This is a genomic window from uncultured Sphingosinicella sp., from assembly GCF_963974575.1.
Taxonomy (GTDB): domain Bacteria; phylum Pseudomonadota; class Alphaproteobacteria; order Sphingomonadales; family Sphingomonadaceae; genus Sphingosinicella.
In genome coordinates this window covers 114,366-169,842 of the sequence record NZ_CAXBBQ010000005.1, presented here as the reverse complement: position 1 = coordinate 169,842, position 55,477 = coordinate 114,366, and the positions used below count along the sequence as shown (strand labels likewise).

60 protein-coding genes and 4 pseudogenes (2 of these 64 only partly in view) are annotated in these 55,477 nt (G+C 61.1%); 33 read left to right on the top strand and 31 right to left on the bottom strand.

Annotation, left to right across the window (positions count from 1 at the left end; all coding sequences use genetic code 11):
- A protein-coding gene (locus AAC014_RS11075; protein WP_339708384.1) for a hypothetical protein crosses the window boundary here: on the top strand, positions 1–290 show its 3' portion. 40 nt of this gene lie to the left of the window's left edge; the window shows 290 of its 330 coding nt (coding positions 41–330); its start codon lies beyond the left edge, outside the window; the stop codon is at positions 288–290.
- A complete protein-coding gene (locus AAC014_RS11070) occupies positions 290–664 on the top strand; it encodes a DUF488 domain-containing protein (RefSeq protein ID WP_339708381.1) in 375 nt (124 codons plus the stop codon). The genes AAC014_RS11075 and AAC014_RS11070 overlap by 1 nt, the downstream gene beginning before the upstream one ends.
- Positions 665–980: 316 nt before the next feature.
- Here AAC014_RS11070 and AAC014_RS11065 read toward each other — a convergent pair whose 3' ends face one another.
- Positions 981–1,394: a MarR family transcriptional regulator gene (locus AAC014_RS11065; RefSeq protein ID WP_339708378.1), complete on the bottom strand. Its 414-nt coding sequence runs from the start codon at positions 1,392–1,394 to the stop codon at positions 981–983.
- Positions 1,395–1,471: 77 nt separating this feature from the next.
- Here AAC014_RS11065 and AAC014_RS11060 point away from each other — a divergent pair.
- Positions 1,472–2,909 (top strand): annotated as a pseudogene (locus AAC014_RS11060) (chloride channel protein).
- A gap of 95 nt (positions 2,910–3,004) precedes the next feature.
- Here AAC014_RS11060 and AAC014_RS11055 read toward each other — a convergent pair.
- From AAC014_RS11055 to AAC014_RS11040, 4 genes are all read right to left on the bottom strand, one after another.
- On the bottom strand, positions 3,005–3,853 hold the full coding sequence (locus AAC014_RS11055) for a LysR family transcriptional regulator (protein ID WP_339708375.1): 849 nt from the start codon (positions 3,851–3,853) through the stop codon (positions 3,005–3,007).
- 198 nt (positions 3,854–4,051) lie between these two features.
- Positions 4,052–4,546 carry a DUF6306 domain-containing protein gene (locus tag AAC014_RS11050; protein WP_339708701.1) on the bottom strand — a complete coding sequence of 165 codons (495 nt, stop codon included), beginning with the start codon at positions 4,544–4,546 and terminating at the stop codon, positions 4,052–4,054.
- 13 nt (positions 4,547–4,559) lie between these two features.
- Positions 4,560–5,408, bottom strand: coding sequence for a LysR family transcriptional regulator (locus AAC014_RS11045; protein ID WP_339708372.1), 849 nt, complete (start codon positions 5,406–5,408; stop codon positions 4,560–4,562).
- A 238-nt stretch (positions 5,409–5,646) separates the two neighbouring features.
- Positions 5,647–5,796 (bottom strand): hypothetical protein, encoded by a 150-nt coding sequence (locus AAC014_RS11040; protein ID WP_339708369.1) that lies wholly within the window; start codon positions 5,794–5,796, stop codon positions 5,647–5,649.
- A gap of 116 nt (positions 5,797–5,912) precedes the next feature.
- Between AAC014_RS11040 and AAC014_RS11035 the strand changes: the two genes are divergently transcribed.
- From AAC014_RS11035 to AAC014_RS11005, 7 genes are all read left to right on the top strand, one after another.
- Positions 5,913–6,149 (top strand): hypothetical protein, encoded by a 237-nt coding sequence (locus AAC014_RS11035; protein WP_339708366.1) that lies wholly within the window; start codon positions 5,913–5,915, stop codon positions 6,147–6,149.
- Positions 6,150–6,247: 98 nt separating this feature from the next.
- Complete coding sequence (locus tag AAC014_RS11030) at positions 6,248–6,889, top strand: peroxiredoxin (protein WP_339708363.1); 642 nt, start codon at positions 6,248–6,250, stop codon at positions 6,887–6,889.
- Complete coding sequence (locus tag AAC014_RS11025) at positions 6,889–7,578, top strand: carbonic anhydrase (protein ID WP_339708360.1); 690 nt, start codon at positions 6,889–6,891, stop codon at positions 7,576–7,578. The genes AAC014_RS11030 and AAC014_RS11025 overlap by 1 nt, the downstream gene beginning before the upstream one ends.
- Positions 7,575–7,973 (top strand): hypothetical protein, encoded by a 399-nt coding sequence (locus AAC014_RS11020; protein ID WP_339708357.1) that lies wholly within the window; start codon positions 7,575–7,577, stop codon positions 7,971–7,973. The genes AAC014_RS11025 and AAC014_RS11020 overlap by 4 nt, the downstream gene beginning before the upstream one ends.
- Positions 7,963–8,745 (top strand): superoxide dismutase, encoded by a 783-nt coding sequence (locus AAC014_RS11015; RefSeq protein WP_339708354.1) that lies wholly within the window; start codon positions 7,963–7,965, stop codon positions 8,743–8,745. Before AAC014_RS11020 ends, AAC014_RS11015 begins: the two co-directional genes overlap by 11 nt.
- Before the next feature lie 12 nt (positions 8,746–8,757).
- Positions 8,758–8,937, top strand: coding sequence for a hypothetical protein (locus AAC014_RS11010; RefSeq protein ID WP_339708351.1), 180 nt, complete (start codon positions 8,758–8,760; stop codon positions 8,935–8,937).
- Between the two features lie 157 nt (positions 8,938–9,094).
- Entirely contained in the window at positions 9,095–9,460 is a 366-nt protein-coding gene (locus tag AAC014_RS11005; protein WP_339708348.1) for a response regulator, read from the top strand.
- A 294-nt stretch (positions 9,461–9,754) separates the two neighbouring features.
- Here AAC014_RS11005 and AAC014_RS11000 read toward each other — a convergent pair whose 3' ends face one another.
- The gene (locus AAC014_RS11000; protein ID WP_339708345.1) at positions 9,755–10,582 is read right to left on the bottom strand and encodes an ATP-binding protein; all 828 of its coding nucleotides are present in this window, start codon (positions 10,580–10,582) and stop codon (positions 9,755–9,757) included.
- 516 nt (positions 10,583–11,098) lie between these two features.
- Here AAC014_RS11000 and AAC014_RS10995 point away from each other — a divergent pair.
- The 5 genes from AAC014_RS10995 (at position 11,099) to AAC014_RS10975 (ending at position 13,899) form a co-directional block, all read left to right on the top strand.
- Positions 11,099–11,674: a ferritin-like domain-containing protein gene (locus tag AAC014_RS10995; protein ID WP_339708342.1), complete on the top strand. Its 576-nt coding sequence runs from the start codon at positions 11,099–11,101 to the stop codon at positions 11,672–11,674.
- 5 nt (positions 11,675–11,679) lie between these two features.
- Positions 11,680–12,084 carry a c-type cytochrome gene (locus tag AAC014_RS10990; protein ID WP_339708339.1) on the top strand — a complete coding sequence of 135 codons (405 nt, stop codon included), beginning with the start codon at positions 11,680–11,682 and terminating at the stop codon, positions 12,082–12,084.
- 66 nt (positions 12,085–12,150) lie between these two features.
- Positions 12,151–12,726, top strand: a complete 576-nt coding sequence (locus tag AAC014_RS10985; RefSeq protein WP_339708336.1) for a hypothetical protein — start codon at positions 12,151–12,153, stop codon at positions 12,724–12,726.
- A complete protein-coding gene (locus AAC014_RS10980) occupies positions 12,723–13,346 on the top strand; it encodes a uracil-DNA glycosylase family protein (RefSeq protein ID WP_339708333.1) in 624 nt (207 codons plus the stop codon). The genes AAC014_RS10985 and AAC014_RS10980 overlap by 4 nt, the downstream gene beginning before the upstream one ends.
- The gene (locus AAC014_RS10975; protein ID WP_339708330.1) at positions 13,339–13,899 is read left to right on the top strand and encodes a DUF488 domain-containing protein; all 561 of its coding nucleotides are present in this window, start codon (positions 13,339–13,341) and stop codon (positions 13,897–13,899) included. Before AAC014_RS10980 ends, AAC014_RS10975 begins: the two co-directional genes overlap by 8 nt.
- A gap of 9 nt (positions 13,900–13,908) precedes the next feature.
- Here the strand turns inward: AAC014_RS10975 and AAC014_RS10970 are convergent, their stop codons facing one another.
- The gene (locus AAC014_RS10970; protein ID WP_339708327.1) at positions 13,909–15,588 is read right to left on the bottom strand and encodes an alpha-D-glucose phosphate-specific phosphoglucomutase; all 1,680 of its coding nucleotides are present in this window, start codon (positions 15,586–15,588) and stop codon (positions 13,909–13,911) included.
- A gap of 439 nt (positions 15,589–16,027) precedes the next feature.
- Between AAC014_RS10970 and AAC014_RS10965 the strand changes: the two genes are divergently transcribed.
- Positions 16,028–16,759, top strand: coding sequence for a sigma-70 family RNA polymerase sigma factor (locus AAC014_RS10965; protein ID WP_339708324.1), 732 nt, complete (start codon positions 16,028–16,030; stop codon positions 16,757–16,759).
- Positions 16,756–17,280, top strand: coding sequence for a hypothetical protein (locus tag AAC014_RS10960; protein WP_339708321.1), 525 nt, complete (start codon positions 16,756–16,758; stop codon positions 17,278–17,280). The genes AAC014_RS10965 and AAC014_RS10960 overlap by 4 nt, the downstream gene beginning before the upstream one ends.
- A gap of 409 nt (positions 17,281–17,689) precedes the next feature.
- Here AAC014_RS10960 and AAC014_RS10955 read toward each other — a convergent pair whose 3' ends face one another.
- Positions 17,690–18,334: a hypothetical protein gene (locus tag AAC014_RS10955; RefSeq protein WP_339708318.1), complete on the bottom strand. Its 645-nt coding sequence runs from the start codon at positions 18,332–18,334 to the stop codon at positions 17,690–17,692.
- A 74-nt stretch (positions 18,335–18,408) separates the two neighbouring features.
- Between AAC014_RS10955 and AAC014_RS10950 the strand changes: the two genes are divergently transcribed.
- Positions 18,409–18,708 carry a hypothetical protein gene (locus AAC014_RS10950; RefSeq protein WP_339708315.1) on the top strand — a complete coding sequence of 100 codons (300 nt, stop codon included), beginning with the start codon at positions 18,409–18,411 and terminating at the stop codon, positions 18,706–18,708.
- 123 nt (positions 18,709–18,831) lie between these two features.
- On the opposite strand, the gene AAC014_RS10945 is transcribed toward AAC014_RS10950, so the two are convergent.
- Both AAC014_RS10945 and AAC014_RS10940 read right to left on the bottom strand, forming a co-directional pair.
- Positions 18,832–19,005 (bottom strand): DUF465 domain-containing protein, encoded by a 174-nt coding sequence (locus tag AAC014_RS10945; RefSeq protein ID WP_327753035.1) that lies wholly within the window; start codon positions 19,003–19,005, stop codon positions 18,832–18,834.
- A 38-nt stretch (positions 19,006–19,043) separates the two neighbouring features.
- On the bottom strand, positions 19,044–19,175 hold the full coding sequence (locus AAC014_RS10940) for a hypothetical protein (RefSeq protein ID WP_339708305.1): 132 nt from the start codon (positions 19,173–19,175) through the stop codon (positions 19,044–19,046).
- 664 nt (positions 19,176–19,839) lie between these two features.
- Here AAC014_RS10940 and AAC014_RS10935 point away from each other — a divergent pair.
- From AAC014_RS10935 to AAC014_RS10925, 3 genes and pseudogenes are all read left to right on the top strand, one after another.
- Complete coding sequence (locus tag AAC014_RS10935; protein ID WP_339708302.1) at positions 19,840–20,304, top strand: NUDIX hydrolase; 465 nt, start codon at positions 19,840–19,842, stop codon at positions 20,302–20,304.
- A 309-nt stretch (positions 20,305–20,613) separates the two neighbouring features.
- Entirely contained in the window at positions 20,614–21,003 is a 390-nt protein-coding gene (locus tag AAC014_RS10930) for an FAD-dependent oxidoreductase (RefSeq protein ID WP_339708699.1), read from the top strand.
- Between the two features lie 15 nt (positions 21,004–21,018).
- Positions 21,019–21,366, top strand: a pseudogene (locus tag AAC014_RS10925) (RidA family protein).
- Positions 21,367–21,395: 29 nt separating this feature from the next.
- On the opposite strand, the gene rnk reads toward AAC014_RS10925, so the two are convergent.
- Positions 21,396–21,830 carry a nucleoside diphosphate kinase regulator gene (rnk, locus tag AAC014_RS10920; RefSeq protein ID WP_339708299.1) on the bottom strand — a complete coding sequence of 145 codons (435 nt, stop codon included), beginning with the start codon at positions 21,828–21,830 and terminating at the stop codon, positions 21,396–21,398.
- 1,096 nt (positions 21,831–22,926) lie between these two features.
- Here rnk and AAC014_RS10915 point away from each other — a divergent pair.
- The 3 genes from AAC014_RS10915 to AAC014_RS10905 all read left to right on the top strand — a co-directional run bounded on the left by AAC014_RS10915 (position 22,927) and on the right by AAC014_RS10905 (position 25,715).
- Positions 22,927–23,403: an Lrp/AsnC family transcriptional regulator gene (locus AAC014_RS10915; RefSeq protein WP_339708297.1), complete on the top strand. Its 477-nt coding sequence runs from the start codon at positions 22,927–22,929 to the stop codon at positions 23,401–23,403.
- Positions 23,404–23,637: 234 nt separating this feature from the next.
- Complete coding sequence (locus tag AAC014_RS10910) at positions 23,638–25,236, top strand: FMN-binding glutamate synthase family protein (RefSeq protein ID WP_339708295.1); 1,599 nt, start codon at positions 23,638–23,640, stop codon at positions 25,234–25,236.
- 164 nt (positions 25,237–25,400) lie between these two features.
- Entirely contained in the window at positions 25,401–25,715 is a 315-nt protein-coding gene (locus AAC014_RS10905) for a universal stress protein (protein WP_339708293.1), read from the top strand.
- Here the strand turns inward: AAC014_RS10905 and AAC014_RS10900 are convergent.
- From AAC014_RS10900 to AAC014_RS10885, 4 genes and pseudogenes are all read right to left on the bottom strand, one after another.
- Positions 25,671–25,949: pseudogene (locus AAC014_RS10900) on the bottom strand (HPP family protein); the annotation flags it as partial. The gene AAC014_RS10905 and the pseudogene AAC014_RS10900 sit on opposite strands and share 45 nt — an antisense overlap.
- Positions 25,950–26,073: 124 nt before the next feature.
- The gene (hmpA, locus tag AAC014_RS10895) at positions 26,074–27,285 is read right to left on the bottom strand and encodes an NO-inducible flavohemoprotein (RefSeq protein ID WP_339708290.1); all 1,212 of its coding nucleotides are present in this window, start codon (positions 27,283–27,285) and stop codon (positions 26,074–26,076) included.
- A gap of 45 nt (positions 27,286–27,330) precedes the next feature.
- Complete coding sequence (locus AAC014_RS10890) at positions 27,331–27,609, bottom strand: DUF1971 domain-containing protein (RefSeq protein WP_339708287.1); 279 nt, start codon at positions 27,607–27,609, stop codon at positions 27,331–27,333.
- A 7-nt stretch (positions 27,610–27,616) separates the two neighbouring features.
- Positions 27,617–28,031: pseudogene (locus AAC014_RS10885) on the bottom strand (group III truncated hemoglobin).
- Between the two features lie 87 nt (positions 28,032–28,118).
- On the opposite strand from AAC014_RS10885, the gene AAC014_RS10880 reads away from it, so the two are divergent.
- On the top strand, positions 28,119–28,622 hold the full coding sequence (locus AAC014_RS10880) for an Rrf2 family transcriptional regulator (protein WP_339708284.1): 504 nt from the start codon (positions 28,119–28,121) through the stop codon (positions 28,620–28,622).
- A 99-nt stretch (positions 28,623–28,721) separates the two neighbouring features.
- On the opposite strand, the gene AAC014_RS10875 is transcribed toward AAC014_RS10880, so the two are convergent.
- From AAC014_RS10875 to AAC014_RS10850, 6 genes are all read right to left on the bottom strand, one after another.
- Complete coding sequence (locus tag AAC014_RS10875; RefSeq protein ID WP_339708281.1) at positions 28,722–29,036, bottom strand: type II toxin-antitoxin system RelE/ParE family toxin; 315 nt, start codon at positions 29,034–29,036, stop codon at positions 28,722–28,724.
- Between the two features lie 4 nt (positions 29,037–29,040).
- Positions 29,041–29,460: a hypothetical protein gene (locus AAC014_RS10870; RefSeq protein ID WP_339708278.1), complete on the bottom strand. Its 420-nt coding sequence runs from the start codon at positions 29,458–29,460 to the stop codon at positions 29,041–29,043.
- Positions 29,461–30,285: 825 nt separating this feature from the next.
- A complete protein-coding gene (locus tag AAC014_RS10865) occupies positions 30,286–31,002 on the bottom strand; it encodes an ABC transporter ATP-binding protein (RefSeq protein WP_339708275.1) in 717 nt (238 codons plus the stop codon).
- Complete coding sequence (locus AAC014_RS10860) at positions 30,995–32,197, bottom strand: ABC transporter permease (protein ID WP_339708272.1); 1,203 nt, start codon at positions 32,195–32,197, stop codon at positions 30,995–30,997. Before AAC014_RS10860 ends, AAC014_RS10865 begins: the two co-directional genes overlap by 8 nt.
- A gap of 10 nt (positions 32,198–32,207) precedes the next feature.
- Positions 32,208–33,389 carry an efflux RND transporter periplasmic adaptor subunit gene (locus AAC014_RS10855; RefSeq protein ID WP_339708269.1) on the bottom strand — a complete coding sequence of 394 codons (1,182 nt, stop codon included), beginning with the start codon at positions 33,387–33,389 and terminating at the stop codon, positions 32,208–32,210.
- Entirely contained in the window at positions 33,386–33,982 is a 597-nt protein-coding gene (locus tag AAC014_RS10850; RefSeq protein WP_339708266.1) for a TetR/AcrR family transcriptional regulator, read from the bottom strand. Before AAC014_RS10850 ends, AAC014_RS10855 begins: the two co-directional genes overlap by 4 nt.
- A gap of 148 nt (positions 33,983–34,130) precedes the next feature.
- On the opposite strand from AAC014_RS10850, the gene AAC014_RS10845 reads away from it, so the two are divergent.
- The 5 genes from AAC014_RS10845 (at position 34,131) to AAC014_RS10825 (ending at position 38,521) form a co-directional block, all read left to right on the top strand.
- On the top strand, positions 34,131–34,469 hold the full coding sequence (locus AAC014_RS10845) for a hypothetical protein (RefSeq protein ID WP_339708263.1): 339 nt from the start codon (positions 34,131–34,133) through the stop codon (positions 34,467–34,469).
- Between the two features lie 105 nt (positions 34,470–34,574).
- Entirely contained in the window at positions 34,575–36,596 is a 2,022-nt protein-coding gene (locus AAC014_RS10840; RefSeq protein WP_339708260.1) for a ribonucleoside triphosphate reductase, read from the top strand.
- A 43-nt stretch (positions 36,597–36,639) separates the two neighbouring features.
- A complete protein-coding gene (locus tag AAC014_RS10835) occupies positions 36,640–37,332 on the top strand; it encodes an anaerobic ribonucleoside-triphosphate reductase activating protein (protein WP_339708257.1) in 693 nt (230 codons plus the stop codon).
- 31 nt (positions 37,333–37,363) lie between these two features.
- Positions 37,364–38,290 (top strand): FAD-dependent monooxygenase, encoded by a 927-nt coding sequence (locus AAC014_RS10830; protein WP_339708254.1) that lies wholly within the window; start codon positions 37,364–37,366, stop codon positions 38,288–38,290.
- A 45-nt stretch (positions 38,291–38,335) separates the two neighbouring features.
- Complete coding sequence (locus AAC014_RS10825) at positions 38,336–38,521, top strand: hypothetical protein (protein WP_339708251.1); 186 nt, start codon at positions 38,336–38,338, stop codon at positions 38,519–38,521.
- Positions 38,522–38,550: 29 nt separating this feature from the next.
- Here AAC014_RS10825 and AAC014_RS10820 read toward each other — a convergent pair whose 3' ends face one another.
- The 9 genes from AAC014_RS10820 to AAC014_RS10780 all read right to left on the bottom strand — a co-directional run bounded on the left by AAC014_RS10820 (position 38,551) and on the right by AAC014_RS10780 (position 51,622).
- Entirely contained in the window at positions 38,551–39,735 is a 1,185-nt protein-coding gene (locus tag AAC014_RS10820) for a molybdopterin molybdotransferase MoeA (protein WP_339708249.1), read from the bottom strand.
- Positions 39,736–39,761: 26 nt separating this feature from the next.
- On the bottom strand, positions 39,762–40,298 hold the full coding sequence (gene moaB, locus AAC014_RS10815) for a molybdenum cofactor biosynthesis protein B (protein WP_121052434.1): 537 nt from the start codon (positions 40,296–40,298) through the stop codon (positions 39,762–39,764).
- A gap of 71 nt (positions 40,299–40,369) precedes the next feature.
- A complete protein-coding gene (gene moaA / locus AAC014_RS10810) occupies positions 40,370–41,398 on the bottom strand; it encodes a GTP 3',8-cyclase MoaA (protein WP_339708246.1) in 1,029 nt (342 codons plus the stop codon).
- Positions 41,395–42,207, bottom strand: a complete 813-nt coding sequence (locus tag AAC014_RS10805; RefSeq protein ID WP_339708243.1) for a peptidylprolyl isomerase — start codon at positions 42,205–42,207, stop codon at positions 41,395–41,397. The genes moaA and AAC014_RS10805 overlap by 4 nt, the downstream gene beginning before the upstream one ends.
- Positions 42,200–42,901, bottom strand: coding sequence for a respiratory nitrate reductase subunit gamma (gene narI / locus AAC014_RS10800; RefSeq protein ID WP_121052430.1), 702 nt, complete (start codon positions 42,899–42,901; stop codon positions 42,200–42,202). The genes AAC014_RS10805 and narI overlap by 8 nt, the downstream gene beginning before the upstream one ends.
- A 3-nt stretch (positions 42,902–42,904) precedes the next feature.
- Positions 42,905–43,609, bottom strand: coding sequence for a nitrate reductase molybdenum cofactor assembly chaperone (gene narJ / locus AAC014_RS10795; RefSeq protein ID WP_339708240.1), 705 nt, complete (start codon positions 43,607–43,609; stop codon positions 42,905–42,907).
- Positions 43,609–45,135, bottom strand: coding sequence for a nitrate reductase subunit beta (gene narH / locus AAC014_RS10790; RefSeq protein WP_339708237.1), 1,527 nt, complete (start codon positions 45,133–45,135; stop codon positions 43,609–43,611). The genes narJ and narH overlap by 1 nt, the downstream gene beginning before the upstream one ends.
- A complete protein-coding gene (locus AAC014_RS10785) occupies positions 45,132–48,869 on the bottom strand; it encodes a nitrate reductase subunit alpha (RefSeq protein WP_339708235.1) in 3,738 nt (1,245 codons plus the stop codon). The genes narH and AAC014_RS10785 overlap by 4 nt, the downstream gene beginning before the upstream one ends.
- Positions 48,866–51,622: an MFS transporter gene (locus tag AAC014_RS10780; protein WP_339708233.1), complete on the bottom strand. Its 2,757-nt coding sequence runs from the start codon at positions 51,620–51,622 to the stop codon at positions 48,866–48,868. The genes AAC014_RS10785 and AAC014_RS10780 overlap by 4 nt, the downstream gene beginning before the upstream one ends.
- Positions 51,623–51,833: 211 nt before the next feature.
- Between AAC014_RS10780 and AAC014_RS10775 the strand changes: the two genes are divergently transcribed.
- Positions 51,834–52,526: a helix-turn-helix domain-containing protein gene (locus AAC014_RS10775; protein ID WP_339708231.1), complete on the top strand. Its 693-nt coding sequence runs from the start codon at positions 51,834–51,836 to the stop codon at positions 52,524–52,526.
- Here the strand turns inward: AAC014_RS10775 and AAC014_RS10770 are convergent.
- Positions 52,523–53,734 carry an alginate export family protein gene (locus tag AAC014_RS10770; RefSeq protein ID WP_339708228.1) on the bottom strand — a complete coding sequence of 404 codons (1,212 nt, stop codon included), beginning with the start codon at positions 53,732–53,734 and terminating at the stop codon, positions 52,523–52,525. The genes AAC014_RS10775 and AAC014_RS10770 overlap by 4 nt on opposite strands.
- Positions 53,735–53,835: 101 nt before the next feature.
- Here AAC014_RS10770 and AAC014_RS10765 point away from each other — a divergent pair, with 101 nt between their 5' ends.
- Together AAC014_RS10765 and AAC014_RS10760 are read left to right on the top strand one after the other, a co-directional pair.
- A complete protein-coding gene (locus tag AAC014_RS10765) occupies positions 53,836–54,354 on the top strand; it encodes a hypothetical protein (protein WP_339708225.1) in 519 nt (172 codons plus the stop codon).
- Positions 54,351–55,477, top strand: partial view of an NnrS family protein gene (locus AAC014_RS10760; RefSeq protein ID WP_339708222.1) — the 5' portion only. The gene runs 88 nt beyond the window's last position; the window shows 1,127 of its 1,215 coding nt (coding positions 1–1,127); the start codon lies at positions 54,351–54,353; its stop codon lies beyond the right edge, outside the window. Before AAC014_RS10765 ends, AAC014_RS10760 begins: the two co-directional genes overlap by 4 nt.

Below are 55,477 nucleotides of genomic sequence, written 5' to 3'. Positions count from 1 at the left end.
TGGCCGACACCGTCCGCTACATCGCGCAGCGCCACCGCGCGGAAGATCGCCCGCTCAAAGTGCTGGCAGAAGAAGTCGTCGATGAGCGCTTCCGCACTCGCCTGTCACCAAACCAAGCCGCTCGCAAAGGCAGCGTCAATTCGGATTGCGTCATCGAGATCTGCCGCCAGGTCCGCCTCTTACTCGCGAACGGGACTGTCATCGACGCCATCGACGAAGCATCGATCGAGTCCTTTCCCGCCAGCGACCCGCCCGCGTGGATCGGGCACAGACCGCCGGGAGAAAAGTGATGAGCACGCTGCGCGTCAAGCGCATCTATGAGCCCGCGCTGCCAAGTGACGGCTTCCGTGTTCTGGTCGACCGGCTTTGGCCCAGAGGTGTGTCCAAGGCAACGGCCGCCCTCGATCTCTGGCTCAAGGAGATTGCACCGTCAGCGGAGCTGCGGGAATGGTTCGGCCATGATCCAGCCCGGTTCGGCGAGTTTGTGAGGCGGTACCGTTCCGAGCTGAAGACCAACGTCGAGGCGGTCGACCACCTTCGCGGCATCGCCAAAGCCGGTGACACCACCCTGCTCTATGGAGCGCAAGATACGCATGCGAACCAGGCGGTTGTCCTCGCCGAGTTTCTTGCCGGGCAAGGATTGCATTTCGAGCGCGATGCCTGAACAGGCTTTCGACCGCATCGCCTTTTCGTGGCCACGCGCCAGAGCGCGGCGCGTAGCGCAAGGGTCGATGTGCGAACTGCTGCTGCCTAGCCTCCCGGCGGCGTCTATATTGCCGAGCATGAGTTTCGTTTTCCAGGCGTACTACCGTTCCAGCCTGCAACTAGAACGGACGTCGTATGACAGCTGTGCTGCCCAGCAATGCCAGGCCAACGCTCAGCCCCCGTTCGGTGCGCCTGGCCGATACTGGGTCGCCGCTGGATTTCTGGAGACCGGCGCTGGACACTCCCCGCTTGATCACCTCGCGCAGTCCAACGATTCAATCGAATTTATCGAAAATCTCGAGCAGCAACGGTCGCAGCCGCCGGATTTCCTCGCGGTGCACCGCGGAAAGCGACGCGAGAATGTCATAGGCCCTTGGGGTCAACCGCAGGAGCGTACGACGACGATCGTCCGGCGACACCTCGCGGATGATCAGACCCAATGCATCCAGGCGATCGACCAAGCCTGTCGCGCTATGCGCCTTCAGAATCAGCCGCTCGGCGATATAGCCGACAGTCGCCTGATCGGCATCGGCGGCACGAATAGCCAGCAACGCCTGATGCTGTTGCGGAGTCAGCCCGACCTTGCTCGCATGCGCCTCGCTAAACGCCTGAAAGCGCCGGATCTCGTGCCGAAAATCCGCCAGAGCGTGATAATCTCCCTCGGCCAGTAAAGCGCCCTTTGCACGCACAACCAATCTCCGCGTCGAACCATATCGCATTGCGATATAATGCGCCTCATCCAACAGCAAGAGGTTATGCCCGCCCTATGTCCCTAACCCCCACGCGAGTCGTTGAGACTCATCAACTAGCAGACCATTCCGTCGATCTGCGGATGCCGCTGCTGGCGCTCATGGCTGTGGTCGTGGGAACCGGCGGCGCCATAGGGTCGCTCTTCGCCCAATGCTTCTATCTGAGCGCTGCGGGACGAAAGACTTTGCTCGTTGCGGGCGCGGCCGCAGGTACGACTGCGATCTTCGGCACCCCGCTCGCCGCCATTCTTCTGGCGGTCGAGGTGCTCCTATTCGAATGGAAACCGCGCAGCTTCGTACCCGTCGTGGTCGCCGCGATCGTTTCTTTGGCGTGGCGGCCCCTTTTCCTTCGTTCGTGACCGATGTTTCCGATGATCGCAACAGCGCCCGATTCAAGCTGGGGCTTGCTCGCCGCCGCCGGCATCGGCCTTCTGGTCGGCTTTGAGGCAATGTTGCTGTCGACGTCGCTCTAAAGGATCGAAGACGTATTCCACAAATTGCCGGTCCATTGGATGTGGTGGCCGGCGATCGGCGCGATCGTCGTTGGCCTCGGCGGCTTGATCGACGCGCATGTCCTGGGCGCCGGCCATGCTAGCATCGAAGCCCTGTTGACGGGTTCGCTGGCGCTCAAGGTCGTCGTCGCGCTCCTCGGTGAAGGCCGTGGTCTGGCTCGTTGCGCTGGGCTCGGGAACGTCAGGCGGCGTCCTTGCGCCCCTTCTCATCCTCGGCGGCGCGGCCGGCTCCCTTATCGGCCAGTTCCTCCCCGGCGACGCGAGCTTGTGGGCGATGATCGGCATGGCCGGCATCATGAGCGGCGCGATGCGCGCACCGATGACCGGCGCGCTGTTCGCCGTCGAACTCACCGGGCATTTCGAAGCGGTCCCCTACACCGTCGCCGCCGCCGGAGCCGCCTATGCGATCAGCGTCTTGCTGATGCGCCGGTCGATCCTCACCGAAAAGATTGCGCGGCGCGGACGCCACATCCTTCAGGAATATACCGTCGATCCGCTCGATCTCCTGCAGGCGGCCCAGCTCATGACTCGTCATCCGCAAACGCTTTTTGGGGGGCTCACGATCGACCAAACGCTCGCCTTCTTCACGACCCAGGCCGAACATCGCAGCTATCCGGTCGTCGATGCCGAGGGCCGCCTGATCGGCCTCGTGTCCCGAACCGATGCGCTGCGCTGGCAAATCGGCCAGAGCCTCGCGAAAACCCTGCTCTCCGATGCCATCTCCGATTCAGCGCAACCCGTCGCCTATCCCGACACGCCCAGCGGAGTCGTGGCCGATCTGATCATCGAAACCGGAATCGGCCGAATCCCCATCATCGACCGCGCAACCCGCAGGGTGCTCGGGATCTTGTCGTGTCAGGATCTCCTTAAGGCCCGTAGTGCGAACCGGCTTGCTGAAACCGGACGGAATCGGTTTGTAGGCCGAACCAATCCCGCATCCTGAAGATAACAGTCGAAGAAGCTGGGTTGCGGGGCCAGGCTGTGCGTCGGAGCCTGCTCCGGCCCCGGCGCATCGCAGCGCGATCTCGGCGGCGGCGATCAGACGGCGATCTTTGCGGCGACGCGGAGCCCCTCGCGGATGCGATCCATCACGCCCGGATCGGCCTTGGTGGAGTGCACGACATATGCGGAATAGGAGAATTCCGGGCTGCCGGGAACAAGGACAAGCCGGTTCTCCTCAAGATAGGAGCGGATAATGCCTTTCCGAAAATAACCGCTACCGCCCGTCGCCAGAATATATTCCAGCGCCAACGGACCATAGCTAATTGAGACCACGGCGTTGGGATGATTGGGAAAGGCGGCCTGGAAACTCGCCGCAAACTCATCGCCCCAATCGATCTGGACATGGTCCTGCGGCGATAGGGGTGCTGTCGTGGGTGTGGTTCTCACCATCACCAGCTTCTCTTCGAACAAGAGCTCTGCGACAACGCCCGGCCGGTGCGGTGCGGCATAAAGGATCGCCACGTCGAGCGATCCATCCTGGACCTGCTCCATCAGATTATCCGCTGTGTCGATCTGCGTCCGAACCGCGATTTCGGGACATTCGCGCCGCATCCACAGGAGCCAGTGGCGCAGCAGCGGACTCCACAGGCTCAGTTCCGCGCCCACTGTGACCACCGTCTCACGACCCGGCGGCAAGGCCACCGCGCGGCGTGCCCGGGACCACACCTGCACCAGCGTCGTGGCGAACCTAAGGAACTGCTCGCCTGCGGGGGTCAATTTGGCACCGGCCTTGTTGCGGATGAACAGCGGGCAGTCGAGTTGCTCTTCCAAGCCCCGAATTCGTGCGCTGACAGCAGTCTGGGTGAGGTTGAGATTGGCGGCCGCCCCCACGAAGCTGCCGGTCTTCACAACCTCGAGAAAGGTTCGCGCTACCGCGATGTCCACTGTACAAATTCCTTGCGTATAACGCGCATTCATATTCGAATTTCGATTGCAATAGCGCGGGAAACGCGGTTACTCAAGAGCAGAGCGGGTTGGGTCGAGCTCCATCAATCCTGCGTCTGGCTAGATCGGGACAATAACCCGTTGTGGCACGACCTGACCGCCCTGACGCCCCACGACGTGCATGTGTCGGGCGCGGGTTCAACACGCCGCGTTTTCCGTATGAAGGAGGTCGGCGGCGCTCCGGATATTGCGCCTATGGCTTTCCAGCATGTCCTTGAGGACGCCGTGAAGCTGCTCGTCGCGCACACGCGGGAGCATCTCTTCCAGCTTTCGAACAACCCATGCTTGGCCCCGATTGAGGAAAGCCAGCCGGTCGAATGGATCCGCGATCGCCAACGCCTTTTCCCGAAACGCGCCCGTCTGGTGCGAAGGTGTCGCCTCCAGGCGCCCGATCTGCTCGGCGAGCATCGCGCACCAACGCGCTTCATCGGCCCAAATGGTGCGCATCAGCGCCGTATAGGCGCGCGTCGCTGGCATCCTGCTGCTGGCGAGCGCGACCTTGGCCCCCGCTCGCTCAGCCTCAAGCAACTCGTCGAGGCTCTTGAGAAGTTCGTCGCGGCCAGCAAAGCCCATATAGACGTCGTCTGCCTCGGCCATGTAGCAGACCGGAGATGAAGGCTCGTCCTCTGGTATCATGAGTCACCTCTCACACTGAAAGCGCCGCAGCCTCCCGGAGGCCCGCTCGGATGCGGTTCATCACCTCCTGGTCGGCTTTCGTCGAATGCACCACATGGGCGGAGTAAGAGAATTCCGGGCTATTCGGCACGAGCGCGAGTCGCCCTTCATCGAGATAGGACCGAATGAAACCCTGGCGGAAATAGCCGCAACCACCCGTCGCAAGGATATAGTCGAGGGCGAGCGGGCCATAACTGATCGACACCACCGCATTGGGTTCGTCGGGAAAGGCCGCCTGGTGGCTCGCGGCAAATTCCTCGCCCCAATCCACCAGTACGTGATCCTCGCGGGCAAGAGGCCGGTCGGTCGGTGTCGTGCGGACCAGGATAAGCTTCTCTTCAAACAGCAGTTCCGCGATGATCCCCGGCCGGCTCGGCGCCGCGTAGAGCACGGCAACGTCCAGCGATCCCTCCTGCACCTGCTCCATGAGACGCTCGGAAGCATCGATATGTGTGCCGACGGCGATGTCCGGACATTCACGCCGCATCCACAGAAGCCAGTGCCGCAAGAGCGGGCTCCAAAGGCTGAGTTCGACCCCCACGGTGACGACCGTTTCCCGGCCGGGCGGCAGCGCCACCGCACGCTGCGCCCGCGCCCAGACCTGAACCAATGTGGCTGCAAATCGCAGGAACTGCTCGCCGGCAGGCGTCAGTTTCGCGCCAGCCTTGTTGCGGACGAACAGCGGCCGATCGAGCTGGTCCTCCAACACCCGGATTCGAGCGCTGACCGCGGTTTGGGTTAAATGGAGATTGGCCGCCGCACTCACGAAGCTGCCGGTCTTGACGACTTCCAGAAAAGTGCGGGCGGCGCTGATGTCCATACAGCAAATTCCTTATGTACAAAGCGCAATAATATTCATTTGCATTATAGATGCTAGCGGATCGATGGTACCAGTGCAAGGTGACACCCTCACCCCTAACCATCATCGAAGAGACTGCAACGTTCGAGCATAATGCCCAGTGAGACATCCAGGATTCTTCCGGCCCGAACGCCCGCCCAGGAAATCTGAGCTGTACGCAACCATAGCTGCGCTCACCCTCCTGCTGGTCGGCGTGGGCCTAGGAATCCTCTATTTTCACGATCACGGCTTTTTCAGTACCGGCTTCTCGATCGCCGCGATTACGTTCTTCGCAGCGGTCTGCCTCGGTATTGTCGTCAGCCTTCACATCGAACGGTCGGCGCAGCGCCAGGTGCGTGAAAGTTCGCACGAGATTCCGCCGCCTTTCGACATTCATTCCGTTTGGCCGCCCGTCTCCGGCCCATCCAGACCAACGCACCGCGAGGATGTGAGCCAGCGACGGAGCGGACAGCGACGAAGCCGGCTATGGCGATGAAGAAAGACCCCCGCAAAGCCCGCATCCAGACCGGCAAGGATGAGAATGTCCGACCGCCGCATGCCTACTGGATGGTCGCGCTCGTGGGCGCCATCTTTTCGATCGGGGTCATGTTGTGGCTGCTCGAAGAGGCCCGTGTCGTGGACAAGAATGACGACGCCGTCGCGATGCTCCTCGCCTCAGTCGCGGCGCTGTTCTCCATCGGATGGCTCGCGCCCAAGCCCTAGGTTTATAATAATATTGTTGATGAGAAACATGAATATCATTCGCCGGTTTGATTTTTGCCAGCCCGTCACAATGGGCCCCGCAGCATGAAGGAGCGTCCATGACCATCCAGCTTGGGCAGATTGCCCCCGACTTCGAACAGAACAGCACGCACGGCCTCCTCCGGTTCCACGACTGGCTTGGGTCCAGCTGGGGCGTCCTGTTCAGCCATCCGAAGAACTTCACCCCGGTATGCACCACCGAACTCGGCGAAGTCGCCAAGCTCCGCCCTGAATGGGACAAGCGCAACGTCAAGCCAATCGGACTCTCGGTCGATCCGGTGGAAGCGCATCGCAGATGGGAGGTCGACATCGAGGAAACCCAAGGCGCGAAGCTCGATTTTCCGATGATCGCCGATCCCGATGCCCGCGTCTCGACGCTGTACGACATGATTCATCCGGAGAGTGATCCCACCGTCACCGTGCGATCGGTGTTCGTCATCGATCCTTTGCGCAAGGTCCGTCTGATTCTGACGTATCCGCCCTCGACGGGGCGTAATTTTGCGGAGATCCTGCGCGCAATCGACAGCCTCCAGCTTACCGACGCCCGCAGCATCGCAACGCCGGTCAACTGGAACCCAGGCGAGCCTGTGGTCATTTCGCCCAAATTGTCCGAGGAAGAGGCATCCCGCCTGTTCCCGCAGGGGTACACTACCCTCAAACCTTATCTCCGCGTCGTCGACCTCGAGAAGGCTACTCAGTGATGAGCGTGCGGGGGAATAGGGCGGCCGAAAAACCCGCCACCGTGACGCGCGGTGACGATAATGACCTCGCCGACCTGTTCGCCCGCAATCAGGCTTGGGCAAAGTCCAAGACTTTGGTCGATCCGAGCTTCTTCAGCCGCCTCGTCGGCCAGCAGAGGCCCAGCTACTTCTGGATAGGATGTTCAGATAGCCGCGTGCCTGCGACCGAGATCGTCAACCTCGATCCCGGCGAGATGTTCGTCCACCGCAACGTCGCCAATCTCGCAATGGAGAATGATCCCAACTTTGCAGCCGCGCTGCAATTCGCGATCGAGGCGCTGCACGTTCAACATATTATCGTCGTCGGCCATTATGGCTGTGGCGGCATCCAGGCCGCCATGGCGCCCGCAACAGCCGATGCGATCGGCGATTGGCTCGCACCGGTGCGGGCCGTTCACCACGCGCATCCCTGCAAGGCCGCACCCGATCAGGCCGACGCCAATGCGTTGTGCGAGCGGAACGTCGTCGCTCAGGTTGAAGCCCTCGCCGCCAACCGCCTCGTGCGTACTGCATGGGCGGCGAAAGCTGCCCTAACGCTGCACGGATGGGTTTATGCGATCAGCGATGGTCTGTTGCGCGCCGTCTGCGAGCCGGTCCACCAGGACGGTCGCGGCGTGCCTCCACCTGACGGCACGGGGCGCGCTCGATGAGCATGCTTTGCTCACCATCGGCCTTGGCGGGCGACAGTGGTGGAGCGCAGCTTGCGGTCGCCATTGCGGCCTGCCAACGGGCCATCACGCCAAGTCGCGCGCTTGATGGCGAGATCGCCCTGGCCGTGTTCCCCGCTTTGATCGAACTGCCCCGAGTCGAGGCCGGGATCTGGTCGCAAGCCGACGGTACACGCGTGCGGGCGCTGCGCTATTCCGAAGTCCGCTCGGCAGCTGCGACCCTCGTCCCGCCAGGCTGTTGGATCGAAGTGGACGGCACCCATGTGATCGTCGCGGGCGCGCAAGGCAGATGGCCGGGCGACCACGCGCATCGAGTGATTTCGCTCTGCATCGCCGCCCTCAACGCCCGCGCCGCAGGAGCTGGCCATGCCCACTGAGCCGCCGAACCCGCGTCCGTCCGTCACCGGTGCCTGCGAACTGCTCTCTTTTCCCCAAAATCAGGAGATTTCTATGGCTGATCTAGACTCAAGCACCTTACGGTCCTCTGTCGCGGGCGCCGTCGCATTCGCGCTCCCTCCCCTTCCCTATGGCATCGATACTCTGGTGCCCGTCCTCTCCGCGGAGACTTTGGCGATCCATCACGGCAAGCATCATGCGCGCTATGTCGAGACGCTCAATCGTCTGCTGGCCGAACGGAATGAAGCGGTATCGACACTCGAGGCCGTCATTCGCGCGGCCCATGCGAGCGGCACCCAAGGGTTGTTCAACAATGCAGCCCAAGCCTGGAACCATGGCTTCTTCTGGGAAAGCATGACGCCGGCGCCTGCTCAACCGGGCGACGTGCTCGCCACTACCATCAACGCCAGCTTTGGCGGGATGGAAGCGCTCGGAACGCGCTTCGTCGCAGAAGGCACAGGCCATTTCGCGTCCGGCTGGGTCTGGCTCGTGGCGCGAGGCAACAGGCTTGAGGTTATCTCAACCCATGATGCCGGATGTCCCGTTTTGGACGATGGTGTCACCCCGCTCCTGTGCTGCGACGTGTGGGAGCATGCCTATTACATCGATCATCGGCAGGATCGCGCCCAGTGGCTGACGCTATGGTGGACCAAGCTCGCCGACTGGTCCTTCGCCGAGAAACAATATGACGCTGCCCTCGGCCGAGCCGAGCCCTGGCAATATCCCGCGCCGTCCACTGTTCCCGTCAAATAAAGAGGAAACGAGATGCTAGTCGATGTCTTCGATGGTCGCGAGCATAAGAATGCCACACCCACCGGATGCTTTCATTTCGCGCGCTCCCCAACCCCGGGCGAGCAGGTCGAGATCAATGGCAAGATCCGGGTCGTCACCCGAGCCTGGCATCAGCCGGGCAGCTCTATGCCGGTGCGAAATTCGCCATTTTGATAAGCGAGCAGGTGGCGCCGGTCGACGAGCTGGAACCGTCAACCCCCGGCTATGACGTGGCTGGAGAAGTGGTTTAGCGCTCGGTCCGCGGCAATTTCACCGACGCGCTGCGGAAGAATCCCTCGAGCGGCGGGGGGGGGGGGCGGAGAGATGTATAATGGAGAACCCGAAAGGGTCCGCGCCGGATCACAATATCGCCTTCGTCGTTGAGGACGAACCGCTTGTGCGCATGTTCGCCGCGGAAGCTCTTGTGAACGAGGGATACCGCGTATTCGAGACCCACGATGCTCGTGACGCACTCGCGATTCTCGACCATCGTCGCGATATCGGCGTTGTCCTCACTGACGTCGAAACGCCGGGTGGCATGGACGGCCTTGAGCTCGCCGGCACGATCCGCGAACGCTGGCCCGAAACGGTCATTCTCATAAATTCAGGACGGATTCGTCCCGAGCCCAATACCTTGCCGATCGTCGCGGGCTTTATCGCTAGGCCCCATGGCATAAGCGATTGGTGGACAACTTGAGATATTGTTGGAGCAAAACGGCGTCCATCGGCGCTCCGACGACCACATTCTCGAAGCGTGGTGCGCGGCCGAACTTGGGCACGCGAGCGCCGACCCTTTCGATAAACCCACCCTTCTCGCGCGCGCCGTGGCAACCGAGCAGATTGCGATTGCCCACTTTGGGTACGGCGCTCGTTCCGCTGTCTATCATGCGCGCTTCCGACAGGCCGCCTCCGCGCCCAAAGGGGAATGACTCGGGTGGCGAGCCGGTCCTTGCCACTAAAAGTCGGTCGATCCAGCGAGCTTACGCGACTGCTAGTGGAGATCGGCGGAACCGTCGGCACAGGGGAAAAAGAGATCGACGGTGGTGCCGACACCGATCGCGGTGTCGATCCTCAAGAAGCCGCCGGCCTGCCGCACGAACGCATCAATCTGCGGGATCCCCAGTCCCGTCCCGGCACCGGCCTTGGTAGTAAAGAAAGGGTCGAAGATCCTGCGCCTGACCCCCGCGTCCATGCCCGTACCATTGTCTCTCACCCGAACCCGCACGTAATGATCCGGCCCTTGGTCGCGCGATACGGGTCGCGAAATCAGGGCAGTGCTGATCCGGATGGTCCCGCCGTCGGGCATGGCATCCCGCGCGTTGACGACGAGATTCATGATCGCGGCGTTGAACTGCGGAAATTCAAATTCAACATCCGGGACGTCGGGACCGAGCTTCACCACAATCCGGATCCCCGATCCGGCAGCATATCGCAGCAGGATTTCCAATCGTACCAGGGCATCATTGACGTTGTGAGCATGGATGTCGCAATCATGCCCGCTCGCGAAGTTGAGCAGTCGCGTGGTCATCCGCAACCCGCGCTCCACTCCCTCCTGCGCGCCCACGAGAAAGTCGGTGACCAACAAAGGATCGTCAGCATGTCGTTCGGCCAGACGCACCGCTGCGGAAATCACGCCAAGGACGTTCCTGAAATCATGCACGAAACCCCTGCTCATCTGACCTAGAGCGAGCATCCGCTCGATCGCGCGGGAGCTCAATGCTGGTGGCGCGTGATCCTTATTGGTTGGCGCTGCAATGTCGCGCGCACTGCCTGACATCCCGAAATCGACCGACGAGCTCAGTGGTGTATCGACCGGCATATGAGGGTGTCCCTTCCTGCCACATGACGCCGAGCGTCATCCCTACGCGATTCGTTTACCAACAATTGCGCGCGCCCTTAAAGGAAGTCGAATTAATATTATTGCCTGTTTACAACATTAAAATTGCATATAAATCCACTTTAGAGCGACACGGGTAGTGTGGACGCCCTCTTCCGCAGTGCGGACGCTCTGGTTGCGGCACCTCATCTGCACGAGTGCGAGCATATGCCCCTCGCCCTTCCCTAAAGGCTGGTTGTCGAGCCCCATCGCTCGTCCAGACGCCTTCTACTTTGGAAGCACGGATCAGCGTGTCCAGCAGTCTGGTCTGCCCGACGATCCCCTCCTTCCCATTTTTCGGGAACCTTTTGCGATGCGTCTCATCAAATGGACAAAAGGAAACGATCGACGATGGGCGACCAGAAGTTGCTCGGAGCCGACCGGACGACGGACTCTTCGCACGGCGGCGACGGGAGATGTCCGACCAACAAAAGTAATCCAAGAAGGAGGACCAACAAGATGATCGATATCCCCAACAGCAGCCGCCGCTCCGTTCTTACCCGTGGCGTGACCACGCTTTCCGCGGCCGGACTGATCGCTTTACTTGGCGGCGGCATTCCAGCTGCGGCGAGGCAAGCCGATCGGCCGGCGCAGGATGTGCAGCTTCTCAACGCTGCCTTGGCGCTGGAGCATGAAGGGATCGCCGCCTATCAGATCGCCGCACAAAGCGGACTTCTTTCACCGGATGTCCTCAAGGTGGGCATAACCTTCCAAAGCCATCACAAGACGCATCGCGATGATCTGGCGGCGGCAATCGGACGCCTTGGTGGCGTGGCTGCCACCAGCAAGTCGATCGCTGACTATGCCGCGTCGCTCGGCGCCGGCGCTCTGAAAACTCAGACCGATGTCCTCAAGCTCGCATTGCGCCTCGAGCGCGGTGCCGCAAACGCCTATCTGGGCATCATCCCGTCGCTCCAGGCGACAGAGTTTCATCTGCTCTCCGCGCGCCTGGCCGGCGATGAGGCATTTCATGCCGCTATCCTCGGGAATGTTCTGAACGAACCCATTCCGCAACAGGCGCCGATTTTCGGATAGGCTTTATGGCCGACGCCAACTTCCGAGCGGGAACCCGCGCGCTCGCGCTTGCGGCGGTGATGACGGTCAGCGGCGCGGCGATCGGGGGTGTCGGCGCGCCGCGCGGCGATGCGGTTCGCGGAGCCGACCTCTATCAGGCGAAATGTGGCGCATGCCATTCGCTTGATAGCAATCGCGCCGGGCCGGCACATCGCGGCGTCGTCGGACGACGCGCGGGCCATGTTGCCGGCTTCCGCTATTCAACGGCGCTCAGCGCGTCGCACATTGTCTGGACCCCCGCCAATCTCGACCGCTGGTTGACGGCGCCGACGGTGATGGTGCCCGGCACTACGATGGGCTTTCGTGTGAGTTCGCCGCAAGAGCGAGTCGATATCATCGCATATCTCGCGCAAAATCCATCGCGCCGGTGAGCGACGGACGATGACCAAGGGATTTCGGTCGATGTGCCGATGGCCCTAAGAAATTGGAAAAATCTCATGGCGATCGATAACCTCGCAGACTTGCCGCGCGAAGCGGTCGGCATTTTTCACAGTTCGGAACAGTTGCAGCACGCGATCGACACACTGCTCAGTTCAGGCTTTCATCGGTCGGAACTCAGTCTGCTGGCAAGCGAACAGGCGGTCCAGGAGAAACTGGGCCATCGCTATTCCAGAGTAGATATTCTCGCCGACAATCCGGACGTGCCACGCGCCGCCTTTGTGTCGACCGAAGCGATTGGCGACGCGGAGGGCGGTATCATCGGCGGGCTGGTGTATGTCGGCGCGCTCACCGCGATCGGGGCCATCGTCGCGACAGGTGGCACGCTGCTCGCCGTCATCACCGGCGCGGCGCTCGCGGGTGGCGCCGGTGGGCTCGTTGGCTCGGTACTCGCCAAATGGCTCGGAGAGCATCATGCGCATTATCTCGAGGAACAGCTCATACGCGGCGGACTGCTGCTGTGGGTAAGAACGCGCGACCCTGCCCATGAAGTGCGCGCCATCGATTTTCTGAGGAAATACTCAGCCGATCAGATCCACATCCACAGCCTGCCCCACGCCGCGCTGGACGCATGAACGATCTGGAACACTTGCTGGCGGAGGTCCGGGCTTGCACCGCATGCGGCAACCTTTTGCCCCTCGGTCCGAGACCAGTCCTGCAGATTTCCGCAACTGCTCGCATCCTGATTGCAAGCCAAGCGCCCGGCACCAAGGTCCACGCCAGCGGCGTTCCCTTTTCCGATCCCTCGGGCGATCGGTTGCGCGACTGGATGGCTCTATCCGAGGATCAATTCTACGACGCCGCCCATATCGCCGTCCTCCCCTTGGGCCTGTGCTATCCGGGACGCGCTGGACAAGGCGATGCACCGCCCCGCCCGGAATGCGCACGGTTGTGGCGGGAACGGCTGCTCGCAGCAATGCCAAGGCTTCGCCTGACGCTCCTGGTGGGAAGCCACGCCCAAAATCATGTGCTCGGTCCGGGTCACCTTACGGAGCGGGTCCGCGATTTCGCATACTATCTGCCGGCTTTATTCCCACTTCCGCACCCCTCATGGCGCGTGACGATCTGGGCGCGCAAACACCCCTGGTTCGAGGAGGAGGTTCTTCCACAGCTGCGCCGCGCGATCCGGCAGGCTTGGCCCGAGCTGGAAAAGATCGATCGGCATTCCGGTGCCGCGACCGACATCCGTGGCTGAGCGTTCGATGTCGGCCGCCCAACCCATCTATACGATCGGGCATTCGACACGGTCGATCGCGGATTTCGTCGCGTTGCTTCAAGTCGGCAGGGTGGAACTGGTGGTGGATATTCGCAGCATCGCCCGCTCGCGCGCCAATCCCCAATTCAACCGCGACACGCTGCCAGCGACCCTTGCGTCATGGCAGATAGGCTACGAGCAGATCCCGGCACTTGGCGGCCTGCGCAAGAAATCAAAGACGATCCCGCCGGAGCTCAATGGCTTCTGGACTAATCCGAGTTTCCATAATTATGCCGACTATGCCCTGTCCGACGCGTTTCGGACCGGCTTGGATCTTCTTCTCGCGCATGCGGCGGATCGACGCTGCGCGATCATGTGCGCCGAGGCCGTCTGGTGGCGATGCCATCGCCGGATCGTGGCCGACTATCTCCTGCTGAAGCAGCAAGACGTCTTCCACCTGATGCGGCTTTCCCGCACCCAACCTGCAGTCATGAACGCCGCTGCACGGGTCGGCGCGGGTGGTCTCATCTACCCGCCTATTGCTGCGGATTGACCCGGTTCTTCAGTGGGCATGATCGCCAGCGGCTTGTTCCCGGCCGAACACGCCTTCGACGATCGTCGGGGCATCGTGCTGAATCGCGCGCAGATGGTCGGCACTGCGGAAGCTCTCGGCGTACAGCTTGTAGATCGACTCGGTTCCGGATGGGCGCGCCGCAAACCAACCACCGGCGGTTATGATCTTGATGCCGCCGAGCGACGCGCCCCCGGCAGGCGCGGTGGTCAGCTTCGCCTCGATCGGTTCGCCAGCGAGTTCGGTGGCAGAGATCCGATCGGCCGTGGCGCGGCTCAGCACATCCACCTGCTCGGGCGCTACCGGTGCGTCGATCCGTTCGCACCAGAATTGCCCGAATTCTTGCGTCAGCGCGTCATAGGCCTGATTCGGATCGGACCCCGACCGCGCCGTGATCTCGGCCGCCAACAGGCCAAGCGCCAGGCCGTCCTTGTCGGTCGTCCAGACAGAACCATCGCGGCGAAGCAAGGAGGCGCCCGCACTTTCCTCGCCGGCAAAGCCAAGGGTTCCGGAGTAGAGACCGTCGACGAACCATTTGAACCCGACGGGAACTTCGACGAGCGGCCGGCCAGCGCGGTGCGCGATGCGATCAATCACACTGCTGCTCACCATCGTCTTGCCGATGCCGCAGCGCGACGTCCATTGGGGACGAGGATCGACCAGATACGCGATCGCCACCGCCAGAAAATGAATGGGCGGCATCAGGCCGCCTGTCGGCGTGACGATGCCGTGGCGGTCGGCGTCGGTATCATTGCCGAACGCAAGGTCGAAGCGGTCACGCATGCCGATCAGCCGGGTCATGGCATAAGGGGACGAGCAATCCATTCGGATCTTCCCGTCCCAGTCCGCGGTCATGAAGCCGAATGTAGGGTCGACCATGACCTCGACGACAGTTCCATTGAGGCCTTGGCGGTCGATGATCTTGGGCCAATAGTGCACGCTTGCGCCACCCAAAGGATCGATGCCGAGTGCCAGCCCTGACCCCGCAATAGCCTCGCTGTCGATCACGTCCGCGAGATCTCCGAGATAGTGATCCATATAGTCGTGGGGGTGCACGCACACCGATTGGCGCGCTCGTGCATGAGGAACACGTCGGACCTTTTGAATGCCGGCCTTCAGCAGTTCGTTCGCGGTGCTTCGATCCAGCTGGTAATTTCGGACCCGGCGGGGCCTCCCGTCGGGCGGATTATATTTGAAGCCGCCATCTTCCAGGGGATTGTGCGAGGGGGTGAGCACCACGCCATCGGCCAAGCCGGCCGTTCGGCCACTGTTATAGGTCAGGATGGCATGGGAAATGACGGGGGTCGGCGTGAAGCCCTCGTCGGTATCGATCATCGTCTCCACGTCGTTCGCGACGAACACCTCCAGCGCGATGACAAATGCCGGCCGCGAGTGAACGTGGGTGTCGATGCCAAGGAACAGCGGACCATCAATACTCTCGCTTTTGCGATAAAGGCAGACGGCCTCGGCCACAGCGATGATATGCGCCTCGTTGAACGCATTGTCGAACGGCGAGCCGCGATGGCCCGAGGTGCCGAAATGGATGCGCTGCGTCGCCACCGACAGGTCCGGAATGCCAGCATAATAGGCATCGATCAGTTTGACGGGATCGATGAGTTGCGCGGGCTTCAACAGCTTTCCCGCAGCCGGATCGATGCGAGCGCCGCTCATGGCGCGACCGCATGGACGCGTGGACGAAGTGAATATTTGGCGGCAATATTTTTCATATAACTGCCAAATAATATTCATTTGCTACATGAGATTAGCAGGCAGAAGATGCCTCCTGCAAGATGAGTTTGCGCGCTCGCCCAACAGCATCCGCGAACATCATCTCGAACATTGTGTGGTCGAGACGAATATTGAAAGCGCAATGGCCAGTTTTCTAACTGTTCGGCGCCTTGGAATTCATCCGGGCAGTAGCACGGCACGCTTCCAGGCACTGGGTCCCGCCCTCCGCTAAGCGACGGGGACCCCGGCGCGCTGTCCGTCGCGCCGACAGATCGCCGATCTGGCGTGAAATCAGGCCTTCGCAACCCTCGTAACGCGGAGTGAACCGCGACGCGGCCGAGCGCGGTGCTTGTCGCATCTCTCTTCCCCGGATGCGAGGTGAATGGAGGCAAATATGTCCGCTTGTTCTGGTGCCGAGTTTCATCCCGGCATTTCCGCTGCTCGGCGCGGAGACCCCCATTCCGAACTTGAGCTGACCTCGGAGCTCGCCCTCGTCATGCAGCGCAATGATCGGCAGCTGCAGCGCACCGCCTGGCGGATCCTGCGCAATCGCGAGGACGCCGAAGATGCCGTCCAAAGCGCCTATCTCAGCGCGCTGGCAGGTATCAGCGGCTTCGCAGGACGATCGACACTTTCGACCTGGTTGACGCGCATCGTCACCAATGCAGCGCTTGCACAAGCCCGCTTGGTACACCGGCGCCGAACATGGCTCGAAGAGCCTACGTCAATCGCGGAGACATATTGCGAGACGCTGATGCGCGGCTCGATCGCGAGTTCGCCCGAACGGGCCTATGCGCACCACCAGATCCTGCAACTGATCAATGATGCGATCGACCGATTGCCCCCTCAGTTCCGCACGGTCTTCGTGCTGCGACAGATCGAGGAACTCGATATTGGCGAGGTCGCCGAACTGCTCGGCATCAAAACCGCCACGGTCAAGACCCGGCACCTGCGCGCGCGACGGCGGCTACAGCGCGCCCTTGCTCCAGCGCTCGGGGCTGCGCCCGCGAGCATGTTCCCGTTTGCCGGCGACGCCCGCGACCGAGTGGTGGGTCGATCACCCGAGGCCGCACTGCTTGCAGACTGGTCGGACGCACAGGGAGAGATCGCATGAAACACGGTCGCAACGACATCACTGCCGCGAAAGCGCCCGCGAAGGCCCATGGTCCGCAGCATCTTCCTCACGCATTCTTCAAGGCCGCTTCGCCCAAACCGCCCTGGGACGACACGGTGGCCATCCGCGAGGCGCTGTTCAGCGTCGAGCGGCTGGAGCTTGCACGCGCGCAGACCGTCAAGCCCTACCGACAATTGGGTTACTCGCTGCTCGACCGGCTCGCCGACAATGAAACAAGCCTCGTGCAATCCTATCGGTCGATCTGTTCAGCCATCGTCGACAAGGCCGCCATCACCCCGGCGGCAGAATGGCTCATCGACAATTTCAATCTGGTCGAACGCCAGATCCGAGAAGTGCGGCTCGACTTTCCGAGGCTATCGGTCGGCGTCATTGCCACGCCTGTACTGGCGATATCGTTGGCGACCACGGCGGCGGATTCCGGGATATTTGCCGGGACCGAAGTATCTAAGGGGGACGCCGTGTCGTCATCAGCTTGCCGCCGAGCTGTTGCCGGGTTGTGAGCTTCGTGTCCGCGAGGCGGCAACGCCCGGCGGAGCCCGGCTCCGCTATCCGCAGATGTTTTCTTTGCAGCGATCTTCTTCGTTCGTCGCTTCTCGTACCAGATGATCAATAGAACAGGCGATAATAGGGCGAAATGCGCCTCAAGCGCGTCTGGAAGGCCGTCCAATGCAACTGCCGAGAATATTACGCTGACGAAAAAGAAGATGACATAGAGTCCGGTGATGCGGATGATTTTCCAGACAATCGACATGTATACTGCCTGTCTTTTTGCGGCTGAGTCGTCAAACCGATTCTTATCGGCCTGCTTGCCTGATTCCCATCAGCCGCACCTAAACCCCATCCTCAAAGCTGCACGCGGGTTGCCGCCAAATGCCGGAATGCCCGGTCCCGGCAGGTGAGCAAGATCACCTACATGCGCTGCGATGCTTCTTCAAGAATTTCCGTCATCAGATCTAGCCTGCCGTCGTCGGAATAGACGAGCGGATCGTCGAGAATGAGGGAAACCGGCAGGCCCTGTTCCAGCAGCATGTCGGCAAAGGCGAGGCGGGTGAGGACCGCCAGCTGCTCCTGCGTCCCCTTTGAGAGCGTTCCGCAGGCTTCACTCAGGCCGGATCGCGTGACCGAGGCCAGGCCGAGTTCTTCATCGAAGCTGAGGTCGGCGCCGGGGAAAAGGCGCTCGACATGCACGCGGGCGCGTTGGGCCACCGGGCCAATAAAGGTCCGAGAAGCCTCCGCTCGTGCGTCGTCCAGCACATCCTTGAGTAGTTTGACCGTGGCCGCCTCTTCGTCGATGCCTATCGCCCCACTAACGACCGTCGCAGATGCTGCGATCTGGGAGAAGGGGCGACAGGAAGGCGAGCGCAAGCCGAGCTTGAAACAACGTAGTAAGAGGGCCATGTTGGATGCATGAGCATCCGTGGCGACGATACTAGGCTGGAGCCTCGCTTCCTCAAAATCTGCGAGTAGCCGAACGCGCGCTTCGCCAGCTGCAGCGTTCGGGACATAAGGATCGATGACGAGACGCTCGACCTCTGTTTGAACGCGATCGATCAAAGACGGCGGAATCCGATTTTCATGCGACGGTCACGCTTTGGGCGGCGGCCTGTCTATACTTGAGGACTCTTTCGATGAACTCCCCTTTCCAAGTACAGCCAAGACCACGCGCCGACGATACGGTTATCGTTGAACAGCTTCTGCTACGTTATCCGGCGATAAGTGCGTCCGAACTTGCCACCCTGATTGAGATATTTCCCAAATTGCCATTAATCGACACGGCGCTGATGACCACCGATGAACGGCTGTCCAAGCCCTTGGAGGCGTTTCACGAGGATCATGGGCATATTTTCCGAGAACCGGTCAAATCGTTGCTGGTCTTGCTGGCGTTTCCATTCGTCGTCGTCGGAGCACTGTGGTGGCTCGTGAGCTGACTGCGCGCCTTTCATGTCGAGGTGGCAGCGCCATAGGCGCGTATCAGGCATGAAGCCTGGCGTCAGTTGATCATCTTAGTCTAAACGAAGGCCGGCGACAGGTTCGCCGGCCTTCGCCTCATTTTAGATGGCCAGGCTCGCCGAAATGCGCGCCATGCGGTCCTTCAGCGAGAGTTTGGTCTTCTTCAGCTTGCTCAATCGAGCTTCGTCGGGCTGCAGAACGCTTCTCTCAAACTCGATCTGCTTGTTGATCCTCTCATGAGCGGCCTTCAACCGTTCAATAAGTCGAGCAGACATATGCTCCTCCTTTCCTGGAATGAAACGGGATGGACGAGTTATTTGCTCGCCTTCGCCGATACCTTGCCTCCGTTCAGAACACTGGAGACAGTGTTGGCGGCCGACTTAGGAAGTTTCTCCTTTTTCGGCTTGCGAGGCTCGCGGCTCCCCGACATTTTCTTCTTACCCATGAACATGGTCCTTCGCATTATCACCCAATGGTGATGTGATTCACTTCGTGCGCCTGATCGGACAGCGGCGTCCGCTCAGGGATAAGGAAGCGGTTCGGGGGGGAGCCTGAGATAGGGAGAAAATGTCATGATCGATCCCTGCTTCACCGCGGACCCGGCAATCGGCGCGGTGCGCGCGCGTGAACGCCGCTTGCCGCGGGGTGTCACAAATATCGTGAAGAATAATTCGCTCTTCTCAAGGAAGAGAATTTACTAAGATCCAAGATTTATATCTTGAGGAACTAGTAAATTGTGCAATGCCCTAACCGACTGAAACGTCGAATAGGGCTCAGAGGCCGATGATCGGCTTCTTTCTAGGCGGTGTCGCCAGCATGACAGGGTGCATTTGCATGACGGCTAGAGGATGCCAGATATCCACTGTAAGTCAAGTGCTGCACGCCCGAGGATTCGTCGGCGGCGGTTGTAACAGGGTGCCGTTGACTTCTTGGTGGCCTGGCATAGATTGCCTGGGTGGCAGAGGATGTTTCGCGGTCATTTGAAAGGGTTAGGCGCGTCCAGACACGCAGGTAGCCGGACGTCCTTTTGGTGGGCGTTCGGGGAAAGTCAGACGCCTTCCAAATGTCTTTCGAGCGATCTTGCGTTCGAAAGCATCGGCTGAGTTAGAGTGTTGAAGAACGCGCGATCGCTGAAGTTCGTCCGCAACGAATGCGGACTGTATGTCCAATATGCCGCGCTGCCGATGCGCGTGGTTAACGGCGACGAGCTTGAGATTCTGCTCATAACGTCCCGCAGAACCCGGCGTTGGGTCATCCCAAAGGGCTGGCCTATCCCAGATATGAACGGGCCACAGACGGCCGCCGTCGAAGCCTATGAGGAGGCGGGCATAAAAGGCGATCTCCTGCCGCAACCGATCGGTTCGTACCGATATGGCAAGCATATGGGCGCGGGTGGTGATGATGTGCCTTGCGAGGTGACGGTCTTTCCGATGCGATCCGTCACGCAATCGAAGGATTGGCCGGAGCGATCGAAGCGGCGCCTGCAGTGGTTCGCCCGCGCGCAGGCGGCAAGCCAGGTCGAGGAGGAAGAGCTGGCGGATTTGATCGTCAACATACCGATATCGATCGTCTGACATGGATCGTCCTGCCGGCGGTTCTCGCCTTGTCTATCGGGCCACCCAAGCCTATGTTGGTGGCATGGCTCGGGACAATCATAGCTTCCGTCAAACATTCCACCGCGGCAGCAGCGCGCTCGCGCGCTAATTCGCCCTGACGGTACGCCGTCAGGGCCTGACATTGTCCCCTATTCTCCTTCTTTTTCAAGGATGCGCGCGCCGGTGCTTTCAGTGCGGCGCCCGTGAGGAGCTTATCGTGAAGCCATTTAATGACGCTACCGTCGCGACTATTGCGAACTCCGCGGATCGCACCCGCGCCATGGTCAAATCAGCCGCATAACCTCCGTCCGACCCAAGGGGGCTACTCCAACCCCGGGTCAACTCTCAGTGAAAATCAACACGGAAATATCCGGTTTTTCAACTGATCTGCTTGAGCGTCGCCGTGCAACGCTGGTCCATTGTCTATCCGACCTGTTTCCTGATGCAGCGCGTGCCAGCGAAATGTCCTTCTGGTCGGGCTTTCGCCCGATGAGCCCGGACGGACCGCCGATCGTCGGTCCAACCGAAATACCGAACCTCTATCCCAACATCGGTCATGGGACGCTTGGATGGACCATGGCGTGCGGTTCGGGCCACCTGCTGAACAGCCTCATCAGTGGCGAACCGCCCGCCATTGAAGCGGGCGACCTCGCCCTCTCTCGATATCTTCGGTCCTGAATAAAGGAGATTGCCATGACCATCCGCCATATGAACCCCGGTCCCCGCATGAGCCAAGTGACGATACACGCCGGCGTCGTCTATCTTTCCGGCCAGATTGCAGCTCCGGGGGAAGACGTGGCCGTACAAACCAAGGCAGTGCTCAATGCGATCGACACGCTGCTGCAAGATGCCGGATCGGATCGCGCGCATTTGCTTCAGGCGACGATCTGGCTCTCGGACATGGCCGATTTTCCCGTAATGAACGAGATTTGGGAAAAGTGACTGACGGACGTTAAAGTTCCGGCCCGCGCGACGGGCGAGGTGAAGCTCGCAAGCCCCGATTATAAAATCGAGATCCTGGTGACCGCCGCTCTACGGTGATCGCACGCCGCAAGGACGGCGCGCATCTATCAGGCGCGCGCCGTGGCGGTTGCTGGCGACAGGCCATTTTGGGTGACCTTGACGATGGTCAGCTTGCGCTCATTGCCTTCGCGATCGGGCCAGACAATCGACTGGCCTTCGCGCAGGCCGATGAGACCCGCGCCTACCGGCGTGAGAATGGAAATGCGGCCCGCCGAGATATCGGCCTCGCGCGGATACACGAGTTGTACAATCCGCGTCGTCCCGCTCGCGGCATCGTTAAACTCAACCGTCGAGAGCATCGCGACCACATCGCGAGGCAGGCGGTCGGCCGTGTGAATGGTCGCGCGCGCGATCTCGCCGATAAGGAGTTCGCTGACCTGGGGGAGTCGTTCTTCGACGCTATAGGCAAGATTGGTAAGTGCGTCCGCTTCACTATCGATCAAATGGATGGACGGCCTGCGGGCCGCGCTTGTGTTCTTCATGGTGCTGGCTTTCTCGGAATCGATGAACGCGCAGCTGCCTGGCCGCACGCATTATGGGATCGAGAGTGCGCCCCGAGCTCGGGGCGTGCCGCACCGGAACCCGGGGCTATATGCCCGCGAGAAGTTGGCCCGCATGGTGGCGGGAAGCGCAAGAGAACAATCCGTAGGTGCATCTTCAGATGATGATGTCTTCCCCACGCGAAGTCAATGCAGGCGGTCGCCACGAAGGGCCTAAAACGCCGAACGACGAGACTTTCCGTCACAATTCATGGTGTTCGCGCTTGTCCTCAGCCCCTCGATCCTGGAGGAAAATGCGTCCTAATACCAAAGCACAGGCGAACAATAGGACGCAGAGATTCGAACTATTGATCATCCATCCCTCTCCTGTTTCAAAGCTGGGCGCGCGGCGTAGACTCCAGCGCACCCTCGCCCTTGCACTCGGGCGGGCGTCCGCGGGCACGCCCATGTGATTGCTGGAGAGATGAACCGGTCCATCATCATGATGTTTCGCTTCGCGGTCAAGGATCCCAAGGCAAGTCGGCTGTAGAGGGTCTACGGTAACGACATGCTGCCGGAACATGTGACTGCGAAGGATGAATCCGCCGCGACCTCGGAGAGAACCGCCTATTATCCCATCGGCCAGGCGACGACGCGGCAGCCCCTTCCCGCCGGATAGAGTTTCCGCGGCCAAGCGTTCTCCGCTTATTCTTCCCTCCCTAATGACGTACGGAGGTCGTTTCTGCGCGTGCAATTCTGCAGCGTCCGTCGACCTTCGGTGTTGCCGTGCAGCCGCTTATCGACGCGGCCGAGCGGGTTGTCTCGATGCTCGGGGGTCGAGGGCGCAGTGGTGAGCCACCCATTGTTGATCCTGTCAGTTCATGACGAAATGGCTAGCGGCGATCAGCAACGGCAGGCCCAATGCCAACGTCGCAGCGATAATGAGCGTCCAGGTCAGATCGTCTGTCAAAGCGGGCAATGCGTGTCGCGGGGGCATGTCATTCTCCATTGATTTCAGCCGCAACCTTAGACCTTCCATCGCCGCAGGTGGATTTGAAGAGCTTGACCCGGACCGCAGAATCTGCGGTCTATCGCCGCCATGGCCAATAATGCTACGCTTGACCGGATCGACCGACGAATCCTGCGCGTGTTGCAGGCTCAGGGGCGCGTTTCCAATGCTGCGCTCGCCGTCCGAATCGGGCTCTCGGAAAGTGCGTGCTTGGCGCGCGTGCGCAGGCTTGAGCGGACGGGGGAGATACAAGGTTATCACGCACGGCTCGACCCATTCCGCGTGGAGGTTGGTCTCGTCTTGCTGGTCGAAGTGTCGCTGGGGGGGCGGCATCGTGAGGAACGTCAGCGTTTTGAAGAGGCGATCCGCAACACGCCTCAAATCGTCGAGGCTTCGCACGTCAGCGGCGACACCGACTATGTATTGAAGGTGGTGGTTCGCGCCATGTCCGAATGGAGTGCACTCAAGGAACGCCTGAGTCAGGAGTCGGGGCTGAGCCGGATTACGACGCATGTCGTGATGGACAAGCCGAAAGTCTTCCAGGGATACCCAATTGCCGACCGGTAAATGCGAACAGAGTGGCCCCTCATCTTGCTTTGCGCAGGCGGCAGCCTTACATCGTGGGTATGCGTTTTTTGAGCCTCAAACGCTTCAGGCTGCATGGAGGCAGCCTTATGTCACGGGCCCGACCCTCGGGGCGCGGCACCTACTGACGCGCGCCTGCGAGGGATTTTTCCCGTCATTTTTCGAAACGGCAATTGCCGCTTCGTTTCAACCGGCATCTACCGGTGGAGTTTATTCATGTTTTTTACCCGCTTCACGGCGCTTAGCCTCAGCGCTGTCGTGGCTATCGTCTCGGGCTATTATCTGCCTGCAGTCTGGGCGATCGCGCCCTTCATCAGCGGGGCGGCGCTGACCCTCGCTGGGCTTTACGATCTGGCCCAACCGATTCATTCCGTCCGACGCAACTACCCTCTGATCGGACGCCTGCGCTGGCTGTTCGAGGAGATTCGGCCCGAGATCCGGCAGTATCTTATCGAAGACGACCACGAGCAGACACCGTTTTCCCGGAGTCAGCGCTCGCTCGTCTATGCACGAGCCAAGAACGAGAGCAGCGAACGCGCGTTTGGCACGCTGGTTGACGTCTACGATGAGGGTTATGAATTCATCGCCCATTCGGTCCAGCCGGCACCGTCGGCTGATCCCGCCACCTTCCGTGTGCCCATTGGAGGTGATGACTGCAACCAACCTTATAGCGCTTCGATATTCAATATTTCGGCGATGAGCTTCGGCGCGCTCAGCGCCAATGCCATCCGCGCACTCAACAAGGGGGCGGCGATGGGCGGCTTCGCTCATGACACAGGTGAAGGGAGCATCAGCCGCTATCACCGTGAATATGGCGGCGACCTCATCTGGGAGATCGGCAGCGGGTATTTCGGATGCCGAACGGCCGACGGAAACTTCGATCACACACGCTTTGCCGAGCAGGCGGCCGACCCCCAGGTGAAAATGATCGAGATCAAGATCAGCCAGGGCGCCAAACCGGGGAAAGGCGGAATCCTGCCCGCAGAGAAGATCACGACAGAGATCGCCGTGACCCGGGGTATTCCGATGGGCGAGGATTGCATTTCGCCGGCACGCCACCGCGCATTTTCGACGCCCGTGGAACTGATGCACTTCATCGCGGACCTGCGTCGGCTCTCGAAGGGCAAGCCGATCGGATTCAAGCTCTGTATCGGCCAACCCTGGGAGTTCATGGGGATGGTGAAGGCGATGCGGGAGACGGGCATCCTGCCCGACTACATCGTCGTTGATGGTGCCGAAGGCGGCACCGGCGCGTCACCTGTCGAGTTCGCCGACCATCTCGGCATGCCGATGCGCGAGAGCCTGCTCTTTGTTCACAATACGCTGGTTGGAGCCGGCCTACGCGGGAAAATCAAGGTCGGCGCCGCCGGCAAGATCGTCAGCGCATTCGATATCGCGGCGGTCATGGCGTTAGGCGCGGACTGGACTAACGCCGGGCGCGGATTCATGTTTGCAATCGGCTGCATCCAGTCGCTGTCGTGCCACACCAATCGGTGCCCTGTTGGCGTCGCCACACAGGATCCGATGCGCCAGCGGGCATTGGTCGTCCCAGACAAGGCGGAAAGGGTCTACAATTTTCATCGCAATACTCTCGGCGCCCTCTCCGAGATGATCGCGGCGGCCGGACTCAGACAACCCAGAGAGCTTAGCCCCCATCATCTCGTCCGGCGTGTCAGCCGCACCGAAATCCGGATGTTCTCCCAGCTCCACATCTTTCTTGAAAATGGAGAACTGTTGGGGGACGATCACAATCGCGATTTTTACAGTGTAGCTTGGCGGCTCGCCCGCGCCGACAGTTTCGCGTTGATGGTCTGACCTTGCGGCGATGTTGCGCCGCACGCTGAACACGGTACAGAGTTTGGCTTCGCTGAGAGCGGCGGCGCGATGCGATCGAAAGAATCGCGTGTCCGAGCAACAATTGCACAAGGCGACCGGACGAAGAGGAAGAACAGCAGAAACTCTAGAAGAGGAGACCGGAAATGACGACACGCGAAACGAAGGCGACACCGCGACACCTCCTGCTCGCAACCGACCTCGGCGCGCGCAGCGACAGGGCGCTCAGCCAGGCCGCAATCCTGGCGCAGGCGTGGGACGCGAAGCTCACCGTCGTCCACGCCGTCGATTCCGCCCGAAACCCCAACGACCTTTGGAAGGGCTGGGATGCACCCTCGTGGCGCCGCCCGCCCGACCAGGCAAAGGTTGCGGCCGCCCGCGTGCACGCTGACCTTCCCGATCTCGATACCAAGCCCGAGGTCGGGGATCGTCCGGAACACGCCGACACCGACCAGCGATGAAATGATATTGCCGCCGATAACCGGCCAGGGCTGTGCCATCGGACTGCTGGGCACCGCGAAGACGAGCACGGCCGATGCGCCGAGCGGCGCCACGATGAAAGGGAGATCGGACCTCGTAAATGGAAGCGCCGAACAGAGTAGAATGGTGAACAGGATGCCGATTGCGGCGCCAAGGCTGGCAATGGCGCGGCCACGAAAATCGGCACCTGTCAGGATAGGACGGAAAAAACGCACGGGGAGATGGCCACTCGATAATGTGTAGGAATAATCGCTGGTCACGAATGCTGCGGCCGCGCATTCGTGACCAGAAAGAACTGTTTGAAGGGACTAAACAAACGCCTTCCTGGCCGCCTTGAACTCAGGCTGCGAGCAGTTCGTCGGCGGGACCGAAAAACTCATAATGAATGCGCCCAGAAGGCACGCCCGCGAGCGACAAGGCCGACACGGCGTGGCGCAGGAATGGGCGCGGCCCGCAGATATAATAGTCGGCTTCGGCGACCGGCGTGTTCGCAATCAGCCACGCGTCGGTGATGATCCCGGCGATATCATAGTCGCGGCCCGCGACTTCATCGGCCAGCGGCGTCTGGTGGAAGTCAGCGACCCGTACGGCCTTGCCCTTTGCAGCGAGTGCGCGCACGTGATTGCGCATCGCATGCGTGTCGCGATTATGGGTACCGTGGATATAATGGACCGGCACGTTCGCGCCTTGCGCGACCAGCGTCTCCAGCATCGCAACCATCGGCGTCAGGCCGACACCGCCCGACAGCAGCACGACCGGGCTTGCCGGTTGTTCGTCGAGGAAGAACTCGCCCGCAGGCGCCGCGACCTTGAGAATTGTGCCTGTCCGCGCCGTGTCATGCAGCCATCCCGAAGCAAGGCCGTGCGGCTCGCGTTTCACCGAGATGCGATACGTCTCGTCATTGGGCGCCGAGGAGATTGAATAGTTGCGTTTGACCGGCGTCTGGCCCGGTATCTCGAGCCAGAAGGTCAGATACTGTCCGGGTCTGTGCGCCATGACCGCGCCGCCATCGGCGGGCCTGAGGATGAAGGATGTGATGACGCTGCTTTCAGGCACGATCGTCTCGATGCAGAAGTCGCGCCAGCCGTTCCAGCCGCCAGCGGAATCCTTTTGTGCCTCGTAGATACGGCCTTCGCGGGCGATGAGGATATTGGCCAGGAACCCGTAAGCCTCGCCCCAAGCTGCAAGAGTCTCGTCGCTCGCAGCATCGCCGAGCACGGCCTTGATGGCGCCGAGCAAGGCCTCGCCGACATAGGGATAATGTTCGGGCAGGATCTGAAGGCCGACATGCTTCTGCGCGATGCGCTCCACGGCGGGGGCGAGCGCACCGAGATTGTCGATATTGGATGCATAGGCGAGGATCGCCCCGGTCAGCGCGCGCGGCTGCGACCCTGCATCGCCGTGATGCGACTGGTTGAACAGATCGCGGATGGCCGGGCTTTGGAACATGCGCGCATACATTTCATTCACGATTTCGAGGCCGTGCGCTTCGAGTGCGGGAACGGTGGCTTTAACGCAGGCGATGGCCTGCTCACTGAGCGGCTGTGACATGCAAACTCCTATGAATGACGTTGCGAGAAGAGGTTGGGGAGGCGATCAGCTGCCGGGCGGCGGCTGGTCGTAAAAGTCGATCTGCATTTTCATCGCGCCGAGGGGCGTCACGAAATGCGGCTGCTGCGGCAGGATGAGGCCGGGGGTGAGGGCGTCGAGGAGAAGCACCGACGGAGGGTCGAGCCAGGTGAGCTGAAGTTGCCCCTCGATGACGCGGATTACGCCCCACACCCCCGCCTTGGTGGTGTGGCGGGCGCGCAAGGCGGCGGGCAGAGTGTCCTGATCGAACACCGGGGTCGATCGATAGGGACGAACTTCAGCCATATTCAGCCTACCGCGCCAGCGATGCGGTGCGCGGATGAAGAACCGGTCGATCGTCCGGACGGAAGAACATTGCAAGTTGCAGGCTCTGGGCAATGCGTCGTGCGCGGTCCTGCAGCGCAGCAGCAGCTTCGGGGGCCATCAACGCATCGGTGGTTTGCGCCCAAAGCGTGAGCCAGCGCGCGAACAGCTCCGGCGTTATCCGCGCCTTGTGCTTCATATGCGCGGGGACGGGCTGTTCCTTTGTAACGGCCGCTTGTCAGCATCACCGACGACCAGAAGGCGGCGAGCTTCTCCAGATGCTCCGGCCAGTCACCGATCGCGTCGTTGAAGATCGGCCCGAGTGCGATATCGGCGCGAACGCGGGCGTAGAAAGCATCGACCAGTGATTTCAACCCGATATCATCAAGTTCCAGCTGCTCCACCGCGATGCTCCAAATCATGCATTATTGATGCATCTATATCTGCACACAAAATCATGCAATGACAATGCATCATTAGGAGCTGGGACAATGCGCCTCACCCGCTACACGGATTTTGCCATGCGCGTGCTGCTCTATCTCGGGCGGCAACCGGAACGGCTTTCGCCCATCGCCGAGATTGCCGGCGCCTATGCGATCTCGAAGAACCACCTGATGAAGGTCGTGAACGACCTCGTGAATGCCGGTTATCTGGAGAGCGTGCGAGGGCGCCATGGCGGAATTCGGCTAGCGCGTCCGCCGGAGGAGATCAACGTCGGTGCGCTCATCCGGCACACGGAAGATAGCTTTGATCTGGTCGATTGCGGATCATGCCTGATCGCGCCCGCGTGCGGCTTGACCAGTGTTCTCGACGAAGCTTTGCAGGCCTTCCTGCGTGTACTCGACGGCTATTCACTCGCGGACGTGCTGGCACGCCGGGGCGATTTTTCGCATCTGCTGAGAACGGTGGCAGATCCCGTTGGCGCCTCCACTACCATGCCCAGGCAAGAACGGAGCGAATGCGTGAGTCCTCAATACGATTCAAGGAAGGTATGAACGAACCACGGCTCCTGAAGAGCAAGACCTGGCATTTGAGCGCCCCAGTCAAGGCGAATGCTGTCCGCCGCAATTGTCCTACGTAGCGTGAGCCAACCTCTACTGCGGCAGATCCTCACGAAAGCGCTCGAGCTGGTGCATTCTTTCGTGAAGGACTGTGACAATGCCTACCGCGCCATCGGAGAGCACCCGCCAGTAAATGTAATGATGCTCATGACGACAGTAGAAGCCATCCACTCCGAACTCGGCCGGAACCGGACGCCAGGCGGTCTTGCGAACTGCGATTTCCTCGAATCGCTTGAACAGGTCTCGAATGTAGTGGGCCGCCTGTTCTTCACCCCAATTATCGCGGGTATAGCCGTAGATTTCGTCGAGGCGTCGACCCGCGCGATCTTGAATACGAAAGCCGGCCACTCGATCAGCCCCACGTATTGCGCGCGATCACCGTATCGGCATCGAGTTTTTCATAGGCCGTTTCCGGCGCAGCGAAAGCGGCCGTCAATTCGGCTTTCAGCCGCGCGAACCCTTCGGCCTCGACGCGCTCTTTGTCGCGGCGGATGAGATCGCGGACATATTCGCTGACATTCTCATAGGCACCATCGTTGCCGATGTTGTTGGCAACAAATTCGCCCAGTGTGCCGCTGACACGCACATTCAGGGTCATGGCCTTGGGCATGGCATCGTCCTTCAAAAGATTGTCCTCAACATAAGGGATATTGTGGACAAACGCAAGCGCCTGGTGACACTGTCCAAGGAACTGCTGCATTAACCCGTGCGACCAGTGTGGCAGGATCGAGCGAAGTGACATTGACCGCCTGCTAAGGAGCGACAAATTCACCGCGCCACTGTCGTCGGCTCGCGGTTTGTGAAAGTATCAAGGATACCGGGATGGCCTTGACGCAGCGGTGTAACGTCGGCGAACACGACCTGCATTTTTACGGAGAGCTGCCGGTGACGCGTCAATTTGAGGCTCTGATCAACCTCTTGGCGGGGCCACGATCTCAGGTTTGCGGATGGGTAAAGACCAAGTCTGGCTATGCGTTTTGCCGCCGTTGCAAACTGGCATTCAACGAGGTGCGGTGAATAACTTTCCTATTCGCTGCATATTTCGCGGCGAATAGGTCGCCCCGCGCTGAGCGCCGCAAGCGCGTCTCTCCCCTGTTTCGAGGAAGAAAGAGGTGCGTCACACCTTCGCCGTGCGCACGGCGATCGACTGGTTACCGGACCGGCAAGGACCCGGCGCGTGATATGATCCGGCCGACGACAATTTCTCCACAATCTTTTCCGCCGTACGCGAGGGCCGGGCCAACTTCGATAATATCCGCAAGTTCCTGCGCTACCTGCTTTCGTCCAACATGGGCGAAGTGCTAACGGTATTCTTGGGCGTTGTCGGCGCAGGCATCATCGGCCTCGACGATGCGAGCAACGGTGATGGTCTGGTCCCGCCCTTGCCATGGCAAACCGCTGGCTATGGGCTGCGGTTCTCCTGTCAGCCTTGCTGCAGGTAGCCGTAATCCATCTTTCGCCACTGAATACGGCTTTCGGCACGGTGCCGCTGGCGCTAGATGACTGGCTCATGTGCCTGGCCATGGGCAGTGCGGTCCTGTGGTTCAGTGAATGGCGCAAGCTGCTTCGCCGGCGATCGGCTATGTCCCTCTGACTATCATGTCCGGCGCGCGGGGCCCCCCTCGTGCTGCCGCTCCTCGAGCGTCACGCCATCGCGGATGTTGTATAGGCGACGGAAGGTGGGAATGATCTTCTCATCGTGCGTCACGACGATGATCGCAGTTTCGAACTGCCGGGCCATGGTGTTGAGCAGATCCACCACTGCCAGGGCGCGCACGCTGTCGAGCGGTGCGGTCGGCTCGTCGGCGAGAATTACTGGCGGCCGGTTGACCAGAGCGCGTGCGATGGAAACCCGCTGCTGCTCTCCCCCTGAAAGCTGCGACGGCATAGCCACCGCCCGGTGCCCGACGTCAAGCGCCTCCAGCAGGTCGCGCGCCTCCCTGCGGGCCAAGGCATTGGGCTTGCCAGCCAGCATCGGCAGCAGCGCGATATTGTCGGTCACGTCAAGGAACGGGATCAGGTAGGGCGCCTGGAAGATGAAGCCGATCAGGTCGCGGCGCAGCGCGCGCAGGTCGCTCACTTTCCAGCCATCGTCATAGATCACCGTATCGCCGATCGTCATGCGCCCCGAAGTCGGCTCGATCACGGCGCCCAAGCACTTGAGCAGGGTGCTCTTGCCCGAACCGGACGGCCCGATGAGGCCAACCACCTCGCCCTTGGCGACCGACATGTTGACGCCGCGCAGGGCACGCACCGCCGTATCGCCGCTGCCATAGGTCTTGACCAGGTTCTCAATGCGAATGCCCTCAGCCACCGATGGCCTCCGCTGGATCGACCTTCAGTGCCGCATGAATGGCGAGCAGACTGGCCAGCGCGCAGATCGCCATGACCGCAAAGAACCCGCGCACCGAGTCGGCTGGCAGCAACAGCACGTATTTCGGAAAGAAGGGCGCCCAGAAGGTCGCGGCTATCTTGCCGACGGCAAAGCCGATTAGCCCCAATCCCAGCGCTTGCTGCAGGATCATGGCGGCAATCGTGCGGTTGCGGGTGCCGATGAGCTTGAGCACGGCGATCTCGCGGATCTTGCCGATGGTCATGGTGTAGATAATGAAGGCGACAATCGCCGCGCTGACGATCGCCAAGATCACCAGGAACATGCCGATCTGCCGCGCCGAATTGGCGATCATCTTTTCGACGAGGATCTCTTCCATCTGCGCGCGGGTATAGACGGTCACGCGCTGCCAGCGCCGGATCGCGGCGGCGACCTCCTCGGAATCGGTTGCAGGCAGCACGGTCACAAGCACTGCATTGACATTGGTGCTGTTGGCCTGTGCCGCATTTACCGCTTCGGCCACGGCCGGATTGCCGGGCGGATTCAGCACCGGGCTGGACGCCGTGCGCGCCCGCTGCCGGACGATGGCGTCGCTGTCCTTTTCGAACTGGGCCTCCTGCGCGTCCTTGAGCGAGAGGAACAGCATGGGATCACCACCGGACGAGACCATGCGGCTGGTCAATCCGACGATGCGATAGGTGTTGCGGCGCACCTTCACTTGATCACCGATGGCAAACCCGGTCTTCACGTCGGCTACAGCCTCGTAATGGCCCTGCACGATCCGGCGGCCAGCGATCAAGTGCGGTGGCTGACCCGGTTCGCCAGGCTGGGCCACTTCCGCACCCACTACCATGACCCGCACATCCTTGCCCTGGTGCGCGATCTGCATGGTGAGATAGGTGACGCCGGCCGCGCGATCGACGCCTTGCATTGCCCGGATAGGACGCTCGGTATCCTCGTTCAGGCTGGAGGGTTCGGCATAGGGGCCAAGCGTGTCCTTCTGCACTACCCACAGATCGGCCCCGCTGTTGTCGAGCAGGGCTTGGGCATCGTCGATCATCCCGCGATAGACGCCGGCCATCGACAGGGTGACACCGATGAGCAGCCCCAGCCCCACGCCGGTGAGCACGAACTTGCCCCAGCCATGGAGGATGTCGCGGCCGGCCAGGCTGATCATGGCAGCGCCTTCACAGCAACTTATCCGCAACCTTGATGCGACTGGATCCAGACAGCGGCCGGGCGCTGTGCAGAACCACTTTGTCACCCTTCTCCAGTCCGTCCAGCACCTGGACCCAGCCATCGGCGTCTTCCACGCCGAGCCGCACTGGCGCGAATTCTGGATTGCCGCCGCGCAAAACCCAGACGCCGAGTTCGCCCCCGAGGCGGTGCACCGTCCCATTCGGCAGCGCGAGAGTACGTCCCCGCGCGGGAAGGTCGATTGTCACTTCCGCGAGTTCCCCGATGGGCGGAAGCGCTGCGCCCGCAGCAAACGTCACTTTGGCCAGAACCTCTTCGGTCACGGCATCGGCGACCGGCTCCACTCGCAGGACAGAGCCGCTCAAGGGCGCGTCGGTCCGCGAACGCAGCACGACGCGCGCCGGCAGGCCCGCCGCAATGCCGCCCGCACGGGTCTGGTCGAAACGCGCATTGATCCACAGTTCGCCAGGATCGACCACTTCGATCACGGCTTGCCCGGCTACCACGGTCGTACCCGGTTCGGCCAGACGGCGGACAACCAGCCCGGCCCTCGGCGCGACCAGGCGCAAGTTGGCCTTTTGCTCTTGCAGGGCGGCCCGTTCCGCTCCGGTGCGCCCGCGGTCCTGCGTGGCAGCGGCATGGTTTGCCTGCGCGGCGGCAATCGCGGCTTCGGCTGCCGCCAGCGCTTGCCGCCGCTGGTCGAGCGCGGAGCGCGTCAGCCAGCCGCCCCGGAACAGTTCCTCGCCGCGCGCCGCCTCACTGCGCGCCAGGGCAAGACGCGCGCTGGCATCGGCCACTTGTGAAGCTGCCGCTTGCTCCAGCGCCGCTGAACGGGCGGCGCTGCCCGATGCTGCCGCAATGCGCTGGTCGAGGTCGATCGGGTCGATCAGGGCCAACAGCTGCCCGGCTTCCACCCGGTCGCCGACATCGACGGCCAGGCTGGCAACGCGACCCGGCGCGGTCGGACCGATCCGGTGCGTGTAGCGCGCCTCCACCGTGCCGATGCCGAACAGGGCTTGTGCTATCGCGCGCTCCTCTATCCGGACGACCGTGACCTTGACCGGGGCCAGCGGACCCGAACGGATGGCCACCCAGACAAGGAGAAGCACCAGCGGCACAAGTACAGCCAGCAGCATCCACACCCTTCGGCTTTGCGGCAGGGATATATTCATGGGGTTACTCCAAGGCCTTGCCGGAAGAGCCCGAACAGGCGGCGCGCCAAGGTGGGTATGGCCGAGAAATCGTCGACAGCCAGGCCCTGCATGACCATGCCCTGGACCATGGCCAGGAACATCACGGTCGCCGCATCGACATCGGTGTCTTGTGCAATCTCACCGGCACCGCGTGCGGCGCAAAGCTCGCGCGCCACCCTGGCCCGGTATCCAGCCATCAGGTTGCAGACGATAGCCTTGGTAGGAGTGTCGCCGGCGCGCTGGAGTTCGCCGAACAGGATACGTGGAACGCCGGGACTCGCTATGACGAAATCGACGTGGGTGGACAGCATTGCCTCAAGTCGGGCTAGCGGGCGACCGACTGGAAGCGCATCGAACCGACGGTTCAGCTCAGCGCAGGTCCATTCGAGCACGGCGGTCCAGATCGCCAGTTTGTCCGAGAAATGACGGAACAGGGCGCCCTGCGACACGCCCATGGTCGCTGCGATCTGCCCGGTCGTCATCGTGGCCGGGTCGTAGCTTGCGGCCAGCTCGATTACGGCCGCCACGGTTTCGGCCCGGCGCATTTCGGCAGAGAGATAAGGACGGTTCATGGGGTTCTCCTGCCATAAAGAAAGCGATTGGTCACTTTTTCTTTTTGCGGTCTTACCTATGATGCGCACAACATCATGACGAGATCCACGATGACGGATGCCCCACCATCATGCTCAGGCCCCGAAATGCGAGGACTGGACGGGCGAGATGTGCGCGCGCTGGCTCGCCAACCGCACCGGCTTTGAAAACACCGTTGCCCCGGCGGGCGAAGCGTTGCTTGCCCACGCTGCCTATCAGCTTGGCGAGCGGGTGGCCGGAATTGGCTTCGATGGCGGCGCCACCAGCCTGGCGATCGCAAGGGCCGTAGCGCCGGGCGGCGAGGTGGCGATATTTCACCGGACCTGGTTGCGGCTACCACTCGCCCGTGCGGCCGGCGCCGGCATCGACAATGCCCGCTTCATCTGCGCCGATGCGGCAACTGTCACTTTACCGGATGGGCCTTTCGACCCGTCTGTGTTCGCGCTTCGGATCCACGTTCTTCTCTGAAGACCAAGCGTCCACCAGAGCTGAATTGATATAAATCAAATCACGCTCTCTGCATATAGCGCACAAGGCTGAATTGCATACTAAATATTGATTGTGGAGAGGGTGATGCGTGTAGCAGACGTCACTGAGCATGTGTCAGGATTGATCGCGGCTTCCGAGGTATCGCCACCGAACTCTGACCCGGTCGTACAGCTGGCAGCCCGGCGGAACATCGATTGTTCGGACGCCGTCGATGAATACATCTCCGGCGCCGACTGGCGAATCAAGGCGAATGCCAATGTAGGCTATTCCCAGGCCGGCCTGATCAGCAATGTCGCGGGTAAGGTAATCGCCAACTTTTGGCTCGATACGATCTACGCGCCGGAGGAAGGCTTGGCCCATCGGCAGGGGGATCTTCATATCCACGATCTCGACTGCCTGACCGGCTATTGCGCGGGCTGGTCGCTGCGTGGGCTGCTAAATGACGGTTTCAACGGCGTGGCCGGCCGGGTGTCCTCTCGCCCTCCGCGTCATTTCCGTGAAGCGCTGGGTCAGATGAGCAACTTTCTTGGCATCCTCCAGTCCGAATGGGCGGGAGCACAGGCCTTTTCCAGCTTTGACACTTACCTTGCGCCCTATGTGTTTCTCGACTCTCTCGGATTTTCGGAGATCAAGAAGGCCATTCGCCAGTTCGTCTACAATCTCAATGTGCCTGCGCGCTGGGGGCAATCCCCCTTCACCAACATCACCCTCGATATCACTGTACCCGAGGACCTGCGCATTCTTTACCCGACCTATCGTGACCGGCACCTGTTCGCAGGGCTGAACGATGAGGCTCTGCTTGCACGCGCGCAGGCACGCGACATGGGCATCCGCCGCCTCGAAGACCTGAGATTTTCGCATTTCGCACCGGAAATGGAACAGATCAACATCGCTTACTACGAGGTGATGACCGAAGGGGATTCCACCGGTCAGCCCTTCACCTTCCCCATTCCGACAGTCAACATCACAGAGGATTTCGACTGGGAGAGCAAGGTGGCCACGGTCATTTTTGACAATGCGGCCAAGGTCGGCTCTTCTTACTTCCAGAATTTCATCGGCAGCCAATATGTGCGGGATCCGGAGACTGGCGAACGCCGGCCCAATCCGGAAGCCTATGCCCCCGGCGCGGTGCGTTCGATGTGTTGTCGGCTGCAACTCGATCTGCGTGAATTGCTGAAGCGCGGCAACGGCCTGTTCGGCTCGGCGGAGATGACCGGCTCACTCGGCGTTGTCACCATCAACATGGCAGCTTTGGGCTATCGGTTCAAAGATGATCTGGCAGGTTTGGTGACCGAGCTCGATCGACTGATGGATATCGCCAGTTCGACGCTCGAAAAGAAGCGGGCATTCGTGCAAAAAATGTATGATCGCGGCCTCTATCCCTATACCGCGCGCTACCTGCCGTTCCTGCGCAACCATTTCTCCACCATCGGGGTCAATGGCATGAACGAGATGGTGCGCAATTTCACGGGCGACGATCATGACCTGACCGAACGGCAGGGCATCGAACTGGCGCTCGGCATCCTGGATCATATGCGTGCCCGGCTGATCAGCTATCAGGAGAGTACCGGTAATCTCTATAATCTCGAGGCAACGCCGGCCGAAGGAACCACTTATCGCTTCGCCAAGGAGGACAGAAGGCGTTTTCCCGATATCCTGCAAGCGGGGAGCGGCGAGAATATCTATTACACGAACAGCTCGCAGATCCCGGTTGATCACACCGAAGATCCGTTCGAGGCGCTGGACTTGCAGAATGATCTGCAATGCAAATATACGGGCGGCACGGTGCTGCATCTCTACATGAGCGAGAGGCTGTCGAGTGCGGCTGCAGCGCGCAGCTTTTTGAAGACGGTGTTGACCAACTATCGCTTGCCCTATGTCACGCTGACTCCCGTGTTCTCAGTCTGTGATACGCATGGCTATCTGGCCGGTGAGCAACCAGAATGCCCGCAATGCGGCACGCGGACCAAGGTGTGGACGCGGGTAATGGGCTACTTCCGCCCGGTCGATAGCTTCAACAAGGGCAAGGTTGGCGAACATCGCCAGCGCCGCCATTTTACCGAAGATGCGGCGATGGTGGCCAACCTGTTCGCGCCCACGCACTAAAATGTCGGGGCGCGAGCCAGAGAGGGGGAGCGCCGCCAGACGAGTGGCGCGTACCCGCCCGTTTCACGCCATCACTCCTTTTACGATGCTGGATTTCCCAGACAGCATCGCCTGCATCCTGTGGGTAGCGGGGTGCAACATGCGCTGCGGCTATTGTCACAATCCGCAGATCGTGCTGGGCAAAGGAGTTTTGTCGGAAGCGGATGTTCTGAATTTTCTGCGCCGTCGCACAGGACTGCTGGATGGGGTCGTGCTTTCGGGTGGGGAGGCGACAGCGTGGCCTGGTCTCATCGCCTTCACGGCGCAAGTGAAAGCGATGGGCTTTGCCGTAAAGCTCGATACCAATGGATTGCGGCCCGATGTGGTCGCCCGGCTGCTCGCTGCCCGTCTCATCGATCGCATCGCGCTCGATTACAAGGCGCCACCGGGAAGGTTCCGTGCGGTGACCGGCACGTGCGCCTACCGGAACTTTTCCTTAACGCTCGACCTGTTGTGCGCACAACAGTCCGTGCCGTTCGAAGTGCGCACCACGGTGCATCACGCGCTTCTCGAAGATCAAGATGTGCTCGACATGGCGGGGGATCTGGCCGCCCGTGGTTACCGCGGCAATTACACCGTGCAGCAGGCGATTGCAGGCCCTGATCGGCCTACGCTCGGTAACCTGGCGCACGCCGGGCGGCCATTCGATATGGTGCGTCTTGCCACATCAAGTCCGATTGCGATGTCGTTTCGCTAATCCCTGGTATGGAATACAAGGAAGCAGTTCGATGCTGAACCCCGTTCTGATTTGCGGGGCCGGTCCCACCGGGCTGGCGCTGGCGAATGATCTTGCGATGGCAGGCATTGATGTTGTTCTGATAGAGAAAAGCGAGGAAAGATCGCTTGCCGAGCCCGTTTTCGACGGCCGCGGGATCGCCCTGACACACAAATCGACGGCAATCTTGCGCCGCCTCGGTGCATGGGAGAGACTGGCCGCTGATGCCGTGCATCCGCTGACCCGGGCCAAGGTCTACAATGGTCAGTCACCGCTCGCGCTGGCGTTCACGCCGGATACGAACAAAGGTGGCCAGCTTGGTTCGATGGTATCGAACTGCGACATCCGCCGGGCGCTTTTCGACTGCGCCGCCGCGCGCGCGAACATAAAATTGATGACCGGCGTCAGCGCTGGTCAAGTGATCACAACGCCAACGGAAGGCCGGATCACGCTTGGCAACGGGCAGTGCCTGTCGGGCCAGTTGGTGGTTGCCGCGGACTCCCGCTTTTCCACTCTCCGCAGCCAGCTGGGAATTGCGGCGCGGATGTATCGTTTGGGCAAATCGATGCTGGTCGGACGCGTTGGACTAGACAGAGACCACTGCGGGATTGCCACCGAATGGTTCGACCATGGGCAGACGTTGGCATTATTACCGCTTGGTCCGTGCATTGCTTCCGCTGTCGTTACATTGCCCGATGGACAGGCGGCAGCATTGGCCGACATGGATCCTCGCGCGCTCGGCGCAGAGCTTACGCGGCGCTTTCGTCGGCGTTCTGGGGCCATGGAAATGCTGACGCCGCTGCACCGCTATCCACTGACAATCAGCTATGCAGGGCGGTTCGCCGCCGCGCGTGCGGCGCTGGTTGGTGATGCGGCGGTGGGGATGCATCCGGTTACGGCGCATGGATTCAATCTTGGGCTATCGGGCACCGCACGCTAGGCGGGCCTCCTCCGTCAGGCGGGTGATCTTGGAGAAGCGCCACTCTTGCGGCGCTATGAAATCGGACATCGTGTCGCGACCTGGCCGCTCTATGCTGCAACCAATGCCATTGTCGGGCTGTACACCGATGAGCGAACGACGGGCCGCATCGCGCGGCACATGGGCCTCGGAGCGGCGCGCGTTACTCCGGCACGGCGCATGATCTCCCGCCTCCTGATGCAGGCGGCTTGAATGAGAGTGCTTGCAGAAGCCCACGCATCCTAAAACGGCAGAGCGCTGACCATAGCGCCGCAGCCAAGCGCCGGCTGGCCCGCCGGACAGCGGATCAACCAGTCGGCGGCGGCGAGCGCGCCTTGTGCTCCGCTGTCCTGATTGCCGAGCGCAGTGAGCCCGGCGTCATCCCAATGCGCTCGGACAAAGGATTCGCGAGAGCCCGCCGCGCCAAGTGGAGCAGCCAGCGGCAGGGTGCGCCAGCGCAGCTCATCGTCGACCCTCCGCCCTTGCAATCGTGCCAGAAGCGGCAACAGAAACAGCCGCGCGGTGACCATGGCCGAGGTGGGATTGCCTGGCAGGCCGAGCACCCATTTTCCTTGTGCACGGCCCAGCCAGACGGGCTTTCCGGGCTTGATCGCGACTTTGGCAAACAGCAGTTCCAGCCCGTGCGCAGCGAACATCGGCCTCGCAAAATCACGCTCGCCGACCGAAGCGCCGCCGGTAACGATCACAAGGTCCGCCGCATCGAGCGCCGCCGCCGCCAATGCCTCGAGGGCCGGGAGCTGGTCCATGCCGGTTGCGCGGTAGACTATGGCGGCACCTGCCTGTTGCACCATGGCTGCAACACCAAAGGTCACGCTTTCCGGGATGGCATCCTCGCGTTGATAGGCCTGACCAGGCGCGGCGAGTTCATCCCCAGTACCGATGATCGCGACGCGTGGACGCGCAGCGACGAGAAGGTCCGCCACGTCCGCTGCGGCTGCCGCGACCATTGCCCGCGGGGTCAGCCGCGTCCCGGCATCAAGCAGCAAAGCACCAGCAGCAAAATCGCTGCCCGAGGCCCGCACATGCCAAGCAGGGCCATATCCGCGGTTGAAGCGCACCACATCGCCTTGTCGTGTCGCATACTCCTGCATGATGCAGCGGTCGGACCCTTCCGGCATGGGAGCGCCAGTGAAGATTCGCACCGCTTCGCCGGGTGCGATCCGTCCGCCAAACCCTGCCCCGGCGCAACTTTCCCCAATCACCCGCAGCGCTTCTCCGACCTGCGTCCCTGCATCGACCACTGCATAGCCATCCATCGCGGCGACCGCCCGGCGCGGAACATTGCTGCGGGCGTGTAGCGGTTCGGCAAGGACGCGCCCTTCAGCCTCCGCCAGCGGCACAGTTACTGTTCCCAGCGGACCGACTGCGCTTCCGATAAGAGCGATTGCCGCTTCGAATCCGATCACGTCGTCGCCCGCGTGCGATGGCCCGCTCATGCGCATAAACCCCGCAGACGTGGAACCTGCCCGGCAATCGAGCAGGGGCGATAGCGGCTGTCGAATTCAAGGCCCAGCACCAGATCCCACGCATCGCGGCAGGCACCGGTCGATCCTGGCAGGCAGAAGACAAACGTATCTTCTGCCTGCCCGGCAAAGGCGCGCGATTGCAGGGTCGAGATGCCGATTGTGCCCATGCTTGCCTGGTGGAACACCACGCTAAACCCATCCATCATTCGCCGCAGCAGCGGTATCACGGCTTCTGGCGTTACGTCGCGCGGTGTAAATCCGGTGCCGCCCGTGCTGAGGATGATGTCCACACTGGGGTCGGCAATCCACGCGCGCATCTGTGTGCGGATCGGTTCGACATCGTCTGTGACAATTGCTCTTGCAGCGAGCAAATGCCCGGCTGCGGTCAACCGCTCGGCCAAAAGTGCGCCAGACGTATCGGTATCCGGATTGCGCGTATCAGACACGGTCAGCACTGCGATGTTTAGCGGGTGGAAGGTCAACCTCTCGTCAATTCCGGGCATGAGTTTTCTCACCCGATCGGAAGTGTCTCCTAGCCCGCTGTGATGGGTTCGAACTGACGGTCGCTATCATGCTAACCTCCGATAGAAGCGAGATGCGGGGTCGCACCGCTGTCGCCCATATGCAAACGGTGTGCGGGTGCCTTGGTAGCGGTTAGCTTCACGATCTGCGCGACCAGCGCATTCTCGTCATCCCCCTGCAGCAGCGGACGTAGGTCGATGCCGCCGTCGCCGAACAGGCAGAGGTGCAGTTTTCCTTCGGAGGATAGTCGCAGCCGATTGCAGCTCGCGCAGAAATCCGGCGAATACGGCGCAATGATGCCGATGCGCCCCTTGGCTGCCGGATGTGCATATTCGACCGCCGGCCCGGCGCCGGGGAGACGCGGCAGCCGCTGCCAGCCTGCTGCCTTGAGCTGATCGACCACGGCCGTCCCAGCAAGATGGCGCTTCCCGAAAAAGGCGACATTGTCGTTGGTCCGCATTACCTCGATGAAACGGAGCGACAGATCGTGCGCTGCCACGAAATCAATCATGGCCACCAGTTCGTCGTCATTGACACCGCGCATCAGAACGGCGTTGAGTTTGACACTGTCGAACCCGGCCGCCTGCGCCGCCGACACTCCGCGCAAGACCTCCGCCAGCCGATCGTGCCCGGTGATCGCCGCGAAACGCGCAGGATCGAGCGAGTCGACGCTGATATTGATCGTGCTGATGCCGGCGTCCCGCCACGCCCGCGCGTACTCCGCAAGGCGATAGCCGTTAGTTGTCATCGCCAGTTGACGAATTCCCGGCACCGCAGCGATAGCGCGCGCGATCTGTGTGAAATCGCTGCGTAGTGTCGGCTCACCACCGGTCAAGCGCACTTTCCACAAACCAAGCCGCGCAAAGGCTCGCACCGCACGGATCGTTTCAGCGATGGACAGGGGGTGTGATTTTCCGTGCACCTTGCGGTAGCCTTCGGGCAGGCAATAGGTGCAGCGGAAATTGCACACATCGGTCAGCGACAGACGCAGATATTCGAATTGGCGTCCGATGGCATCGGTCAGGCCCCGGTTCTCGTCCATTCCCACGAAGATCTGATCCGGATTGCGCGCGATGATCACTGGACCAGCGGCCCTTCGGCGATGGGCAGCGTCACGCCTTCGACAGGCGTTTCACTCGCCAGGATGGCGAGATATTGCGCTGTCGCGCGGCGCGCACTCGCTTCTTCCAGGTAGTCGCGGATGGTGGGTTCCACGACCTCGAACGGCAGAGGTTGTCCATCGATCCGGCGTCCCGCACGCACGACATGCACACCATAAGGAGAGCGTACAGGCTCAACGCAGAGCTCGCCCTCGCCAAGCGCAAACAGTGCAGCCTCAAACGCTGCGACTGTCTGGCCGCGCCCGATCTGTCCGAGGTTGCCGCCCTGCGCTTTTGACGGGCAGGCTGAATGTTCGCGTGCCAAATCCGCGAACCGCGATGGGTCGGCCTGGATCTTGCGGATCAGCGTCCGCACGTCACCGACCGCCAGACTGTAGGCGAGCCGGTCTGACGGGTTCGCCGCGATCAGGATGTGCTCTGCCTCGATCAGCGTTTCGCTGGCAAAGCGGGTACGGTGCCGCTCGTAGAAGCGTCGTGCCTCTTTGGTCGTGGCGCTGGGCACCTTGACTGCCGAAGTCAGTAGGGCGTCGATGCGGGCATCTTCCTCGATAAGCAGCCGTCCTTCGGTATCGCGACTTTCCTGCGCGATGATGCCTTGCCGGTCCGCCTCGGTCAGCAGCAACTGACGAATCACCAAGGCTTCGGCAGCGGCCTGCCAGGCGGTACCAGCGTCGGGGGCGGGATGATTCTGCACTTCGGCGGCAATCGCGCCGGCGGGAATCTCTACACCGCCGACCCGAACGACCGCACGCTCGACAAGCTCAACCATGGCTGAGCCTCCGCCGCGAACGGACGATCTGGTAGCCGCCCCGCCAGAGGTAACGCACCGGTGCCGACAGCATGTGGACCAGACGCGTGAACGGGAAGATCAGCAAAATGGTGAGGCCGAGGAACAGGTGTAGTTTGAAGATAATGTGGACGTCAGCGATATAGCTGGCGGCGTCACTGCGAAAGGTGAAAATACCCTGGGCCCAGTTCATGAACTTGACCATTTCATGCCCATCGAGATGCCCGGCCGACAACGGAATGGTTGCGAGTCCCAGCGCCAGCTGCACCCACAGGATCAGGATAATCATATTGTCGCTGAAATTGGAGGCCGCACGTACACGGGAATCGAAGAAACGGCGATGGATGAGCAGGGTGGCGCCGATGATTGCCATCACACCTGCAATGCCACCAGCGATGATGGCCAGAAGCTGTTTCGCGCCATGGCTGATGTCCAGCGCGTCGAACAGCGCAATCGGGGTCAACAAGCCGACAAGGTGGCCGAAAAAGACGAATAGAACCCCGATGTGGAAGAGTACCGACCCCCACATCAGCTGCTTGCGCCGCAACAGTTGGCTGGAGCCGGAGCGCCAACTGTAGGGTTCGCGGTCGAAGCGGATGATCGACCCAATGGCGAGCACGCCGAGTGCGATATAGGGATAAATACCGAACAGAAGATGATGGACGAAAGCTTCCATGGCTCAGTTCCTCGGGCGTTTTGTGGCCGGGGCCGGATCGTACATACGATCCAGAATAGCGCTCACCTGCGGACAGGACGCCCCTGGATCGGGCGCCGCGTCTGCAGTGAAACGGATCTCTTCCTCTGCCCATTGTGCATCGAGCGTCTCCAGATCATCGGGATCGTCTACCGGGGAGAGTGCCTTTTGCGCCTCCTCGTCCTGCTCGACCTCCGCGATCTCGCAGAGCAGCGCCAGCAGCGGGGCATAATCCGAGCCGCGCTCGGCCAGCCGCGCAGCGAGCGCGACAAGAACAACGCCGGGCTCGGCGAGGGTTTCGCGTGCGGCCGCTTCGGACAATGTAGAGCAATAGTCAAGGAACAAGGGTAGATAATCGGGCAATTCATTGCCCGCCGGTTCAAGCCCTGCATCGAGATAGCGTTGGCGCAGATCGACCATCGCCTGGCCGCGGTCACGGCTCTCGCCATGGACGTGCTCGAACAGGTGAAGGCTGTGTGACCGCCCCCGGTCGAACAGCTCGACATAGGCTTCCTGCGCGGCATAGATGTCACTGGCGGCAAGGCGGGTCAGCAACGGGTGCAGCCGCCTCACTGTATCGCGCGGCAATGCCGGATCCGCCGCTAGTCGTTCGCGGATTTCGCTGCATACCGCCTGGAGGTCGGGCGTCGGATAGCTGAGCAGGAGCGAGAAAAGGTGCAGATTGTGCATCAGAACACCTCCGTCGGCGTTTGCAGCTTCTTGCGTGCCGGCGCGCCGAACATGTTGCTACTGGTGGTGCCGCTCGAACAGCCGTTACCGAAGGAAAAGCCGCACGAACCGCGCTCATCGAACATGTCCTCGGCATCCTCGCGGTGTCCGGTTGGGATAACGAAACGGTCTTCATAGTCCGCCAGCGCCATGACCTTGTACATTTCCTCGATCTGCTTCGCCGTCAGGCCTACCGCTTCCGCTATGGCGTCATTCTGAACGCCCTCGATCGTTTTCGAACGCATGTAGCCGCGCATCGCGAGCATACGTTCGAGGCAGAGCGCCACTGGCTTCTCGTCACCTGCCGTCAGCAGGTTCGCGAGATACTTGAGTGGAATGCGCAAGCTGCGGATATCAGGCATTCCGTTGTTGACCGAGATCTGACCCGCGCTCGCCGCCGCATTGATCGGCGACAGGGGTGGCACATACCACACCATCGGCAGCGTGCGATATTCAGGATGCAGCGGGAAGGCCACCTTCCATTCCATCGCCATCTTGTAGACGGGCGAATGACGGGCCGCCTCCAGCCAGGCCTCTGGAACCCCGTCCTTGCGGGCCTGTTCGATCACCTTGGGATCATTGGGATCAAGGAAGATGTCCAGCTGCGCCTGATAGAGATCCTCGACATCGGCAACGCTCGCCGCCTCCTCGATCCGATCCGCGTCATAGAGCATGACCCCCAGATACCGGATGCGCCCGACGCAGGTTTCCGAACACACGGTCGGCTGTCCGGCTTCGATGCGCGGATAGCAGAAGATGCACTTCTCCGATTTCCCGGTTTTCCAGTTGTAGTAGATTTTTTTGTAGGGGCAGCCGGAGACGCACATCCGCCAACCCCGGCAGGCTTCCTGGTCAATGAGGACGATACCATCTTCCTCACGCTTGTAGATGGCGCCCGAAGGACAGGCCGCGACGCAGGTGGGATTGAGGCAATGTTCGCACAGCCGAGGCAGATACATCATGAAGGTGTTTTCGAACTGGCCGTATATTTCCTTTTGCACGCCCTCGAAGTTGTAATCCTCGGAGCGTTTGGAAAATTCGCCGCCCAGTATTTCTTCCCAGTTGGGGCCCCAGTTGATCTTTTCCATTCGTTCGCCTGACACCAGGCTGCGTGGCCGCGCCGTGGGGAAAGCCTTGCTCTCGCCCGTCTTTTGCAGATGGGCATAATCGAAGGTGAAGGGCTCGTAATAATCGTCGATCTCGGGCAGATCTGGATTGGCAAAGATCTTTGCGAGCAACCGCCACTTACCGCCCATACGCGGACGGATCGACCCACCAGCATCGCGAACCCAGCCGCCGTTCCAGCGCTTCTGGTTTTCCCAGTCCTTGGGATAGCCGATGCCGGGTTTGGTTTCGACGTTGTTGAACCACGCATATTCCATGCCTTCGCGGCTGGTCCACACGTTCTTGCAGGTGACGGAACAGGTGTGGCAGCCGATGCACTTGTCGAGATTGAGCACCTTTCCGATCTGGGCGCGGATCTTCATGCTGCGGCCTCCCCATCGGCGAGGGCTCCCTCGAGCCAATCGACCTTTTGCAGTTTGCGGACGATCACATATTCGTCGCGGTTTGACCCGACCGTCCCATAGTAGTTGAAGCCGTAGGCGAGCTGGACATAGCCGCCGATCATGTGCGTCGGTTTCAGCACCGCGCGGGTAACGCTGTTGTGGATACCGCCCCGCTGACCGGTAAGCGGCGAACCGGGGACATTCACGATCTTTTCTTGCGCGTGGTACATGAACAATGTGCCTTCCTTCATCCGCTGCGACACGACTACACGTGCAACCAGCGCGCCGTTGCTGTTGAAAGCCTCAACCCAGTCGTTGTCGACGAGACCCGCCTTGGCGGCGTCGATCTCGCTCATCCACACGATCGGCCCACCGCGGGACAGCGTGAGCATCAGCAGATTGTCGGTGTAGGTCGAATGGATGCCCCATTTCTGGTGCGGTGTGATGAAGTTGAGGATGACGTGCGGCGCGTCTTTGGCCTCATCGAGCATCGGCTTTACCGCCTTCGTGTCGATTGGCGGTCGATAGACGCAAAACCCTTCGCCAAAGGCGCGCATCCACTTGTGATCCTGATAGAGTTGTTGCCGCCCGGTCAGCGTGCGCCACGGGATCAGCTCGTGGACGTTGGTGTAGCCCGCATTATAGCAGACGTGTTCGCTTTCAATACCCGACCATGTCGGGGAGGAAATGATCTTCCTCGGCTGTGCCTGAATGTCGCGGAAGCGAATCTTCTCGTCTTCCTTGGGTAGCGCCAGGTGCGTGTGGTCACGGCCGGTGTTCCTTGACAGCGCCGCCCAGGCCTTGACTGCGACCTCGCCGTTGGTTTCAGGCGCCAGCATCAAGATCACCTCGGCCGCGTCGATGGCGCTTTCGATCTGCGGTCGTCCTTTCGTCACGCCGTCTTCAAGCACCGGGCCGTTGAGTCGGCGGAGATTCTCGATCTCGTGATCGGTGTTCCAGCCGATCCCCTTACCGCCGTTGCCGAGCTTTTCCATCAGTGGCCCCAGCGCCGTGAAACGCTTGTAAAGGTTCGGATAATCCCGTTCGATCAGCGCCACGGTCGCCATCGTCCGGCCTGGGATCGGTTCCGTCTCGCCCTTGCCCCAGTCGGCAACGTCGAAAGGTTGAGCGATCTCGTTCGGGCTGTCGTGCTGGATGGGGGTCAGCACCACATCATGCTCGATACCCAGAACCTCGGGCGCGACTTCGGAGAATGTTTTCGCGATACCCTTGTAGATGTCCCAGTCGCTGCGCGATTCCCACACGGGATCGACCGCCGCCGACAGCGGGTGAATGAACGGGTGCATATCGGACGTGTTGAGGTCGTCCTTTTCATACCAGCTCGCAGTCGGCAGGACGATGTCCGAATAAACGCAGGTGGTCGACATGCGGAAATCAAGGGTCACGAGGAGGTCGAGTTTTCCCTTCGGCGCATCCTCGTGCCACTTCACGTCCTTCGGCTTCTGCGCACCAGTTTCGCCGAGATCCTTGCCCTGCACGCCGTGTGCGGTTCCGAGCAGATGCTTGAGGAAATATTCGTGGCCCTTGCCCGACGACCCCAGCAAATTGGAGCGCCAGACAAACATGTTCCGCGGCCAGTTGGCAGGATCGTCCGGATCGAAACAGGAAAGCTCGATTTCGCCCGCCTTCAGTGCGGCGGCGACATAGGGCCCTGCCTCCTTGCCGGACGCCTTCACAGCCTTACCGATGGTGAGCGGATTGGTCTTGAGTTGCGGCGCGGACGGCAGCCAACCCATGCGCTCGGCGCGCACGTTGTAGTCGATCAGGCTGGCGTCCCAATCCCCTTCCGGTGCAGTGGGGGACAGGATCTCATCGACACCCAACGTTTCGTAACGCCACTGGTCGGTGTGCGCGTAGAAAAAGCTGGTCGAGTTCATGTGGCGTGGCGGCCGGTTCCAGTCGAGTGCAAAGGCGAGCGCGGTCCAGCCGGTCTGCGGTCGCAGCTTTTCCTGCCCAACGTAGTGCGACCAACCACCACCTGACTGGCCAACACATCCACACATCACCAACAGGTTGATGATGCCGCGATAGTTCATGTCCATGTGATACCAGTGGTTGAGACCGGCCCCCAGGATCACCATCGACTTGCCTTTGGTGATCTCTGCGTTGTTTGCAAATTCACGTGCGACGGTGATGATGTGATCTGCAGGTACGCCGGTGATCTTTTCCGCCCAGGCAGGCGTGTAGGGCACGTTAAGACTGTAATCCCGCGCGACGTTGCCGCCCCCAAGGCCTCGGTCGAGTCCGTAGTTCGCGCAGAACAGATCAAACACCGTTGCGACAAGTGCCTTACCGTCCTTGAGCGCAATCTCACGGACAGGCACGCGACGGTTCAGAACATCAGCATGGTCCGTGCCCTGGAAATGATCATGTTCGCGATTGCCGAAATAGGGGAAGGCGACATCGACGACAACATCATGGTCGCCGCCAAGGATCGCGGTCATGCGCAGCTGGGTCTCCGCGCCTTTGCCATCCTTCTCCTCCAGATTCCATTTGCCATGCTCACCCCAACGGAAGCCAGCCGAGCCTAGCGGTACCACCGGCTCGCCGCTCTTCGCATCGATGGCGACGGTCTTCCATTCCGGGTTGTTGGTCTCCCCCAGCGCATCCTTGAAGTCGGACGCGCGCAGCAGTCGTTCGGGCACCAGTCCGCCCTTGCCGGGCACCAGTCTCACCAGCATCGGCATGTCCGAATATTTGCGGCAGTAATCCTCGAAATATTCCGCCTGCCGATCGAGGTGGAATTCGCGCAGGATAACATGCCCCATCGCCATGGCGAGCGCGGCGTCCGTACCCTGCTTGGGGTTCAGCCACAGGTCGGCGAACTTGGTGGCCTCTGCATAGTCGGGTGACACCACCGCCACCTTGGCGCCGCGATAGCGAGCCTCGGTCATGAAATGGGCATCGGGGGTCCGCGTCTGCGGAACATTCGAACCCCACATCATCAGGAATCCGGCGTTGTACCAATCCGCGCTCTCCGGAACGTCGGTCTGCTCTCCCCAGGTCTGCGGGCTCGACGGCGGCAGGTCGCAATACCAGTCGTAAAAGCTCATGCAGGTGCCGCCGAGCAGCGACAGATAGCGCGATCCGGCGGCATAGCTGACCATCGACATGGCCGGGATAGGCGAAAAGCCGATGACCCGATCCGGCCCATAGGTCTTGGCGGTATAGGCATTGGCCGAAGCGATGATCTCGTTCACTTCTTCCCAGGTCGCGCGCACGAAGCCGCCGTGGCCGCGAATGGCGGTATAGCTTTTGCGCTTGATTGGATCCTCGACGATCGATGCCCAGGCCGCGACTGGCGTGCGGATGACCCGCGCTTCGCGCCACAGCTTGAGCAAGCGGGAGCGAACCATCGGATATTTCAGCCGCTGCGCCGAATAGATATACCAGCTGTAGCTCGCGCCGCGCGGGCAGCCCCGGGGTTCATGGTTGGGGAGATCGGGCCTCGTGCGGGGATAGTCGGTCTGCTGGGTTTCCCAGGTAATGATCCCGCCTTTGACGTAGATTTTCCAGGAACAGGAGCCGGTGCAGTTCACGCCGTGGGTGGAGCGCACGATCTTGTCGTGCTGCCAGCGTTTCCGATAGCCATCCTCCCAGTCGCGGTTCTGGTTGGTGGTGATGCCGTGACCGTTGGAAAAGGACTGCTTAGCCTGCCGGAAAAAGGTCAGGCGGTCGAGTAGCTGGCTCATGCGGCAACTCCCTGGATGAAGGTGGGGGTACCGGCGGGGGCAGGCGCACGACCGCGTTCAATGTCGTGCAAGAGCCCGCCGCGCCGGGTGTAGATGAACCACGTCAGCGCAGCACAACTGGCGTAGAAGATAAGGAAGCTGATTAGTGCCGCCATCGGCGAGCCTGTCACAGCGATGGATGAACCAAAGCTCTTGGGGATAAAGAAGGCGCCGTAGGCCGCGATAGCTGACGTGAAACCGACAATCGCCGCCGATTCCTTTTCCGCTTGCCGCACCTGCTCCGCTGCAGACAGGTGCGGCATAAGCCGCGGCACCTCGAGGCGCATGATGTTGGGGATCATCTGGAAGGTCGAAGCATTACCCACACCGGTCATGAAGAACATGAAGATGAACATGCCGAGGAAGCCCCACCAATTGGCGGCTTCAAGGAAATAGATCACACCGACCACGCCGATCATCATCAGCACGAATACCCACAAGGTGACGCGTGCGCCGCCCCAGCGGTCCGATACCCAGCCGGTGCCTGCGCGGCTCAGCGCCCCGACCAGCGGGCCGAGGAAGATGAATTTGAGCACATCGACATCGGGAAACTGATGCTTGGCCAGCAGAGGCAGGCCTGCGGAAAAGCCGATGAACGAACCGAAGGTTCCGGTGTAGAGCCAGCACATGAGCCAGTTATGCTTACGCTGGAAGATCACGGCCTGTTCGGCGAAGCTCGCTTTGGCATCGGCGATATCATCCATCCCGAACCAGGCGAGGAGCGTGGAGGCGATGATGAATGGCACCCAGATGAAGCCGGCATTCTGCAACCACAGCTGTCCGCCCTCGCTCGATGGACGTGGATCGCCGCCAATGGCACCAAATACGCCCGCGGTAATCACCAGCGGCACCGCGAACTGCATCACCGAAACGCCCAGGTTGCCGAGGCCCGCGTTGAGCGCCAGCGCGTTGCCCTTTTGCGCCTTGGGGAAGAAGAAACTGATATTCGACATCGACGAGGCAAAATTGCCGCCGCCGAAGCCGCACAGCAGTGCCAGCACGAGGAAGATCAGATAGGGCGTATCCGGGTTCTGCACCGCATAGCCAATACCGAAAGCCGGGATCAGCAGCGACGCGGTCGACAGTGTCGTCCATAGCCGCCCACCGAAGATCGGCACCATGAAGCTGTAGAAGATGCGGAAGGTCGCACCCGACAGCCCCGGCAGCGCGGCGAGCCAGAACAGCTGATCAGTGGTATAATTGAAGCCGATCGCCGGCAATTTCGCAACCACCATCGACCACACCATCCAGACCGAGAAGGCGAGCAACAGTGCGGGAATGGAGATTGTGAGATTCCGCTGCGCAATGCGCTGGCCGGTCGTTTCCCAAAAATTCTTGTCTTCCGGACGCCATTCCGTGATCACCCTCGCCGGTTGGGCGGCGGCATGGCGTCCCTCCTCGTGGATCGAGGCCATTTCGGGGAACTGCGGCAGGGTGCGCTGATCGAGCCCGCTTGCATTCTGCTCCATCTGGCGCACCGCCATGTGCATCCAGGCAAGCGCTACGCCGACGAGCGCGAACAACACCATGAAACAGCTGGTCCAGATGTTGGTGAGATCGTTGGCCGCGCCGAATACGATCGGCAGGATGAAGCCTCCCAGACCGCCAACCATGCCAACCATACCGCCGACCGCACCGACATGCTCCGGATAATAGACCGGGATGTGTTTGTAGACCGCCGCTTTGCCCAGCGACATGAAGAAGCCGAGCACAAACACCGTGATCACAAAGGGAACCAACCCCATCGAGGTGGAGAAGCGGATGTCGCCGTCAATGCCGTGAATGACATAGTCAGTCGAAGGATAGGCGAGCATGAACAGGCAAAGAAGCGACACGCCGAAGGTTGCGTACATCACCTTGCGCGCACCATAACGGTCGGACAGCATCCCGCCGTAGGCGCGGAACAGGCTGGCCGAGAGGGAGAAGGTTGCCGCGAGCATACCCGCCACCTTGATGTCGACGCCATAGACCCCGACCAGATAGTTGGGCAACCAGAGGGCAAGTGCGACAAAGGCACCGAACACGAAGAAATAATAGAGTGAGAAGCGCCAGACCTGTTGATGGCGAAGCGGCTCAAGCTGCTCGATCAGACTGCGCGGTTTTTCACCGCGCGCCTTGCGCGCCTCAAACGCGGGGTCGTTGCGCGCAAAGAGGAAAAACAGCACCGCCGCAACCGCCAAGCCGACCGCCCAAATCTGGGCAACCGCCTGCCAACCCATCGCGACCATCACGAAGGGCGCAAGGAGTTTTGTCACCGCCGCGCCGACATTGCCCATGCCAAAGATGCCGAGTGCTGTCCCCTGCTTCTCGGGCGGGAACCATTTGGAGACATAGGCAACGCCGACAGCGAACCCCCCACCCGCAAGCCCAAGCCCCAGCGCGGCGAGCAGCATGAGGAAATAGCTGTCGGCGGTCGACAGCAGCCAGGTGGAAACTGCCGACGCCAACATCGTCATCGGGAACATCAGCCGACCGCCGAATTGGTCCGTCCAGATACCAAAAAAGACCCGTACGAGCGACCCGGTCAGGATGGGCGTGCCCACCAGCAGACCGAACTGGGTGTCGTTGAGGCCCAACTGGCTTTTGATTTCGATCCCAATGATGGCAAAGATGGTCCAAACCGCGAAGCATGTGGTGAACGCAAGAGTGCTCAAGCTCAACGCTTTGGCTTGAAGGCCTTTGGTCGGCTGGATCGCTGTTGTCGCGTCATTCATGATTCCACCCCGCACAGCAAAATGATGAGACCAACCATGCTTAGGCAAGGGAAGAGATTATTGATGCCGATCAAAAAAGGCGAGGCCGGTAACACTGGAATTCGCTCAACTTGATTTCCACCTGTATTCGATTTCACATAAATCAACTCTATGGTTGATATATATCAACCAATCTCTTGATAATCATCATCTCGACTGTTAGTGACAACTTATGCGTACCGAAGAGATTCCTGAAATCGCAGCTCTGCCACTGTTCGCTGCCATGAACGAGAGAATGCGCGAGGAAATTTTTCACGCTTCGTTCCTGCAGGTCTTTCCACCTGCGCTTACGCTCATCGAAACCGGCGGTCGTGCCGATTTCCTCCACGTGCTCCTGGACGGACTGGTAGAGTTGTTCACGACCAACGGATCGCGCGAAGTCACGATGCAGTTGGTGCGCCCCGTTTCAAGCTTCATTCTCGCCGCAGCTTACACCGACCAGCGTTACCTGATGTCGGCGCGGACGCTATCGGCTTCGCGTATCCTGATGATCCCATCGCCGCTGCTGAGAACAACGATCGCCAAGGACGGTGCGCTTGCCGCCGCGGCAATGACCGAAATTGCGTTACGCTACCGCAATTTGGTGCGCTCGCTGACGGATATCAAGCTCAGGCAGACTCTCGAAAGGCTGGCCAATTTCCTGTTTCTGGAAAGCCGGCGGCAGGGAGATATCGTGCAATTCCAGCTGCCCGCCGAAAAGCGCGTGATTGCTTCGTTGCTGGGCATGACACCTGAGAATCTGTCCCGCGCCTGTGGAACGCTGGCAGAGCACGGCGTGCTAATCAGCGGGCCCACAGTACAGATCATCGACCGCACGAAGCTGATCGCGCTCGCCCGGCCGGATCCTGTGGTTGATGATCTTTAGAAACGGGCCTCCACCGAGAACCAGGATTTCGTCGTGTTGGTGGCAAAAGCGTCCGCCTCATAGTGCGAGAGTTTGAATGCGGCACTGATCTGCCGCGTGATAGGCACGGTCAGCCACGCGCCCACTTCGTGGCCATAGTCGGCGCCTCCGTGCGTGGCATTGAAATCGTGCAGTTGAAATCGCAGCGTTGCCGGAGTGTTTATGAACAGCGAACCGATGCGCCACTGCACATCGGCATAGAGATCGCGAAGGCCGCTGGGCGGCGTCGTCAGGAAACGGTCGGTCCACCCGTTGAAGGCGTGCAGGGTGGCAAGCGCCGTTTGCAAGGCTGTGTCCCCATCGCCTTCGAGCCGTTCATAACCAGCCCGTATCGTCACGGGCCCGATACCAACGCCGGACTCCAATAATAGATACTCATGCGTGAACTGGCGCGGATTGATATTCAGGTCGCTCTGCCGGGCATATTCGGCGGCATAGTGAATGCGCAGCCCATCGCTCAGCGGTTTCTCACCTGTCAGACGCGCGCCCAGCGTGCGCGATGAAAGGGCCGGGACGGCTGGTATATCCAGCCAATAGCCATAGGCGATCAGCGTGCCGAGCGGTGCGAGCGTGGCGGATCCGCGCAGCAGATGAATATCTGAATCCGGCCAGATGCCCTGCGGCGAATCCTTCCCAAACACGCGATTGACGCGCCAGCTGTATGCATAATCGATGCGCGTGCCGGCGGCGGGCACGACACCGATGCGCGCGGCGTCGAGCGTCTGGTCGTTCTGCCGCCAATCAACGCTGCCGACCCAGCGTTGATTGTCGAAATTGATGGCCTGACGGCCGCCGATCACCTCCAGCTGGCGCACGGGCTGCCAGCGGACATAGGCCTGATTGAGCAGTACGTCGGATGGATCCGCGACCACCGGAAAGGCCACCCGGCCATTCACCGTATCATTATAATCTTTCGGCCCGACGCGTAAGATCGCATCGCCCTCGATCACTGCGCTGAGACCATGCCAGGCAGCGGTACGCGCACCAGCGCGCAGGCGCAGCGTGGATGCCGTCGCCGATTTGGCAATGCCTTGCTGATCCACGGTTTCAAGTCGGTACCGCGCGTTGAGATAGGGCGTAACCGCATCGGATGCCTCCCTGGCCGGGGCGGGGATTGGCGTCGCGGCTGCCTGTGCGAGAGCGCTGGTTGCCGGCAGCAGCGCGAACAATACAGAGGCAGAGAGAGCTATGGGCAGGCGGAAGCGGGCGTGTGACATGCACACCATTTGCGCCCGGCCATTGCGGCTTTAATTGATATAAATCAATAGCAATGATTGATATCAACTTTAGCGAGTATTTCGTTCGCTTGGAGATCGGTACCATGGATGACTTGCTTATATCGCGTGCTGTGCATGTGATCGGTGTGGTGGCCTGGTTTGGCGGCGTATGGTTGGTCACGTTGGTGGTGTTGCCTGCTATTCGCCAGGCCGAGCCGCCCGAGCGCCGTATCAGTGCCTTTCACCGGATCGAGGGACGATTTGCGCCGCAAGCGGGTTTTTGGGTGCTGCTGACCGGGGCCAGCGGCTTCTGGCTCGTCTTGCGAATGGACCTGTGGTGGCGCTTCGCTGATCCGGCGTATTGGTGGATGTGGGCGATGCTGCTTGTCTGGGCAGTGTTCGTTCTGATCCTGTTCATACTCGAACCGTTGGTTATCCATCCTCTGCTACGCGGCGGCGATCCCGAAGGGCGTTGGCACCGGCGGCTGCAGATCGTGCATGTCGTGCTGTCGCTGGCCGGCCTCGTTACCATAGCGGGCGGCGTGGCGGGGTCGCATGGCTGGACACCATGAACCACGCCGCAAAGGGAAACCCCGTCCGCCTGCTTGGAGCCGCCCCCCATCGCCTGCCATTTCTGGCGGGCGTGTTCAATCTTGTGATGCTGCCGCTGTGGTGGCTGGCGCGGCTGACGGACGCACACTGGCTTCCGCTCGGTCTCCCACAGGGCGATGCGCTCCACGCGACACTACATGGGCCGGTAACTGTCTATGCGCTGTTCATGCCCTTCATCCTCGGCTTTCTTTCGACCGTCTTTCCGCGCTGGATGGGGTTGGACGACCTGCCGTCCCGGCGCTTTCTACCTCCTGCCATCCCGATGATGCTCGGCAGCCTGCTCCTCGCCGCGGCGCTGTGGAGCGACCAATTGGCAATGCTCAATGCCGCGCTGGCGCTGATGCTGGCTGGATGGACTATCGGCGCCGTGCTGCTCGCAAGCGTGCTGCTGGCGCATTACAAGACCACCCCCAAACCGCACTGGCACGGCCTTTCGGCTATGGCGGGCTGGCTGCTCGCGCTTGCCGGGCTCGCGCTGTTGCTCGCCTTTACCGCCGGTGAGTGGGCGCCCGGCCGAACAGCTTCGATCCTGCTCGGCACGCATGGGCTGACCGCCGCCATTTTCGTCACCGTCTGCCACCGCATGATCCCCTTTTTCGCCGGCAATGTGGTGGGCGGCTATGTCAGTTGGCGCCCTTATTGGCTGCTTGGGGTGTTCTGGCCGCTGCTGCTGGCAGATATGGCGGCGGCTCACTACAGTTCGCCGCTGCGCGGGTCGATAGCCGCGGCGATGGCGCTGTTGCTGTTAGTAATGCTGTGGCGCTGGACCCCCCGCAGGTCTGTGCCGGGGTTGCTAGTGGTGCTGCTATGGGGCTTTGCCTGGGCGCCAGTCAGCTTCCTCCTTGCCGCACTGGCCACCGCGACTCCGGTCCCTCCCATAGCCGCCACCCACGCTCTGCTGCTCGGCATGGGCGGAAGTCTGCTCGTGGCGATGGTGACGCGCGTCACCCAAGGGCATAGCGGACGACCGCTGACTATGCCCGGGGTGGCATGGCTTGCCTTTGGGGCAGTACAGGCGGCCGCACTGGCACGGCTCGCGGCGGCCCTTACCTTCGAGCATCCCTCCCTGCTGCTTATCGCCGC

Coding starts and splice junctions, on each gene's coding strand:
- AAC014_RS10785 (WP_339708235.1), bottom strand. CDS start 48,869: ATGAGCCAGCTACTCGACCGCCTGACCTTTTTCCGGCAGGCTAAGCAG.
- AAC014_RS10850 (WP_339708266.1), bottom strand. CDS start 33,982: ATGAACCGTCCTTATCTCTCTGCCGAAATGCGCCGGGCCGAAACCGTG.
- AAC014_RS10965 (WP_339708324.1), top strand. CDS start 16,028: ATGGAGGCAAATATGTCCGCTTGTTCTGGTGCCGAGTTTCATCCCGGC.
- AAC014_RS10915 (WP_339708297.1), top strand. CDS start 22,927: ATGGCCAATAATGCTACGCTTGACCGGATCGACCGACGAATCCTGCGC.
- AAC014_RS11035 (WP_339708366.1), top strand. CDS start 5,913: ATGGCGATGAAGAAAGACCCCCGCAAAGCCCGCATCCAGACCGGCAAG.
- rnk (WP_339708299.1), bottom strand. CDS start 21,830: ATGAAGAACACAAGCGCGGCCCGCAGGCCGTCCATCCATTTGATCGAT.
- AAC014_RS11000 (WP_339708345.1), bottom strand. CDS start 10,582: ATGCCGGTCGATACACCACTGAGCTCGTCGGTCGATTTCGGGATGTCA.
- AAC014_RS10830 (WP_339708254.1), top strand. CDS start 37,364: ATGCTGAACCCCGTTCTGATTTGCGGGGCCGGTCCCACCGGGCTGGCG.
- AAC014_RS10980 (WP_339708333.1), top strand. CDS start 12,723: ATGAACGATCTGGAACACTTGCTGGCGGAGGTCCGGGCTTGCACCGCA.
- AAC014_RS11045 (WP_339708372.1), bottom strand. CDS start 5,408: ATGGACATCAGCGCCGCCCGCACTTTTCTGGAAGTCGTCAAGACCGGC.
- AAC014_RS11025 (WP_339708360.1), top strand. CDS start 6,889: ATGAGCGTGCGGGGGAATAGGGCGGCCGAAAAACCCGCCACCGTGACG.
- AAC014_RS10775 (WP_339708231.1), top strand. CDS start 51,834: ATGCGTACCGAAGAGATTCCTGAAATCGCAGCTCTGCCACTGTTCGCT.
- AAC014_RS10995 (WP_339708342.1), top strand. CDS start 11,099: ATGATCGATATCCCCAACAGCAGCCGCCGCTCCGTTCTTACCCGTGGC.
- hmpA (WP_339708290.1), bottom strand. CDS start 27,285: ATGTCACAGCCGCTCAGTGAGCAGGCCATCGCCTGCGTTAAAGCCACC.
- AAC014_RS10945 (WP_327753035.1), bottom strand. CDS start 19,005: ATGTCTGCTCGACTTATTGAACGGTTGAAGGCCGCTCATGAGAGGATC.
- AAC014_RS10910 (WP_339708295.1), top strand. CDS start 23,638: ATGTTTTTTACCCGCTTCACGGCGCTTAGCCTCAGCGCTGTCGTGGCT.
- AAC014_RS10780 (WP_339708233.1), bottom strand. CDS start 51,622: ATGAATGACGCGACAACAGCGATCCAGCCGACCAAAGGCCTTCAAGCC.
- AAC014_RS10860 (WP_339708272.1), bottom strand. CDS start 32,197: ATGATCAGCCTGGCCGGCCGCGACATCCTCCATGGCTGGGGCAAGTTC.
- narH (WP_339708237.1), bottom strand. CDS start 45,135: ATGAAGATCCGCGCCCAGATCGGAAAGGTGCTCAATCTCGACAAGTGC.
- AAC014_RS10805 (WP_339708243.1), bottom strand. CDS start 42,207: ATGGTTGAGCTTGTCGAGCGTGCGGTCGTTCGGGTCGGCGGTGTAGAG.
- AAC014_RS10845 (WP_339708263.1), top strand. CDS start 34,131: ATGTGCGCGCGCTGGCTCGCCAACCGCACCGGCTTTGAAAACACCGTT.
- AAC014_RS11010 (WP_339708351.1), top strand. CDS start 8,758: ATGCTAGTCGATGTCTTCGATGGTCGCGAGCATAAGAATGCCACACCC.
- AAC014_RS11070 (WP_339708381.1), top strand. CDS start 290: ATGAGCACGCTGCGCGTCAAGCGCATCTATGAGCCCGCGCTGCCAAGT.
- AAC014_RS10970 (WP_339708327.1), bottom strand. CDS start 15,588: ATGAGCGGCGCTCGCATCGATCCGGCTGCGGGAAAGCTGTTGAAGCCC.
- AAC014_RS11015 (WP_339708354.1), top strand. CDS start 7,963: ATGCCCACTGAGCCGCCGAACCCGCGTCCGTCCGTCACCGGTGCCTGC.
- AAC014_RS10940 (WP_339708305.1), bottom strand. CDS start 19,175: ATGGGTAAGAAGAAAATGTCGGGGAGCCGCGAGCCTCGCAAGCCGAAA.
- AAC014_RS10905 (WP_339708293.1), top strand. CDS start 25,401: ATGACGACACGCGAAACGAAGGCGACACCGCGACACCTCCTGCTCGCA.
- AAC014_RS10985 (WP_339708336.1), top strand. CDS start 12,151: ATGGCGATCGATAACCTCGCAGACTTGCCGCGCGAAGCGGTCGGCATT.
- AAC014_RS11005 (WP_339708348.1), top strand. CDS start 9,095: ATGGAGAACCCGAAAGGGTCCGCGCCGGATCACAATATCGCCTTCGTC.
- narI (WP_121052430.1), bottom strand. CDS start 42,901: ATGGAAGCTTTCGTCCATCATCTTCTGTTCGGTATTTATCCCTATATC.
- AAC014_RS10990 (WP_339708339.1), top strand. CDS start 11,680: ATGGCCGACGCCAACTTCCGAGCGGGAACCCGCGCGCTCGCGCTTGCG.
- AAC014_RS10950 (WP_339708315.1), top strand. CDS start 18,409: ATGAACTCCCCTTTCCAAGTACAGCCAAGACCACGCGCCGACGATACG.
- AAC014_RS10765 (WP_339708225.1), top strand. CDS start 53,836: ATGATTGATATCAACTTTAGCGAGTATTTCGTTCGCTTGGAGATCGGT.
- narJ (WP_339708240.1), bottom strand. CDS start 43,609: ATGCACAATCTGCACCTTTTCTCGCTCCTGCTCAGCTATCCGACGCCC.
- AAC014_RS10880 (WP_339708284.1), top strand. CDS start 28,119: ATGCGCCTCACCCGCTACACGGATTTTGCCATGCGCGTGCTGCTCTAT.
- AAC014_RS11030 (WP_339708363.1), top strand. CDS start 6,248: ATGACCATCCAGCTTGGGCAGATTGCCCCCGACTTCGAACAGAACAGC.
- AAC014_RS10855 (WP_339708269.1), bottom strand. CDS start 33,389: ATGAATATATCCCTGCCGCAAAGCCGAAGGGTGTGGATGCTGCTGGCT.
- AAC014_RS11020 (WP_339708357.1), top strand. CDS start 7,575: ATGAGCATGCTTTGCTCACCATCGGCCTTGGCGGGCGACAGTGGTGGA.
- AAC014_RS10840 (WP_339708260.1), top strand. CDS start 34,575: ATGCGTGTAGCAGACGTCACTGAGCATGTGTCAGGATTGATCGCGGCT.
- moaB (WP_121052434.1), bottom strand. CDS start 40,298: ATGCCCGGAATTGACGAGAGGTTGACCTTCCACCCGCTAAACATCGCA.
- AAC014_RS10960 (WP_339708321.1), top strand. CDS start 16,756: ATGAAACACGGTCGCAACGACATCACTGCCGCGAAAGCGCCCGCGAAG.
- AAC014_RS10890 (WP_339708287.1), bottom strand. CDS start 27,609: ATGGCTGAAGTTCGTCCCTATCGATCGACCCCGGTGTTCGATCAGGAC.